The sequence below is a fragment of the Marasmitruncus massiliensis genome (assembly GCF_900186535.1).
Taxonomy (GTDB): Bacteria; Bacillota; Clostridia; order Oscillospirales; family Ruminococcaceae; genus Anaerotruncus; species Anaerotruncus massiliensis_A.
The window spans coordinates 516,162-559,257 of sequence record NZ_FYDE01000003.1; the positions used below are offsets into that span (position 1 = coordinate 516,162).

Here is a 43,096-nt window from a genome sequence, read left to right on the forward strand (position 1 = left end):
GTAAAATCCCCTGTAACAGATTCCCGCAGAGCATCGTCGATTGCCTTTTGTTCCGCGGTCAGTCGGGGCGGCTGCATTAAATCCCCGGTGACAGGGCTTAACCCGGTGCAGGAGGAGCATAAAAACGATACAGCCAGCAAAACAGCTGTCAGCATGGTTTTGTGCAGCAAAAAACCACCCCTTTCTAAGAAATTGATCCGGCAATAGTGCATAAAACGATATGCTAATTTTATAGCAAAGCCGGTGGAATGTCAACGGAAGCCGGCTTTTGCCAAAATAAAAAGCCGCCGAATGAAGCGGCAGCCTGCAAACAACATTGCGTATTATGATAAATCATGATAAAATAGTCAAAAAGTGACTATTAGCACTTATGGCCAAGGCGATACGTTCGCAAGGTTTGTTTCCGCCTTAATGGTCAATGATACCACTGCGTGCTTTGCATTCGTGATATCATCATAAAATATCTTTATCGTTTCAGATGGGTCGGATAGGCGATCCTTGCTTCTGAATTCTGCACAAGATTGAGAAGTGAAGAGGCAAACAGGGGATAATCCTGGGAAAGGGATTCTGTCGTTACATAGAGCGGATCAACATTTTCGATGCGCTCCATATCAGCTACCGGGTCCCCTTCGGTGATCGACTGCGCGTTGGCGAAAGAGACCTGCATGGCGGCATCCGCGTAGCATTGGGAAACAGTTTCCGGGATGGTGAACAGTGCGTTTTGGTTACGCGGGTTGGCGCCGTATACCAGACGGAACATGCGGTAAACCGACAGCATTAAAAAGGAAGACACCTCATTGATCAGAGGCTTGCATTTGCTGCGGGACAGCAAATCAAACAGAATATTCAGCGAGTTGGCAATCAGCTTTTTATTCAGAACAGGGAGGACCCCCGCTTTAAAAACATTTTCTTTGCCAATGGTATCCGGTTCCGGAATATCCTCCACAGTCAGCTTGGAACCTGTCCGGTCAGGGGACCGGCCCAGCATATAATCGCAGGAAACTTCATAAAAATCGGCGCACCGGATTAAAAAATCCAGCCCGCATTCGCGGATTCCCTTTTCATAATGGGAAAGCAGGGCCTGTGAAATACCAAGCTTGGATGCGGCGAGCTTCTGGCTTATTCCGCGTTCTTTGCGCAGCAAAGTAAGGACTCGTGGAAAATCAGCGTTCATGTCAATACCCCTCAAAAACCTTTTTTCTATCTGCAGGCGACAAAAAAATACGCCCAAGGTCTTTTACGTATTGTAAATTATATAATACGCAAAACCTTTTGTAAATAGGTGTGTGAAATATTATAAATATTTGTAGAATAAAGTCAAAAAGAGGTAAAGAATTTATGCTAACATACAAAATACACATGATTCGGCACGGTTTGACACAGGCAAACCTCGAAGGGCGCTATATTGGTACTACTGATCTCCCGCTTTGTGAGCAGGGGTGCGCCTCGCTGGAGCAGCTATACAGGACCAGCGACTATCCGGCGGCAGACAGGGTGTACACGAGCCCTTTAAAACGTGCGGTACAAACGGCAGAAATCCTGTATCCGAACAGCCCGATCGAGCCGGTCGAAAAACTGCGGGAACTGGATTTCGGTGATTTTGAAGGGAAAACCGCTTCCGAGCTGGAACATGACCCGGTATTCCGGGAATGGATTTCATTGCCCGGCGGCTGCCCGCCTCATGGGGAAACCGTCCAGTCGCTAAGAAGGCGTTCGGTGGAGGCCGTATCCTATATTTTCGGGCAGATGATGGAGAAAAAAATGCTGTCTGTCGCTGTGGTAACTCACGGGGGGCTGATTATGAACCTTTTGGCGGAGCTGGGGCTGCCCCAGCGCGACGCGGTGCGCTGGACGACGCAGGACGGGCGCGGCTATACGCTGCTGCTTACCGCGCAGATGTGGATGCGTGACCGGAAATTTGAAGTCTATGAGCAGATTCCTTATGAAAAGCTGCCGGAAGAACTTCTCTGGGAAGAAAATTCATGATGTGAATTCATAAATTATAGGTGGAATTTTTCCATTTCGCATAGTAAAATGAAAAACAATCTAGGTAAAGGAGACTTCTGGATGAGACCTATCAAGATCTGTGTGCTGGAGGGCGACGGCATTGGGCCTGAAATTGTAAGACAGGCGGTAAGGGTTCTGAAAGCCGCTTGCGATGCGCGCCAAATCGCACTGTATTTCAACTATGCGCTGCTCGGGGGCGCCGCGATTGACGTGGCCGGAACTCCTCTTCCCGACGCGACGGTCGCACAGTGCAAAGCGTCCGACGCGGTGCTGCTGGGAGCCGTCGGCGGTGAAAAATGGGACAGCCTTCCGTCCGCGCTGCGCCCGGAAAAGGGGCTGCTGGGAATCCGCTCCGCGCTGGGGCTTTATGCGAACCTGCGCCCCGCGACAATTTTTCCGGCGCTGCAGTCCGCTTCCCCTCTGAAAGAAGAAATCATCCGCGCGGGCGTGGATATTCTCGTGGTGCGGGAACTGACCGGGGATGTCTATTTCGGGGAGCATGCCCGCAAACAGGAAAACGGGTATGAAACCGGATATGACCACATGCAGTACAGCACGTTTGAAGTGGGGCGTATTGCAAGGAACGCGTTTGAGCTGGCGCGCAAGCGGAACCGCCGGGTAACCTCCGTGGACAAAGCCAATGTTCTGGAAACCTCAAGGGTATGGCGCGAGACCGTTACCCGCGTTTCGCAGGATTATCCGGATGTTGCGCTGAACCATATGTATGTGGACAACGCGGCGATGCAGCTTGTGCGCAATCCGGCGCAGTTTGATGTATTGGTGACCGGCAATCTTTTCGGGGATATTCTTTCCGATGAGGCTTCGATGATTTCGGGTTCTATCGGCATGCTGGCTTCGGCAAGCCTGGGCGACGGCACACTGGGGCTTTATGAGCCGATTCACGGCAGCGCTCCGGATATTGCGGGGAAAGGCCTGGCCAACCCGCTTGCTACCATTCTTTCCGCGGCGATGATGCTGCGTTACTCGCTCGATCTGCCGGAACTTGCGGATGCCATCGAAAAGGCGGTTGAAAGCGCTCTGGATGTTGCGCGCACGGCGGATATCCGGGACCCTGCTCTTCCGGTTTATTCCACCGACGAGATGGGCGGCTTTGTGGCGGGAAAAGTCAAAGAGCTGCTTGAGAAATAGAAAGGCCGGGGCGAAATCCCTGCCGATAGGAGGCTGAACTTTATGGGACTGTCAAAAACGATAAAAATGAACGCAAAACGGGCTCTGGCCGGGGCCTGGGGCAGCGCGATCGGCGTGATGGTGATTACTTTCCTGCCGTCGATCATGATCAATATTCTTGAATCTGTTATACGGGCGGTCAGCGGGGTACCTGAGTTTGTGGATTACGCGGCGACGCCGTCGATTGCATTTGACGATATGGCTAATGTAGCAGCGGTTTCCACGCTGATTTCACTGCTGGTTTCCGTTCTGATCTTTTTTGTCATGACACCTTTACAGCAGGGGTGCGCCCGATGGTTTTACCGCCGTACAGGCGGAGAGCAGGAGCCTGTATCCGGTGTCTTTTTCTACTTTGAGACTGCAAAAAGTTATTTTCGCTCGCTTGGGCTTAATTTTCAAATCGGTTTGCGCGTTTTTCTCTGGTTGCTTCTTCCGGCGCTGCCCATGGCTGCAACAATCGTATTTGTTGTGTTCTATAAACATCAGCTTGGCGGAAATCTGCCGAACGCCGTTTTCGCGGTGGTTGTAATTCTGATGGTGATTTGGGCTGTTCTTCTTGTGATTCTTTCCATCCTGATCTCTTTACGCTATTTTCTCGCTCCCTACCTGCTGGCTGAACACCCCGAGCAGAAGGCCAGCCAGTGTATTAAGAGCGGAGTGCGTCTGGTAAAAGGACATAAAGCGGAACTGTTTGGATTTATCCTGTCGTTTATCGGCTGGGGATTGCTGTGTATCTTTATTATCCCCATATTTTATGTGATGCCGTATATGCAGTCCTCTTACGCGATGTATGCGCGCTATCTGATTCAGTTGGGAGAAGAGGCCGGCTCCGACAATACCAAAGAATATCTTTATAAGCCGGATATCGACCGTTATATGGAGGAACAGGCCGCCCGGGGCGGGGAAATGAAGGAACCGTCCTCTGATTCCTTTCAAGAGGAAGAGCCCAGATATCCCGGTGTTTAAATCCATAAATACAAAAAGCCACGAAGTATGTACTTCGTGGCTTTATTTTTGAATCCTGCCAAGATCAGATCATTTTGTTGAAGTTAACTGCTTGAGGCATTCTGTACAGACATTTCTACCTTTAAAATTAATCACATCGATGGCGCTGTTGCAAAAAATACAGGCGGGTTCATATTTTTTCAAGACAATTTGATTTCCATCCACATAAATTTCCAGGGAATCCTTTTCGTTGATGTCCAAAGTACGCCGCAACTCAATCGGAAGAACAATACGACCTAGTTCGTCAACCTTTCTGACAATACCGGTAGACTTCATGGGCAATACCTCCTGATCATGACACTTGATCTAACCATCATTCCTACTTACCAATATAGCCCAAATCTGGAAAAAAGTAAACAATTTTAAAAAGATTGGTCGTTTTTTGTAACTATTACGAAAATCATAACCGTGAAAACTGTGGAATATAAATAGGCGAGGGGGTATTGAACGATGATGAACTATATCTTCGGCGGCATGATTCTGCTGTCTTTCGTATTTTCTGTTGTGAATGGCCGCCTGGACCAGCTTTCCAATGCGGCTTTAGAACAGGCCGGGAACGCGGTGGAACTTACTTTTTCACTGGTGGGGGTTCTTTGCCTTTGGAGCGGCCTGATGAAGATTGCGCAGGGATCAGGGCTGACACATGCGCTGGGGAAAGCGCTCTCGCCCATTACAAAACGTCTTTTCAAAGGGCTAAACCCGGAAGGGGAGGCGATCCAGGCTGTCTGCATGAACATGATTGCAAATTTTTTGGGACTCGGAAACGCGGCAACTCCGCTTGGTATTCAGGCGATCTGCGCAATGAAGAAGGAAGAACATGCCAAAAGAGCCACAAACAATATGGTAACCTTTGTTGTTTTGAATACCGCGTCCTTCCAGCTGATTCCCACCACCATTGCACTTTTGCGGATGAAGAACGGCGCAGGGACGCCTTTTGATATTCTGCCTGCCGTATGGGTCTCATCGGCTGTGTCGGTCACAGTCGCAATCCTTTTTGCGAAGCTGCTGGCGCCTGTCTGGAGGGATTCCTGATGGCAGCGGCAATGGTTCCGGTTGTAATAGCGGTCATCGTAGGATATGGATTGGTCAAGGGTACCCCGGTATTCGACCTGTTTCTGGAGGGCGCCAAAGAAGGCCTGGTAACGTCCGCCAGAATTTTACCGGCCCTTGTAGGGCTGGTCGCGGCGGTTGGCATGTTTCGGGTTTCCGGCGGCCTGGATATTTTATCCTGGGCGATGCAGCCGCTTGGAAAACTGGTCGGGCTCCCCAAAGAGGTACTGCCGCTTGCACTGATGCGTCCGATTTCCGGCAGTGGTGCGATGGCGTTGTTCCATGACCTTCTTATGGAGCATGGAGCAGACAGCCTGATCGGGCGGGTTTCCAGCGTGATGATGGGCTCCACCGAAACAACATTTTATACGATTGCGGTTTATTACGGCGCGGCAGGCATTAAAAATACCCGCCACAGTGTTCCGGCGGCGCTGGCCGGAGATGTGACCGGGTTTTTGATGTCCGCCCTGATGGTGCGCCTGTTATTCTGAACGCGCAATACTCCACAGCGGTTATTTGAGTTCCTGCTCCAAATTACGGAATACGGGCGCGTCAAAGAAGTCCACAATGCTGATATTGAGCCCGTCACAGATTTTTTTGATTGTTGAGATGGTTGGGTTCCTGCTGATTCCGCCGATCATATTGTGCAGGGTGGATTGTGTAATGCCTGAAATAGTTCCAAGCTTGTTGAGGGTTATGTTTTTTTCCATACACAGTTCTTCTATTCTGTCCGCTACTGCTTCCCCGATTGTCATAAACATCTTCCTAACTATAAATAGTTAATATTAGTTTATCGACTAATCGTTAAAATGATTACCTATATATAGTTGATTTTTCAATGATTTTTAGATATAACTATAGATAGACTACTTGATTGGAGACGGATGAAATGCCAGATTATTGAAAGATGTATTTTCAACTTGCGGCTAAAGTAGCCGATGCCGCTGAGTTTCTGATTGAAGCGCAGCAACAGGGGGAAAATGACTATGTTGAAGAGAAAGATGCGGTAGTAGAGCTGGCGGAAATAGGGAAAGTTAAAGCTGATGATAAAATTTAATTCTTGCTGAATTTTAGATTTTAAAATAATAAAAATGCCAGCTTCTTTGAAGCCGGCATTTTTATTATTTTGCAAAGAATCCAATCTTCTTGTGCACCTTATCCAGCGTTCGCTGTGAAAAGGCTTCCGCCTTTGCAGCGCCTTCCCGGTAGCAGGTTTCCAGATAGTCCTTATTTTTCATCAGCTCGTCGAACCGTTCGCGGACAGGACGCAGTTCATCCACTACCGCCTCGCCTACCGCAACCTTGAAGTCACCGTAACCTTTTCCTACGAACTCCTGCTCAATCTCTTCAAAGCCCTTTCCGGTAACGGCGCTGTAGATGGACATGAGGTTATTGATTCCGTCCTTGCCCTCCCGGTAGGCGACTACAGCCTCGGAATCGGTGACAGCGGATTTAAACTTTTTAATGATCGTTTCGGGTTTATCCAGAATCGCGATGCATGCCTTGGGATTCTCATCGGATTTGGACATTTTTTTGGTGGGGTCCTGTAAAGACATGACCTTTGCAGCCAGTTTGGGAATATAGCCGTCCGGCAGTGTAAAGGTGTTGCCATACACACTGTTAAACCGCTGCGCCACGTTGCGCGCAAGCTCCAGATGCTGCTTTTGGTCGATGCCTACCGGAACCAGATCGGCCTGGTAGAGCAGGATATCGGCCGCCATCAGAACGGGGTAGGTAAACAGGCCCGCATTGATGTCTTCCGGGTGCTTCGCACTTTTATCCTTGAACTGTGTCATCCGGCTCAGTTCGCCGAACTGGCAGAAACAGCTCAGCACCCAGGACAGCTCCGCATGTGTTTTCACATGGCTCTGGATAAACGCAACCGATTTTTGGGGATCGATGCCGCAGGCGAGCAGCAGCGCGTAAGCGGCAAGCGTGTTTTCCCGCAAGAGCTTCGGGTCCTGACGGACTGTGATTGCGTGCATATTGACAATTGAATAGTAACAGAAATATTCGTCCTGTAAAGGTCCCCAGTTTTTCACAGCGCCCAGATAATTGCCCAGTGTGAACGTGCCTGTGGGCTGTATTCCGGAGAAAATAATTTTTTTGCGTGTCGATTGTGCGGCTTCTGCCATTCGTATCAAATCCTTTGACGGTATTTTAAAATTGCGCGCATCAATAAAGCTCCCGGAGCAGTTCTCCGAGAATAGAGACGCCTCTGACAATCGCCTCGTCGGTCGGCGTCGAAAAGTTCATGCGGAAGGAACGGCAGGGAGCCTTTTCATCCGCTAAAAACGCGATTCCGGGAACCACTGCGACGTTGCGCTGTGCGGCAATCCGGCAGAATTCCATCATATCCGCGCCTTCCGGCAGAGTGCACCACAGGAACAGTCCGCCTTCCGGCTCTGTCTGCGCAACGGAAGCGGGGAATTCGCGGGCTATGCAGTCCAGCATCAGCCTGCTTTTTCTGCGGTAGATTTCCGCGATCTTGGCAATATGCGCTTCAATATCAGTTTTGGTTAAAAATTGCTCGATAATCATCTGCGCGAGCATGTTGGTATGCACATCTTCGCACTGCTTGCCGACGGTCATTTTCGCAATCAGAGGCTGGGGAGCCAGCGCAAAACCGACGCGCATGCCCGGCGCGACAATTTTAGAAAAGCTGCCGATATAAATGACCAGGCCGTCCTCATCGAATGATTTGATTGAGGGGAGCGATGCCCCGGAAAAGCGAAGATCGCCATATGGATTATCCTCGAGAATGATCACATTATGCTTTTTGCAGATGCGGTAGATTTCTCGGCGCTTAGCCTCCGAGGTCGTAATGCCGGTCGGATTCTGGAAATTCGGAATTGTGTAAAACAGGCGGACATTCCGGTTTTCCACAATAGCCTGCTCCAGCTTGGCGGTGTCGACACCGTCCGACTCCATTTCCACGCCAACGAGGTTACAGTTGTAGGAGCGGAAACAGTTCAGGCACCCGATAAACGACGGGTTTTCGCAAAGGATGGTATCTCCCTCATTCACAAGCACCTTGCTGGCCAGATCGGCGCCCTGCTGGGCGCCGGAGATGATGATCAGCCCGTTCTCACGGACAGGGATTTTATAGTGGTTCTCAACCATCGACCTGACCGCGTCCCGCAGCGGGGAATATCCCTCGGTGATGGAATACTGGAGGGCGTCAATCGGGCGTTCAGCCAGAATTTCACCGGCGATACGTGCGACATCCTGCACTGGGAACGCGTCCGGCGCGGGGTTGCCCGCCGCAAACGGGATAACGTCGGGGTTGGAGGTAGCTTTTAAAATTTCGCGCACTAAAGAGGGCTGAAGATTGGCAATCCTATCGGAAAAATGATAAGTCATTCTGGATAATCCTTTCTGCCGGGAGCAAAAATTTTATCAAAACGGCGCGTCCGCGTAAAAGCGTCAGCCGCATATTTATACGTTAAAAAATATTCTATCACATGTCAATTTGTTTTTCAACGTCCGGAACTTGTTTTTTGCAGTACATAAAGTGTTTGAAAGGTCAAAAAGGAAATCGGACCAATTCCTTTTTTGTCGGATTCAGTCCAACCGTTCGGAAAGGGTCAAAATACGACAACCGATTCTGACAGAATATGCATAAAGTAATATCTACAATAGTTCATACGGACAGGATAATCTTTAATGATATGAGGGGCGGCGGAGATTTATGCAAAATCGGACAACCATCCGCGAAATGACGTTTGGGGAGCGGATTTTACAAGAACTGAGAGCACACAGGCTGATTGTGGAATATCTGGCTTACCTGGTGACCGGTTTTATCTCCGCAAACGCCTTTGTGCTTGGCGGACTGGCTCCGTTTGGCGTGGCTTTTGCGGCGTCGGCAAAAGAAAAATATCATGCCGCCGCGACGCTCGGCGCCACTTTAGGGTACATGATTTCCTTCCATGTCGAGGGAAACCTGAAATATATTCTTGCGATGCTGATTTTGTTTACCCTGCGTAAATTTATTCAGAGCGGGGAACTGCTGCGCAAAATCCCGGTGTCGGGCCAGCTGGGCCTGGTTATTTCGCTGGGGGCCCCTTCTTTTGCAATTACCATTGCCGGCGGGGGAAATGTGTATGACATCGTGTTCGCGGCATCCGAGCTGCTCCTTGCCTGCTGCGCCGCATACTTTTTTTCCCGCACTGTGCAGGCTTTCGATCTTGGAATCGAGAATATGAAACAAAACGACATAACTTCTGCAATTATTACATTTTGTATAGCAATTTTGGCTTTAGTCAATCTGAATTTATTTGGGCTTTCCCTTGGGCGCATCATCGCGGTTCTGGTAATCCTCCTTGCCGCCCAGGCGGCGCGGGAAGCGGGAGGCGCCATAGCGGGGGTGGCGGCTGGTGTCTCTGCGGGCATTCTTGGAGGCCCGTACGGGTTCCTGATGGGAACCTACGGTTTCGGCGGGCTTTTGGCGGGCGTGTTTTCCCCGCTCGGAAAGATTGCGTCGGCCGGTGCGTTCATACTGGTCAATACGTTTACTCTGCTTGCTTCGCGCCAGCAGGCCGGAAACGGCATCATGATTGAAATTTTTATCGCCGCGGCCGCTTCCATGCTGGTACCGGCCGGCTTGCTGCGCCGCGTGGCGGAAAGGCCTGCGCAGGCTCCCAAGGTGTATCCCAACACCTACAAATCGATACTTGCGGATAAAATCAGCTTTATTTCCGGCGCGCTGCGCGATGTGGCGGACACCACCCGGCAGGTAAACGACAAAATTTCGGGAATGGTCAGCGGGGATATCTCGTCTGTGTACCAATGCGCGGCGGAAAGAGTATGCCGGAAATGCCGCAACCAGATGCTCTGCTGGCAGCAGCGCTACAATGATACCAGCAATGTCCTGAACGGGGCGATGGACACCCTGCGGAGAACGGACCAGCTGGAGGAAACGGATTTTCCCGGCTATTTTTCCGATACCTGCCTGAGACTGCCGGAGTTGACCGCTCAGCTTCGCCAGCTGTATGCAGATTATATGGCCCGAGAACAGGTCCGGCGCAAAGTAGCGCGGGTACGCGGTGTGGTGACCGACCAGTTTGAGGGAATGGCAATGATGATTGACGCGATGGGGCGGGATTTGGATGCGTTGGCCGAGCAGGATAACCAGACGGCGGGCAAAGTAAAGGAATACCTGCGGAGCCTGACCATTTTCCCCGACTCGGTGACCTGTACGGTGGACCGCGATGCAAATATGACGCTGGAAATGACGCTCCCAATCTATAAATTTTCGCGCATTGACCCGGTGGAACTGACACTGGCGCTCTCGGATATCTGCGGCCGCGAATTCGACTATCCGGTAAAACGGGAACGCACAGCCGACACGCTGGTAACTCTGCGGTTTATGGAAAAAGCGGCGTATACCGTCAAATGGGGCGCGGCGCAGATCGGAAACTCCGGGTCGAGGCTTTGCGGGGACAGCTACAGCTATGTAGACAGCCAAAGCGGCAGGGTAAACGTCATCCTTTCCGACGGCATGGGCAGCGGCGGCAGCGCGGCGGTGGATTCCACCATGACGGCCGAACTGCTGAAACGACTGATTGAGGCGGGTATCAGCATGGATGCGGCGCTGAAACTGGTGAACTCCGCGCTGCTGATTAAGTCCGGCGACGAATCGCTCGCGACGATTGATATTACCGGAATTGATTTATATTCCGGCAAGGTGGAATTTTATAAAGCGGGTGCCGCGCCCACCTTTCTGCGTAAATCGGGAAAGGGAGGCTATGTCGAGTCGCGCTCGCTTCCTGTGGGAATTCTCGGCGGGATATCCTTTGAAAAAAATACGGTCACCCTTCGCGAAGGGGACTGGATTGTCATGACATCAGATGGCGCTGTCTGCAGCGGCTATGACTGGATCATCAGTGATCTGGAGCATTATACCGGTGATGATCCAAAAGAACTTAGCGAGCAGCTTGCCGCGGAAGCAAAGCGCAGACGAAATGACGGCCACGAAGATGATATTACGGTCATCAGCATTATGCTGGAAAAGGGGATCTAGCAAGATTCAGAATTTTATACAATCAAAAAGGCGCTGCCATTTGGCAGCGCCTTTTTGATTCACATTCAGTTTTCTTCTTCCATCATTTTTTTCGCTTCTTCAATAACGGCAGATTCCAGCTGGCCGGGAAGCAGTTCATAACGCTCAAATTTGAGCGTAAAATTACCGCGTCCCTGCGTGGTGGAACGAAGGACAGTGGAAAAATCGCCCATTTCGCTCATAGGTACTTCGCCCTCAATCATCTGCAGGCCATCATCCGTCGGATTCATCCCGAGCACGCGGCCGCGGCGTTTGTTAAGTTCGCTGATCATATCGCCGGTGTTGGAATCCGGAACATAGATTTTCAGGTTGCCGATTGGCTCAAGCAGAGCGGGGGAGGCCTGCGGCATCGCGGTCTTGTAGGCGATCGAAGCGGCGGTTTTAAACGCCATTTCGGAGGAATCAACCGGATGATAGGAACCGTCTACCAGGACGGCCTTCAGGCCGACCATAGGGTAGCCTGCTAGAATGCCGTGCTTGACAGATTCCTGCAGCCCTTTTTCAACGGCGGGGAAGAAATTCCTCGGAACAGAACCTCCGAATACATTTTCCTCAAACAACAGTTCCTCGCCGTCGTAGGGGGAGAATTCAATCCATACGTCGCCGTATTGGCCATGCCCGCCGGATTGTTTCTTGTGCTTGCCCTGCACCTTGACCGGCTTGCGGATTGTCTCCCGATAAGCGACGCGCGGCTTGCTCAGGCCGATGTCCACGCCGAATTTGGATTTCAGCTTGGAAACAATCACATCGATATGCTGCTCGCCAAGGCCGGAGATAATCTGCTGGTGTGTTTCGTTATTCTGTTCAAAGCGGATGGTCGGGTCTTCCTCCATGAGGCGCACCATTCCCTGCGCGACCTTGCCTTCATCCCCTTTGTTTTTCACTTTTACCGCCATGGAAAGACTCGGAGCCGGGAATTCCATGCGCTCAAAGGACGCCACGCGCTTCGCGTCGCATAAGGTATCGCCCGTGATGGAGGAGGAAAGTTTTGTAACGGCGCCGATATCGCCCGCGGAAATAAACGCGGTTTCCTCCTGCTTTTTGCCGCTGATATAGATCAGTTTGCCAAGGCGCTCGGGCTCGCCCGTGCGGGAATTGACGGGAGACACGTCGGCCGACAATTTTCCGGAGACAACCTTGAAGTAGGAAAGCTTCCCGACAAACGGGTCTGCGACCGTCTTGAAGATGTAGGCAGCCAGAGGGGCCTCGTCGGTGCAGGGGATTTCCACCGGTCCGCCTTCCTGCGAAACAGCAGTTTCCGCACCTGCCTCCCATGCCGATGGAAGATGATCCACCAGCGAATCCAGCAGCATGTCGATTCCCTCCAGCGTCTGCGCGGAACCGCAGAGCACCGGGGTAATCGTTCCGGTGTGGACGCCGACATGAATTCCCTTGATAATTTCGTCGCGGGTGAATTTTTCACCGGAGAAAAACTTTTCAAAGAGCGCCTCATCCGTTTCGGCGATTGCTTCCGAAATCGCTCCGATCAGCCCCTCCAGGCGATGCCCGGTATCCGGCACGGCAACTTCGGAAGGTTCTCCCTTGTCATTATATTTGTAGGCCTTGTTGTCGACAAGATTGATATAACACTGCACTTTATGATTTTCCACCACCGGCACCACAATCGGGCAGATGGACGGGCCGAAGTTCGACTTGAGCTCTTCCAGAACCTTATAAAAGTCCGCGTTTTCGGCATCCATCTTGTTGATGAAGAACAGCTTGGACTTTTTCATTTTATCCGCAAGCTGGTATGCTTTCTGCGCGCCTACGGTTACACCGGAACGCGCGGAAACGCAGATCAGGACACTTTCCGCCGCGCGCACGCCCTCGTAAACGCCGCCGGCGAAATCAAACAGTCCGGGGGTATCGATCAGGTTGATTTTCACGCTGCCCCAGGCAAACGGCGCGACAGCGCTGGAGACAGATACCTTTCGTTTGATTTCTTCGGGATCAAAGTCACAAACGGTGTTGCCGTCGGAAACTTTCCCCAACCGGTCGGTAGCGCCCGCCTTGAACAGCAGCGCTTCCGCAAGCGAAGTTTTTCCGCTGCTTCCGTGCCCGGCAATGGCAACATTCCTGATTTTTCCCGCCAAGTATTGTCTCATGAAAATACACTCCTTTTATCTGCTTCTCTGGAAATCCGAGACCGCATTAGTAAAATTAGATAGAACCCCCCAAATGTACAAATGACATTATATTGATATTATACAGGCGATTCCTTTTTATGGCAAGTAAAACTGAATCGCAGCAATGCAAAAATAATAGGAAGAATCCTATTGATATTGTACAAATTATGACCAGTTTTTGTACGATGCTTACACAAATCAACAAATTTTCTTCTTTTTTGGATGTGAACTATGCTCCTCCTGCAAAATAAAAAGTGCCTGCCGGAATCCGGCAGGCACTGAAATTAATTTATGTCATCACCATTTTACAATAGATGCGGCGATCCAGTTGATCACCAGCCATCCCAGATGGAACAGAATTAAGGTATTGAACGGAGCGGAGGAAAGCGAACCGCTGAACGCCATAAAGGCAACCAGCCCGTAGCCGACGATAATTCCGATCAGCTGAATGATTGTGCTTCTGACGACCGAGCCGCGGACCGCGGATGCAGCTTTTAAAAGCTGCTGAATGCCCGCAAGCCCTCCGGAATGGACGCCTTTGGCGGGGGTGCGCTCTTTTGGACGAACCAGTTCCTGATATTCGGCATGGATTTTCGCGGGCAGGATCCGGACGCTGGATTTTTTCACGCCGTAAGCCAGCGAAATCAGTTCACTGGTAATATTGGGGTCGCTGGTATAAACGGACGCAAAAACACCGTGCCGCTCCAGACTGGTGAGAATCTCCGCGGTTTCCGGGTCGGCATTGTAGCTGACCACGAACATGGCGGTCAGCTCTCCGGAACTGGCAAGGTAGAGCACCCGGCGCCCGTCCCGTGCGTACCGGCTTTCAAAATCTTTAGAAGGGCAGTCGATTTCGTGGCGGCGCATCAACTCATGGCTGCCGATGAGCACACGCTTTCCGTCCACCCAGGCGGATATGCCCATGCTATCCTCATAGGAAAGGCTGTCTACCTTTTTCAGCATGCCGCGGTTGCCGCCGATCATGTTGAGAAATACGCCCGACATAACGCCGTTGCAGGAGAGAATGACGCTCGCGGCGTCCAGAATGGCTTCATCGATCCGCTTTTCCGCAAACACCTTCATCCCGTGCAGCATGACATTTTCTTCGGAAAACAGATCCCGGTCGCTGATAATGACGGCGCCCGTTTCCGAAAACTCCTCAGCCGCATCGTAACCGGACAGCATTGCTCCCTTGCGGGTCAGGCGTTTGGACATCTTAGACAGCATCAGGTTGGGGATAATCGCTCCGGAAAAAGGAGCGCAGATGCACAGAATCGCTGTGGCCGCGGAGACGGCGGTGAAGGGGTCTTTTGCCAGAACAAATGTCAGGACACCCACTACCAGCGCACCCGCCAGGCAGATGGGGGATACCAGGCGGCTGAAGCCGTCACAGTAGTCGGCCGGATTGTCCTGCGAGAAAAAGCCGCTGATAAATTGGCTTTCCGTGCTGTATGCGACGCGGTCGACATCCGGCCCGAGTCCCCTGGAAAATTCCCGCGCAAACTCCCGGTTCTCAATCTGCTCGAAAGCATACTTGGTTTCTTCCGCGGCGATACAGTGGAAGTTCCGTTCTATGCGGGCGGCCTGCATCCGCCTGCCGGCCGCGCTGAAAAAGAGCACCAGCGCGGCGGCGGGGAAATAGAGGCTGACGGAAGGGTTGCTGCTGATCTCATCCGGAAAAATTACCAGCATGATTCCCTGAACCATCACGCCTAAAAAGGCAAGCGCGGCGGGGGAATCGCAGTTGGCCTGCATTCGGCAGAGAGAGACGATTCCCCGCGAGATTACATCGCTGCATACGATGCCCGCCAGCACGCAGATCACCAGGTTGCCGATCAAAAACATGCGCATGTCCTGTTCGGGCAGCATAAACGGCGGCAAAAACAGCAGGCCGTTCGGAACGCCAAGCTTTTCGGCAAACGCCAAAGGATGCAGGGAAAGCCCCAGGTAGACGGAAATGAATGCGAGAATTCCGACTACGGTTGTCCTGATGCCCGCTCCCACACGGTCGGAACGCACCTCTTTTTCCGCCTCTGCCGCGTCTTGCGGCGAAGCGTAAGGGTCATCTTCAAGGGAGTCCGGTTTGCCCTGTTCCCGCGCGGCAAAGTTTTCACCGTAGGCCGGCCGGTCGTAATCGTTTAACTGTGGGGCTTGCTGCCGTTCAAACTCACGGTAAGGTGGCCGGCTGGTTCTGCGCGGCGGGGCAGGGGTTTCCGTTTCGGGCATGGCATCCGGAGAAAAATCAAATCCGAAGTCTCCGTCCATGTCGGGAAGGGGCTCGGATGCCGTCCACTCTTCGCCTAAACTTTCGTCAGGCGGAGAGAACACTCCGGGATCTTCCGAAAAAGGCAGATCCGATGTCTGAAAGGAAAAACCGTCCGTTTCCGTCGGATGCCGCTGGGCGGTGAGGTCGGGAATATCCGGAAAAGCAGCCGGACCTGAGGCGGGTGAGGCGTCAAAATCAAACTGCGTGCGCGCGTTCTTCCTGAAGCCGTTCTCTTCCTCTCCTGTATGAAATTCGAATCCTGTGCTCTCAGGAGCACGCGGAGCTCTGCGCTTGTCCGCTGAATATGTAGTGCCGTTTTGGGGCGGGGCATGTCTTGCCGGAGTACTCCCGGGATATGGCTGGCTTGCTGCTTCCGCAGACGGACGGCTTCTCCGGCTTCCAAGCGGCCTGATGTCGCCGTACCCCACAAACTCAGGCTGTTTTTGACGTGAACCGCTCTGCCCTGCGGGGGACGGCCTTTGCGGGGAATCGGCAAATCCGTTTTTGGCACGGGGCGAGGGAGCCTGTCCCTGTGCAGGCCGTGCCGGCCGCTGGGCCGGACGGGCCGGAGCGGAATCCGCTTCCTTCCGGTTTTCGTATGTACTGTGCTGCGGCACCTCTGAAGATGGTGTCACGCGGCCTTTTTTCCTGCGGATTTCTTCAAGTATGTCGTCAACATTGTAATCCTGCGGCATGGATGCATTCACTCCTCCAAAATCAATCATTGTCCCTATTTGGTGCGCTGCCGAACCACTTCATACATCAGGATGCCTGCCGCGACCGAAGCGTTGAGGGAATTGATTCGGCCAAGCATGGGCAGGGAAAGGATCACATCGCAGTTTTCACGCACAAGCCGTGAAATGCCGAACCCCTCGGAGCCGATGACCAAAGCTGCGCTGCCTGTCAGGTCGGCGCGTTCCCAGCGCTCTCCATTCATATCCGCGCCGTAAATCCAGACGCCCCGTTCCTTCAGCTCTTTCATCGTTGCCACCAGATTAGTCACGCGGACCACCGGAAGATGTTCAACAGCTCCGGCACTGGTACGGCCGACGATCGGTGTGAGGCCAACTCCGCCGCGCTTGGGGATGATAATGCCATGTGCTCCGGCCGCTTCAGCGGTGCGGATAATCGCCCCCAGATTATGCGGGTCCTCAATTGAATCGGCAATCAGAATAAACGGCGGTGTCTCGCCGGCTTTTGTGAAAATATCGTTCAGTTCACTATAGCGAAACGCTGCTGCCTGCGCGACGACCCCCTGATGATTCAGCCCGTTGGACAGGGAATCCAGCTTGCGGGAGTCCACCTTTTTTACCGGTACGCCGGCGTCTTTTGCCATTGCGACAATGCGCGAGATCGGCTGACCCTTCGCCTGGGTATCATCGCAGATATAAACACACTCCACCTGCCGGGAGCCTTTGAGCAACTCTACTACTGCATTTCTCCCCACCACAAGGGTATCATCCTCGCGGTCCAATCCAGGGTTGGAATTCCCCATGAAACAACCTCCTGTATGCTCATCCGGCAAACCGGAAATACATTTTATTTTATACAGAAGTTATTATAGCATAGCGGGCTGCCGTATGCCAGTCATTCCCATGTTTTTTCGCAAAAATTAAGGAAGTTTCCCGAATTTTGTCAAAGCAGAAAGAACAGGCACGCGATTCCGGCTCCGCCAAGCGCTGCAAGCAGAAATTTTATTCCGTCATTCAGCCTGAAGCGGCGCTTCGGGTCGGACGGATGGTAGTTGATTTGGGAAAGGTATTCTCCTGCCCGCTCTTTGAGCAGTGTCTTGTCTTCGCTCTGTGCGGGTACTCTGATGAACAGGATGGCCTTTTCAAAATATCGATTATCGGTGTGCACCACCTCAATGACCTTCTGGCTGACCCCTTTCAGCATTTTGATCACCTCTCAATACAGATTGTAATGCCGTACTATTTTTCGCGGGAAGGACTAATTTATTCTCCTGTCAACTACCATTTTAAACAAAAATCTCCCGGACTTCCAAAATCGCGGATATACGTTCAGTATTGTTGGATTGTTGAAAACTTGGCCTTTCAGCACCCGATTGTTGTTGAAAACTCGGTGGAAACTGTTAGAAACTAGGCGTTACAGAGTGGATTTTATTTGGGAAAATTTTTCACCCGGCGCCAAACTGTCCATGTTGAGAAGAGATTTTCTCATTACTGACAGTATTGAAATACAAGAATTTGGAATGTAAATTTTGTAGATATTGTCTTATTTTATTCGCATCTTTTTGTTTTCATTTTTTTCCCGATCTGTTATACTGAAAAAGAAAGCAAAATCGACCGGAGGAACCCTTTTATGACAAAAACAGACAGCGAAATTAATATAAAAAAAGTAAATAGTGGAATTATATTATGCAATTGCAATGATTTTGACGTTGCGCAGACGCTTGATTGCGGTCAGGCATTCCGGTGGCGGAAGATGGGCGACGGAAGCTATACAGGCTTAACAGGAAGAACTGTTTGTAACATTTTACAAACGCCCGATGGAATTCTGCTGCGCGGTGTGACTGACCGGGAATTTGAAGAGGTCTGGTACAATTATTTCGATCTGGGACGTGATTATGCGGCGATCAAGCAGCGGCTGTCCGCTCATCCGGTTTTTGCCAAAGCGGTGGAATATGCTCCCGGCATCCGGGTTCTCCGGCAGGACAGCTGGGAAGCGCTCTGCTCGTTCATTATCAGCCAGAACAACCATCTCAAACGGATTCAGGGGATTGTCCGGCGGCTTTGTGAAGTGTTCGGGGAGCCGCTGGAAAATGGGGAATACCTGTTCCCGGAACCTGAGGCATTGGCCCGGGCTTCTCTGGAGGAGCTTGCGGTGCTGCGGGCGGGGTTCCGCGCCCGCTATCTGCTTGATGCGGCCAGAAAAGTCGCATCCGGGCAGGTCCGGGTCCAGGAACTGGCAAAATTGCCGCTCGAAGAAGCCCGGGCGGAACTGATGAAAATTACCGGGGTCGGAATCAAGGTTGCCGAGTGTACCCTGCTTTACGGCTGCGGCAGGATAGAATGTTTTCCGGTGGATGTCTGGATCGGACGGGCGATGAAACAGCTTTTCCCCGACGGGCTGCCAGCCTGCGCCAGTGACTGTGCGGGTATTGCCCAGCAGTATATCTTTCACTATGTGCGGACCTGCCCGGGAGCGCTCGGCGGGAATTGACATTATACGACGGTGCATTATAATAAAAATAATGAAAACGGAATGGTAGGATCTGCCGGATATTGAAAAAAAGGCGGTGACAACATGACAGTGGCACAATTCAGGCGCATGAAACCGAAATATCAAATGCGGCTGATTCTGGTATCGGCTGCGGCGCTCGCTCTGTTTGTCGGATTGCTGTATGCGGTTGTATTCAGCGTTTCCGCTTTGCGTGTCAAACTCAGCACTACGGAACTGAAAGATTTGGTCACGGCAAGGGTACTGGAAAAGGAAAACCTGGATCGGATTGTGGGTGCCATCAAGCCGAACAGTATCGATAATCTGTTGGTGCTCGACAGCAAGCTGGCCTGTGACGGCACAGGAAAAGTAACTTCGCTTGAGATGCACCTGGCAAATCTGGTGGACGACCGGCAGACCGATTATTGGGTGCTCACCGCCGCAAAAGACCGGGTGCGTGTGCGGCGGGAGAAAACCACTTACGACAACCTTAAATCCCTGAAGCTGCGCAAGGTGGAACTGAAAAATTATTATCCCGCACTCTCACGGATTCCTGTTGACTATCTGCTTTCCGAGTCTCCCGTCGGCGAGGGCGGCGGCTATGTTTTTACAGACCGGTTTGACAACAACCGTGACCCGGAGTTTGCTTCCTACATCAGTGAAGGCATGACCGGGCTGTGGGTGTCGGAGACTGGTGCAGTTTCACCTTTCCCTGAAACTTTTGTGCCGCCCAGCCTTTGCGCACCCACCGTTGTGACGGTCAACGCGGTAGATGAGCAGAAATCCAAGAAGAAAAAAGTGGTCCTGCTTGCTCCGGAGGACCGGTACGTTGTGCTGCTCAAGTGTGCGCCGTATGCCTCCTGATTTTTCGAATCGTATTTTTCTTTATCCGCAAAGAGCCTAAAACAGGCAGGCTTTTTGCGGATTTGTTTTGGTAAGAAACATAGTATTCCCCCGCGGCGCGTATAGATAGAAGGACAGAATATGGCAAGCAGGAGGGAATACTGATGTTTACGATTTCCGTAAGAATCACCAAAAAACAGATTGCGGTTGCTGCGGCGGTCTTTATCATTGCGCTCGCGGGAGGAATCGGGGTAAACGCCGCCCTGTCAAAGCTGTCCGCCGCTCCCCCAAAAGAAACCACCGAGGCAGTCAAAATCGAAAAAGCCGCGGGGAAGACGAACGATCAGCGCGTTGAATTTCTTAAATCCTTCGGCTGGGAGGTCAACCCGGAGGAAGTGGAAATCATGGAGGTGCTGATTCCCAAAGAAGTGGATGAGGTGTTTGCAAACTATAACGATATTCAAAAACAGCAGGGATGCGACATGTCGAAATATGCCGGAAAACGTTGCAAACGGTATAGTTATACGGTGCTTAATTACCCCGACGGAAGCGAGGATGTACGGGCCAATGTGATCGTTTATAATGGCAAGATCATCGGCGGCGATGTATGCTCGACAAAATTAGACGGATTTATGCATGGGTTCGCTATTGAAAACGATTGAAATTGCTTGATAAGTATGTTACAATTTGGGCAATATAACAAATGCAGCGGATTGCACAAATAAACCGGGAAGCTGGATCAAAACGCCGGAGGAGCTTTTGTCCGCCGGTGTTTTGCGGCATCTATTTTAGAGATATGAGGTAACTGAATGGGTTTTCGAAAAGGCAGCGAACGCCTGGATAAGGCGCTTGCCGCACAGACGTCCCTGTCCAGACGGGATGTGCATCGGCTGCTCAGCCGTGGACTGATTCTGGTCAATGGGGTTCCGGCCAGCGGCTTCGACACAAGAATTGATCTGGAACGTGATGATGTCATAGTGGAAGGGCGGCGGGTACAGCTGAAAAAATACAGCTACCTGATGCTGAATAAGCCAAAAGGGGTTGTCAGCGCAACCGGTGACGCAGCTCTTCCCACTGTTCTCGATCTTGTGCCGGAGGAACTCCGGCGAAGCGGCTTGTTTCCCGCGGGGCGGTTGGACAAGGATACGGAAGGCTTTGTGCTGATCACGAACGACGGGGAGTTTGCACACCGGATTCTTTCCCCGCGAAGCCATGTGCCGAAAGTGTATACGGTGGAACTGGACAAACCGTTTTCTCCCAAAACCATAGAATGCTTTGCGAAAGGGCTGGTGATAAAAGCGGACAAACACGACAATATGGAAGGAACGAGCGAATGCAGTTGCCTGCCTGCTCAGCTCGGTCCGGTAGAGGACAACTGGCAGACTGGCCGCGTGGTAATCCGGCAGGGGATGTATCACCAGGTTAAGCGGATGTTTGCAGCCTGCGGCCTAAAGGTCATGGCGCTCAAGCGCATACAAATAGGAGGATTGGCTTTGGACCCCGCTCTGGAAATTGGAAAATGCAGGGAAATTACCGAACCGGAAAGGCTGTTGCTGGCGCAGGATCAGCCTGCATCATAAAATCCCGGTTCATTTGGCGGCCATTACTGGATAAAATTGGAATAGCTGTTCAAAAAACTGACAAAATTTGGCCACACTTTTTTCCGAAAAAAATAGTATGATAGTAGAAAAGTCGGTTTGACAGCGTTTCTCCTCGGAAAAAGGGGAAATAATAATTATTCCACAACAAAGATTAGAAATCGTGTTGCAAATTATACAAATTTGTTGTAAAATATTCGTGATGGCTTGTTGGAATTCAAATGTTGCGCTTTTTTTGCCTTTTTTTGGCGGATAAGCTGCGGCGAAAACCGGTTCGTGGTTCGTTTGCGTCCGGCGGAAGATACAAATTATTACGAGTGAAGAGGGGATAGAAATGTCAAACAGGCTTTTCCAAGGAATCGTTCATCAGATGAGGGACTGCATTGATCGGGTCATTGGTGTTGTGGATGACAGTGCAACGATCATTTCCTGCAGCGATTTAACTAAAATTGGAGAAACCAGCGAGTTTTTCACGCTTGATGCAGGGGATGCCAACGAGGTGTTTGTCCGCGATGGCTATACCTACAAGCCTTTTGGCAGTAAAATGAAGCCGGAATTTGCGGTATTTGTCGAGGGAGTTGACGAACCGGCTGCTAAATACTGCAACCTTTTGGCAATTTCACTTTCATCCATCAAGCAGTACTATGATGAAAAATACGACAGGAACAACTTCATTAAAAACGTAATCCTGGATAATATCCTTCCCGGTGATATTTATGTCAAAGCCCGCGAACTGCATTTCAACACCGATTCCACCCGCGTTGTGCTGCTGATACGCATTGTTGCGTCCAACGACATTTCTGCGTTCGATGTGATTCAGAACCTGTTCCCGGACAAGCAGAAGGACTTTGTGTTCAATATTTCGGAAAGCGATATCGTACTGGTGAAGGAAACCAAGCAGGGGATTGAAAGCAAAGATCTGGAAAAGCTGGCCCGTTCCATTGTGGATACGCTGGGAAGCGAGTTCTATACCAAGGTGGTAGTGGGCATCGGGACCTCGATCGTCGGCGTGAAGGATCTTGCGCGCAGCTTCAAGGAAGCGCAGGTCGCTCTTGAGGTCGGCAAGGTGTTCGACACCGAAAAAGCGATTGTCAGCTATGACAACCTCGGCATTGCCCGCCTGATCTATCAGCTGCCGACAACGCTTTGTGATATGTTCCTGCGGGAAGTTTTCAAAAAAGGATCGATTGAGAGCCTTGATCATGAGACCCTCTTTACCATTCAGAAATTCTTTGAGAACAACCTGAACGTTTCCGAAACCTCGCGCAAACTGTTTGTGCACAGAAACACGCTCGTCTACAGACTGGAAAAAATTAAAAAGCTGACTGGGCTTGACCTGCGGGAATTTGACCACGCGATTATCTTTAAGGTTGCGCTGATGGTCAAAAAATACCTGACGGCGAATCCGGTCAAGTATTAAACCGAAACTGACCTGCAGCGGCAGGCATTTTCAAAGGCGGTGTACCAGTGATCGAATTTGTCAATGTTTCCAAGGTCTATAAGACCGGGACGCATGCGCTCAATCATTTTAATGTGAGTATTGACAGAGGGGAATTTGTGTTTGTGGTAGGTCCCTCGGGCGCTGGAAAAAGCACCTTTATCAAACTGCTGATGCGTGAGGAAAAACCAACCTCCGGTGAGATTTATGTCAACGGCCAGAATCTCGTAAAACTTCGCAGGAGGAAGGTGCCTTACTTTCGCAGGACGCTGGGGGTCGTTTTTCAGGACTTCCGTTTGATTCCGAACATGAATGTTTATGACAATATCGCGTTTGCCCTGCGCGTCACCAATGTTCCCAGCAAGGATATCCGCAGCAGGGTTCCTTACATACTTGGCCTGGTCGGCCTTTCCGGAAAAGCGAAAAGTCTGCCCGAGCATCTTTCGGGAGGGGAACAGCAGCGGGTTGCTCTGGCTCGCGCGCTGGTGAACAATCCCTCGCTGATTATTGCGGACGAACCGACCGGCAATATTGATCCCGAGCTTTCTTTTGAAATTGTGGACCTGCTCAGCGAAATCAATAAGTGCGGCACTACGGTCGTAATGGTGACTCACGCGCATAATCTTGTCGCTGAGTTTAACCACCGTGTCATCGCCATCGACGAGGGTACTGTGATATCCGACAATAAAAACGGGGGGTACTACGTCGAATGAGAGGGAGTAGTTTTGGCTATCTGCTCCGGGAAGGCGCAAAGAATATTTATGCAAACCGTCTGATGTCTTTCGCGTCGATCGGGACGCTTGTCGCATGCATGCTGCTGATCGGCGGTTCTTTGCTGTTCTCCATGAACATTAACCGCGCAGTGGGATATGTGGAGCAGCAGAATGAGGTCGAGGTGGAACTGGACGACGGCCTTTCCGATGAGCAGATTAAAGAAGTCGACAAGGAAATCACGCTGATCGACAATGTTTATGAGCGGAAATTTGTTTCCAAGGATGCATTGATGGAAGAACTCAAGGCGCAGTCGGATGACCTCGCGGCCCTATTGGATGGTCTGGAGGAGGACAATCCCCTTTACGACTCCTACCGCCTCAAGGTCAAGGATCTTTCACGCCTTTCCAGCACCGTCATGAAGCTGGAATCCCTGGAGGGGGTTTCCGCCGTACGTGCCCCCGACATGGTCGGGGAGATTATGACCAATGTGAAACGGGCTGTCTCTTCGGCGGGCTATTTTATTGTTGCCATTCTGCTTGTCGTTTCTTTGGTGATTATGGGGAATACCATCAAGGTTACGGTTTTTAACCGCAGGAAAGAAATTAATATCATGAAATACGTCGGCGCAACGGATGCGTTTATCCGTCTGCCGTTTTTTGTGGAAGGGTTTTTGCTCGGGCTTGTATCTGCGCTGATCTCGTTTGGCCTGCTCTGGGTCGGGTACAACTATATTCTGGATGTGATCGCGCAGAACCCCTCGACATGGATGACGCAGGTCTACAGCAACATCATCCCGTTTGATGAAATTGCTGCCCAGATGCTGGCTTGGTTTTTAGGCGGCGGCGTGTTTATCGGCGTGTTCGGCAGCATGTTCTTTGTAAATAAATATCTGAAGGTGTAGTTCGGCCAAAGCGGCCGCTCAAATTTTATCACAATTTGCAGGGGGCGGAAGGCAGCGTGAAGACTTCAAAAGGAAAGAGAATATTTGCATGGCTTATGGCGGTGCTTATGGCGCTGATGTTTATCATTCCGTCTTTATCAACGATGGCGCGTGCGGATGACGGGGATGAATATGAAGAAGAGGTCGTGGAAGATGATTTCAGCGACGAAAAAAGCCAGATCAGCGACTTGAATGATAAGTACGCGCAGCTTCAGAAAGAACAGCAGGAAATCAGCTCAAAAATCACACAGGTGAAGAACGAAAAGGAAAAACAGATCGCTGTAAAGCAGCAGATTGACTCACAGATTAACAATACAATTGCTCAGATTGATGTGCTTAATGACCGCATTGAGCTGCTGGAAGACCAGATCTCCAAAAAAGAGGATGAAATGGATCAAAAGCAGAAAGAGATCAATGCCAATTTTGAACTCTTCAAAAAACGTGTCCGGGCGCTCTGCTCCACAAAAAAGGCAACAACTCTGGGTCTTATTTTGGGTGCGGACAGTTTTTCCCAGTTTCTTACAAGGACGGAGGCCACTACGCGGATTTCCCAATACGATACGGATATGATCCAAATGCTTACGGAACAGAAGAATGAGCTGGAAAGTATCAAAAAGGAAATTGAGCAGGATAAAAGCAGCGTGCAGGAGGACCGGAATGCGCAGGCCTCCAAAAAAGAAGAACTGACGGGGCAGATGGTTGATGCACAGAATAAAATTCAAGACATTTCCGAAATGGAAAAGGAGTTTTTGGCAAATAAGGATGCTTTGACCAAGCAAATGCAGCAGGTGCAGGCGGAAATTGCGAAAATTTACGCAGAAATTAACAAAACGTCCATGAATACGAAATATACGGGCGGTAAGATGGGATGGCCGGCTCCAAGCCTTGGGCAGATCACCTGCCCGTATGGCTGGCGGTTTGGGGGAAGCGATTTCCATACAGGAATCGATATTTCCGGCGCCGGTGCTTACGGCGCGACAATTGTCGCGGCAAACGCCGGTACGGTCAAGGTTGCCAACACCGCATTTACCCCGGGCTACGGTTATGGAAAATATATCATTATTGACCACGGAGGCGGGATACAGACACTATACGGGCATTGCAGCGCCCTGAATGTAACAGTAGGGCAGGTCGTTGCAAAAGGGCAGCCGATCGCGCAGGTGGGCTCCACCGGCTGGTCCACAGGCCCGCATGTACACTTTGAAATTCGCCAGAACGGCAATTCAGTCAATCCATTAGGCGGCGGCTGGCTGGAAGAAGGCTAATGCCATATGCGCCACGCGTGGAACCGGCGGAAGGCACAAAGTTAGGAGAAGGCAGATGAATAAAAAAATATCTTTGGGCGCCGCAATCTTTCTGATGCTGATTTTTATGGCGGCCACCGTTTCGATGACGATGATCTATTCCCAGCGGGATTTTAACAGAAAAGTCCGAGATCTCAAAGACCGGGAGTCCAGATACAGCAAAATTGCCGAAATCGACAACTACGTGCAGAACCGCTACATCGGCACCATTGTTGCGGATGACTTGACAGATGCCACGGCAGCTGGTTTTTTGGCCGGAATCGGGGACCCTTATGCAAGGTACTACGATAAAACCAGCTATGACCGTCTGCTTGCCGATTACAGCGGAAACTCAGTGCAGATCGGAATCGTTCCTCAAAAGGACGAGAGCGGGTACATTAAGGTCGGCGAGGTTTACCCGGATTCGCCCGCACAGGCTGCAGGCATCCAGCCGGACGATCTGATTGTCAAAATTGACGATACGGACATTAGCAGCGAGAACTATTCGGAAGCGGTGGCGATGCTGAAAGGCGAGCCGGGAACCAAAATGAACATTGTCGTACGGCGCGGGGTGGAAGAAAATACGCTGGAAATGACCCGCCGCTTTGTGGAAACGCCGTCCGTAAATGCGACTATGCTGGAAAATAACATCGGTCTGGTAAAGTTCACAGAGTTTAATGACACCACACCCGATCAGTTCAATAAGCGCGTCAATAAGCTGATGGATGAAGGCGCGCAGGCACTGATCTTTGATGTGCGCGGTGTGAGTACCGGCGTGCTGCGTTCGGTGGCCCAGGTGCTGGATAAGCTGCTGCCGGAGGGCACAATCGTTTCCTCCACCGATAAGGATGGCAACACAACCGTGCTGGAAACCTCGGATGTTACGGAGATTGCACTTCCGATGTCGGTGATGATGAATGACAAAACTTCCGGTGAAGCGGAACTGTTTGCGCAGGCGATTAAGGACTACGACAAAGGAAAGCTTGTGGGAACCAAGACGGCCGGAAAAGGAACCGCCCAGACAATTATTCCGCTCACCGACGGCAGCGCGATCAAGCTGACAACGGCGCGCTACAACCCGCCGGTAAGCCCAAGCTATGACGGCGTTGGCGTAAAGCCCGATTTTGAAGTAAAAATGAGCGATGAGCAGCTTCAATATGCTACCGATGATCCCGAAACAGACGCGCAGCTGAAAAAAGCAATTGATGTGGTAGCCGCCGCAATCAAGCAGTTTAACGCGAGCCAGGCTGAGTCATCGGAATCTTCCGAAGAAACATCATCAAAGTAAATAAATACCGGTCGGCTGCCAGTCGGCCGGTTTTGTCATAGCATGGGAAGGGCTTGCATATACTGGACAAGAGCTTGGAAGTGAATGACAGAAATTGTAAAAAATTCATCAATTTTAAATCTTTTGCTTGACATAACAAAGCACTCTGACTATAATACTAAGCATTGTAGCATATCGTAAGCAAGTTCTTGCGGCCGGTGTGTGAAAAGGCTGCCGAAGATGGCGGCCAAATCTTTTATATTGGCTAATAATGCTCTGTAAAGGAGAATTTAATATGGCAACTGAATTGCTGATGACACAAGAAGGTTATGAAGCACTCAAAAAAGAGCTCAATGAGCTCAAAAGCGTTACCAGGGGCGAAATTTCTGAAAAGATCCGCGTTGCCCGTGGTTTTGGCGACCTTTCTGAAAACAGCGAGTATGATGAGGCGAAGAATGAGCAGGCGGTCGTTGAGGCAAGAATCAAAAAGCTGGAAGATCAGCTGAAAGCAGTCAAAATCATTTCAAAAGACCAAATTTCAACAGACAAGGTAACCGTGGGATGCCGTGTCAAGATTCTGGATATGGAATTTGACGAGGAAATGGAATATGTGATTGCAAGTTCTGTGGAATCTCATTCCGATCTGGACAGCATTTCTGACGAGTCCCCTGTTGGCAAGGGCCTTTTAGGACATAAAGTTGGTGATGTCGTTGAGATTCATGCGCCTGCCGAGACGCTGAGGCTTAAAATTATGGAAATCGGGATTTAATGTCGATTTTCTGCATGCGCGGGCTTTGCAAAAGCCCGCGTTTTTGTTATAATATATCTGTTTGCAGAATTACAGATTAAGGATGTGTCAACTATGGATCAGAATTCGCATGCTCCTGAAGTGGAGTTGACTGCGGAAGAAGAGCAGGCAAAACTGTCGGAAGTTTTGCAGATACGACGCGACAAACTGGCCGCATTAAAAAATGAGGGGAAAAACCCTTTTGAAATTACAACCTATCATCGCACCGCCTATGCCAAACAGATCGTCAATTCTTTTGACGCGATGGAGGGTAAAGAGGTTTCCATCGCAGGGCGGATAATGAGCAAGCGCGGAATGGGAAAAGCTTCTTTCCTTGATATAAGCGACTCTACGGGAAGAATTCAGAGCTATGTCCGTCAGGACCATGTGGGGGAAGAGGCTTACGCAGATTTTAAAAAGTGGGATATTGGGGACATCATCGGAATTACCGGAGAGGTTTTCCGTACACAGAAAGGTGAAATTTCTGTAAAAGCGGAAAAAATCGTGCTGCTTTCCAAATCCCTGCTGCCTTTGCCGGAAAAATGGCACGGGCTGAAGGACACGGAGCTGCGCTATCGTCAGCGGTATGTGGATCTGATTGTAAACCCCGAGGTGAAGGAGACCTTTATCAAGCGTTCGCGCATCATTACGGCGATCCGCAGCTTTTTGGACTGCCGCGGATTTATTGAAGTGGAAACGCCGGTTCTGCACACCATCGCCGGCGGCGCGAATGCGCGCCCGTTTATTACACATCATAATTCCCTGGATATCGATATGTATATGCGTATCGCGCTGGAGCTGCATTTAAAACGCCTCATTGTCGGCGGTTTTGACAAGGTGTATGAGATCGGGCGTGTCTTCCGCAACGAGGGAATCGATACCCGGCACAATCCGGAGTTTACGCTGCTGGAGCTTTATGAAGCCTTTACGGATTATCACGGCATGATGGATATTACCGAGGAACTGATCCGGCATTGCGCCCACGAAGTGCTGGGCACCGGCCTGATCCAGTACGGCGATGTGGAAATCAATCTGGACAAGCCTTTTGAGCGGCTTTCGATGCTGGATGCTGTGAAAAAATACAGCGGGGTGGATTTCCGTGAAATCACCACATTGGAGCAGGCTCGCGCCGCTGCAAAAGAGCATCATGTGGAATATGAGGAACGCCATCTTGTCGGGGACATCCTGAGTCTGTTCTTTGAAGAATTCTGCGAGGAACATCTCATCCAGCCGACTTTTATTACCGACCATCCGGTCGCGATTTCTCCGCTGTCCAAGCGCAAGCCGGAGGACCCCGAATATACCGAACGGTTTGAGCTGTTTATCCTCGGACGTGAACACGCGAACGCCTTCAGCGAGCTCAATGACCCGATTGACCAGCGGGAGCGCTTTGAGCGCCAGGCGGCGCTGAAAGCCGCCGGCGATGAGGAGGCCACCGATGTCGATGAGGATTTCCTGACCGCGCTGGAATATGGCATGCCTCCAACAGGCGGCCTTGGCATCGGGGTTGACCGCCTTGTGATGCTGCTGACCAACAGCATTTCTATCCGCGACGTTTTGATGTTCCCGACGATGAAACCCAACAAAGATTAGCTTCTATTCACGTAACCATTGAAAGGAGGGACCCCCCATCGAGCAGGTAGATACGAAAGGAATTGGCATTCAGCGCAGGCGCCGGTTTGGCATGCTTGTAGTTGCGTTGCTGATGGTTTTGATGCTTGGGCTGGGCTATTATTATTCAGCCGGACAGGAAATGGGCGAAAGCACGGTTGTTGTCGCGGTGCGGGGGTATCTTTCGGTCGAGCAGAAAACTGCGCTGAACGAACAGTTTTCTGGCTATGCACCGGAGAACATGGAAGGGCTGCGGCTGAAAATATTTGAATTTCCGGCAGCCAACGCGGAAGATTCCGATATGAATACATCCAAAATGTTTGGAGAATTTATGAGCGAACTCAAGAGCAGCGAGTCCAGCCTGCTACTGCTTGACCGCAATATCTACGACATGGTGGGGGACGAGACGCTGTTTGAAGACCTCTCCACCCGGTATCCGGCCGATCCGGCCGTTACCGGAAAATACCTTTACGCGGTGAAAGATAAGCCGTTTGTGACCGCAAAGGGGCTGGAAGGCCTTCCCGAAGTGTTTCTGGTTTTGCGCAGCTCAAAGTCGGGAGCGGTCAACCGTAATGCGAAGACGCTGGAGCTGTATAACCAGCAGTGCGAGCTGATGGATAATATTGCGTACAGTACCCCGCCCAACGGCTATGCCGCCCAGGGCCTGCAAAAGTAATACTACTGTGGGACACGACAAAACGTTTTGTTCCGCGGGGAGAAAAACTATCGTTTTGCCATGTGGACAGAAACCAGATAATAGTGTATAATTATGCACATAATAATGAATAGGGAGAGAAAATATACAGTGCATCGGATTTTTAACAAAAAAATAAATCATCCGCTGCCTTTTTCCCTTTCCTTTCTTACACTGTTTTTTTCATCGGATGCCTATCCATTATTTTAATGGATAGGTATTTTTATGTGCCGCAATGACAGGATTCTGCCCGGAACCGGAAAGGAAAGATCATCTGTGAACAGACTTCTGATTAAAAATTCCCATGTAATCGACCCCTCACAAGGAATTGACAGGGTGTGCGATGTGCTGATCGAAAATGGGTTGATTGCCGCTGTCGGCATCGTTCCCGCAGATTATGACGGCCCGGTTATGGATGCCGCAGGACTTTGTCTTGCGCCGGGTCTGGTGGATATGCATGTTCACCTGCGGGACCCGGGGTTTACCCAAAAGGAGGATATCATGACCGGCTGCGCCGCCGCTGCCGCCGGAGGGTTTACCTCGATTGCCTCAATGCCGAATTCCAACCCGGTCTGCGATAAAACCGATGTGGTGAAATATATCATCGGGCGCTCAGAAACAGCACCTGCAAAAGTCTATCCTGTCGCCGCGATTACAAAGGGACTGAAAAGCGGGGAACTGACTGATTTTGCCTCCCTGCATGAAGCCGGAGCGGTCGGAGTTTCGGACGACGGGCGGCCGGTGACGAATAACCGGCTGATGCTGGAGGCCCTGCGTACCGCGGGCCACGAACACCTTGTGGTCATCTGCCACGCGGAGGATTTGGATATTGTAAACGGGGGAATCATGCATAAGGGTGAAATCAGCGGCCGCTTAAAGGTTCCCGGGATAGACCGGGCGTCGGAGGACTGCGCGACCGCCGCGACAGTGGCGCTGGCGGCGGCTTCGAATACCCATGTGCACATTGCGCACGTCTCCACAAAAGGTTCGGTGGAACTCATCCGGGACGCGAAGCGGCGGGGCGTGAATGTGACCTGTGAAACGGCGCCGCACTATTTTGCGCTGAACCATGAAATGCTGCTCAAAATAAGCGCAAACTATCGGATGAATCCGCCGCTGCGGGAGGAAAGCGACCGCAAAGCGATTCTGGACGCGATTGCCGATGGGACGATTGACTGCATCGCGACCGACCATGCCCCGCATACACCCTACGAGAAGGCGGAGTTTGAAACCGCGCCGAACGGCGTGATCGGGCTGGAAACCTCGCTGGCGGTATCGCTGACGCATTTGGTGCACACCGGCATCATTACGCTGTCCCGCCTGATGGAACTGATGTCGTGGACCCCAGCCCAAATTCTCGGAATCCGCGCGGGAACGCTGAAAAAGGGAGTGCCGGCGGATCTGGTGCTGTTTGACCCGGAAGAAAAATGGGTGGTGGATAAAACAAAATTCCGCTCCAAAGCGCGCAATACCTGCTTTGACAAGGCGAAGGTCACTGGACGGGTACGGTATACGATGCTGAACGGCGTGTTGAGTTATGAATATCGAGAAGAAACGGAGAATGGCAATGGAAAAGCTGATACGGCGAATTCTTGAACTGAAAAACCCTACGGTGGTGGGCCTCGACCCCACCTTGGCGTATCTGCCCACACAGGTGAAGGAGAAAGCGTTTTCCGTTTACGGAAAAACGCTTGAGGGGGCCGCGGCCGCCTATCTGGAATTCAATCAGGCAATGATCGACGCAGTCTGCGACATCGTACCGGCGGTCAAACCGCAGTGCGCCTACTATGAGCTGCTGGGGTGGCAGGGGATGAAGTGTCTTGCCGAAACCATCGCGTATGCGCGCAAAAAGGGAATGTATGTAATCACAGACGGCAAGCGCAACGATATCGGTTCGACCATGCAGGCATATGCCGCCGCCCACTTAGGCGAAACGGACATTGAGGGGGTTCGCTGCGCCCCGTTCGGCGCGGATGCGCTGACGGTCAACGGCTATCTGGGCTCCGACGGTATCCGGCCGCTGCTCGACCTGATCAGCGGGCAGGAAGACAAGGCGATCTTCGTGCTTGCAAAAACTTCGAATCCGTCCTCCGGGGAGCTTCAGGACAGACTGATCGAAGGCGAGCCCGTTTACACGGTGATGGGAGCCATGTGCGAACAATGGGGAGAAGCGTCCCGTGGAAGCTATGGCTACTCACAGGTGGGCGCGGTAGTGGGCGCAACCTACCCCGAACAGCTTGCGCTGCTGCGGCGAAAGCTGCCCCACACATTTTTCCTCGTGCCGGGATACGGCGCGCAGGGAGGCGGGGCAAAGGACGTTGCCGGCGCGTTTGACCAAAACGGGCTTGGCGCGATTGTAAATTCTTCCCGCGCAATTTTGACCGCGTGGAAAAAAGAAGGATGGACCGGGGATACCTATGCGCAGGCGGCGAGGGCGGAAGCCATCCGCATGCGGGACGATATCCTTTCAGCGATTCCCCCTATGCAGGGCTAGGGAATCCTTTGTCAGAACAATTTACATTCGGGAGATACCATAAGGATGCCACAGTGTTTGCGGCGTTTTGGTAGTCAGAAAGATGGAGGTATTTATGCAGATACTGGAAAACGGGCAGAAGGCGTTCCTGCTGCTGGCGGACGGAACCGTGTTTGAGGGGCTGTCTGTGGGCGCGCAGGGAACTTCGGTTGGAGAAGTGGTGTTTACCACCAATATGACGGGTTATCAGGAGACGCTGACCGACCCCAGCTATTACGGGCAGATTGTCACCCAGACGTTCCCGCTGGTCGGAAACTATGGCGTGAACAGCTTTGACGGGGAGTCGGCGAAATCCTATGTAAAAGGCTATATTGTGCGCGAATGGTGCGAAGCGCCCAGCAATTTTCGCTGCGAGCACGATCTGGACTGGTTTTTAAAAGAACAGGGCATTGTGGGCATTTATGGGATAGATACCCGCGCGCTTACGAGAAAAATCCGCGAACACGGCGTGATGAACGGGATGATTACAACCGGCGACGTTTATGCGGATTTTAATGGGAAACTCGAGTTGCTCGGCGCATATACGATTCAGAACGCCGTCCGTTCGGTTTCCATTCCGGATGCGAAAAAATACGCGTGCGATAACCCGCAGTTTGAGGTTGCGCTGATGGATTACGGCTATAAGCGCAACATCCGCAGGTCGCTTTTGGAGCGCGGCTGCAATGTGACCGTACTGCCCTGCACCGCCACCGCGGAAGAAATTCTGGCGGGCGGATATGACGGCGTCATGCTTTCCAACGGCCCGGGGGACCCCTCGGAGGACAGGGAGATTATTGCCAACCTTCGCGGGATTGCCGGTTTGGGGCTGCCTGTGTTTGGTATCTGCCTGGGTCATCAGCTGATGGCCCTGTCACAGGGTGCGAAAACCGCCAAATTGAAATACGGCCACCGTGGCGGCAATCAGCCGGTGGTCGATCTTGAGACCGGACGTACTTATGTCACCAGCCAGAACCACGGCTACGAGGTTCTGGGGGATACCCTGCCGGAGGAAGCGGGGCATGTCAGCCATATCAACGCGAATGATAAAAGCTGTGAGGGCGTTGCTTATGCAGGCGGGAACATTTTCACTGTCCAGTTCCACCCGGAGGCATGCTCGGGCCCGCAGGACACCGGGTTCCTGTTCGACCGGTTTGTGGAACTGATGAAATCAAAAAAGGAGGCGAACTGACATGCCGCTGCGCAGGGATATTAAAAAAGTGCTCGTAATCGGTTCCGGCCCGATTGTCATCGGGCAGGCCGCCGAATTTGATTATGCCGGGACGCAGGCATGCCGTGCGCTGCGCGAAGAGGGGCTGGAGGTCGTCCTGATCAACTCCAATCCCGCCACGATTATGACAGATAAGGCAATGGCGGATAAAATTTATATCGAGCCGCTGACACTGGATGTCGTGAAACGCGTTATCCTGAAAGAAAAACCGGACAGCGTGCTTTCCACGCTGGGCGGGCAGACCGGCCTGACCCTCTCCATGCAGCTGGCGAAGGAAGGATTTCTGGAGAAGCAAAATGTCAGGCTGCTGGGCGCGAACCCCGAAACCATCGACAAGGCGGAGGACCGGCAGATTTTTAAGGATACCATGCAGTCGATCGGGCAGCCGTGCATCCCATCCAAGGTCGTGGAGACGGTGGAGGGCGCCGCGGCATTCGCGGCGGAGATTTCCTATCCGGTTATTGTGCGCCCGGCCTTTACACTGGGCGGCAGCGGCGGCGGCATCGCGCAGGACGAACATGAACTGCGGGAAATTGCCCGCAACGGCCTGCGCCTTTCACCGATTACGCAGGTGCTGATTGAAAAATGTATCTCCGGCTGGAAAGAGATTGAATTCGAAGTTATCCGCGACAGCAAGGGCAATATCATTACCGTCTGTTCGATGGAAAACCTTGACCCGGTGGGCGTCCATACGGGAGACAGCATCGTTGTCGCGCCTGCCGTGACGCTGGCGGATAAAGAATACCAGATGCTGCGCACCGCTTCGATCAATATTGTGCAGAGCCTTGGCGTGGAAGGGGGCTGCAACTGCCAGCTCGCCTTGAAGCCGGACAGCTTCGAATACGCGGTGATCGAAGTCAACCCGCGTGTCTCACGCTCCTCCGCGCTGGCTTCCAAGGCGACCGGCTACCCGATTGCGAAGGTCGCGGCGAAAATCGCGATCGGCTATACGCTGGATGAAATCAAAAATGCCGTTACCGGCAAGACCTATGCCTGCTTTGAACCGGCGCTGGACTACATTGTGGTCAAATTCCCCAAGTGGCCGTTTGACAAGTTCGTATACGGAAAGCGTACGCTTGGCACCCAGATGAAGGCGACCGGCGAAATCATGGCAATCGGGACTTCTTTTGAACAGGCCATGATGAAAGCGGTCCGGTCGATTGAACTGGGGCTGGATACGCTCGACTATCAAAAGCTCAAGGACAAAACGGACGATGAAATTCTGGAATTGCTCCACAACTGTGACGACGAGCGCATCTTTGTGGTATTTGAAGCGCTCAAACGCGGCGTATCGACAGATACGATTTTTGAAATCACAAAAATTGACCGCTGGTTTACCGGTAAGCTCAGGAATCTGGCAGAACTGGAGGTCTATCTGTCCGACGGTAAGTTGGATCGGAAAAAGTACCTGCTCGCGAAGCAGTACGGATTCCTCGACAAGACCATCGAGCGGCTTTCCGGCTGCAAGGTGGATGCACAGCTGAAAAAATACGCCTCCTTTAAGATGGTGGATACCTGCGCCGCTGAATTCGCCGCGGAAACGCCCTATTTTTACTCTACCTTCGACGAGGAAAACGAAGCGGAAGAATTTTTAAAGAGCCACCCCACCGGAAAGAAGAAGGTCATGGTCATCGGTTCCGGTCCCATCCGGATCGGGCAGGGCATCGAATTTGACTACTGTTCGGTGCATTGCGTCTGGGCGCTGAAGGAAGAGGGCTATGAAGCGATCATCGCGAACAACAACCCGGAAACCGTCTCCACCGACTTTGATACCTCCGACCGGCTCTATTTCGACCCGCTGACGCCCGAAGACGTGGACAGCATTCTGGAAACGGAAAAGCCGTGGGGCGTTGTGGTGCAGTTCGGCGGTCAGACCGCCATCAAGCTGACACGGCACCTGCAGGAAAAGGGTGTGCGGATTCTTGGAACCTGCGCCGACAGCGTCGACGCTGCCGAAGACCGGGAACGGTTCGATCAGGTTCTCGAAAAATGCGGAATTCCCCGCCCCGCCGGGCATACGGTCATGAACAGCGAAGAAGCGGTTGCAGCCGCCAATCGGCTGGGCTATCCGGTGCTGCTGCGCCCCTCTTATGTGCTGGGCGGGCAGAACATGATTATAGCGTATTCCGATGCGGATGTAACCGAATATATGGGCATTATCCTGACCCATAACATTGAAAATCCCGTGCTGATTGATAAATATATGATGGGCAAGGAAATTGAGGTCGACGCAATCTGCGACGGGCAGGATTATCTGATTCCCGGCATCATGGAGCATATCGAGCGCGCCGGTGTCCATTCCGGAGACTCCATCTCCGTTTATCCCGCGCAGACCCTTTCCCAGCGCATCAAGGCGACTTTGATCGACTATACCGGACGCCTTTCCCGTGCGCTGAAAGTAGTCGGGCTGGTAAATATCCAGTATGTGGTGTATAACGATCAGGTCTATGTGATCGAAGTCAACCCTCGTTCCTCCCGTACGGTTCCCTACATCAGCAAGGTCACCGGCGTGCCGATGGTGGATATCGCAACCAAGCTGATGCTGGGCCATAAGCTCTGCGACATGGGCTACGGTTCCGGGCTGTACCCGGAGGGCGATTACGTCGCGGTCAAGGTGCCGGTGTTCAGCTTTGAAAAGCTGCATGATGTCGATACCGCGCTTGGGCCCGAAATGAAATCCACCGGCGAAGTGCTTGGGATTGCCAAAACCTTCGGGGAAGCCCTGCTCAAGGGCCTGACCGCGGCGGGCTATAAGCTCAACCGGAAGGAAGGCGGCAACGTTTTAATCACCGTCAAGGATTCCGACCAGATGGAGATGCTGGATGTCGCGGAGAAGTTTGAAAAGCTGGGCTTTACGATTTACGCGACGCCCGGGTGCGCGTCACTGCTCAACCGCCACATGATTGCGGCCAATATGGTGCGCAAGATGGATAAAGATCATCCGCACCTGATGGATCTGGTGGAAAGCGGAAAACTGGACTATATTATTTCCACCTCCGCCAAAGGCAGACTGCCGATCCGCCATTCGGTACAGATGCGCCGCAAAGCGGTGGAGCTTTCCATCCCGTGCCTGACATCGCTGGATACGGCGAACGCGCTTGCGAATGTCCTTCTGATGAAGAAAACAATTGATGATGTGGAACTGGTTAATATCATAGAGATTTGATGAAAAGAAATGCCCGCGGCAAAAGCCGCGGGCATGTTGTTATGATGATTTAAATCCGGGAAAATCCAAAACTGTTGGCTAACGCGTCAATGGGAATTCCCTGACGGCACTGCGGGCAGTCGCGGTAGGAATGGGTTTCGTAGTCAGGAATATCCTGCCAGGAAAAAAGCCGGTGAATCCGGATGCCTTCCTGCTCTTCCTTCGCGCTGAAAACAGCCGCGATGCCCTGCACTTCCCCTCTGTAATATTGGATGCATTCAAGCACGCGGTGGATGGTCTTGCCGGTTGTAACCGACGCGATCAGCAGCAGCACTTTTTTGCCGCGGATCATGGGTTCCAGATTGTCCCGGAAGATCATCTGCCCGTTGGTATTGAATTCAGGTGTGATGACAAAAATATTTTTCCGGCTGTTCATGGAAATCATGTCGTTTTTGGATAGTTTCTGTGCGAGGAACGCCCCGATGATTTCACTGCCATCCATGCAGACAACGGTGTCCACGACCTTCTCATAGGCGAAATTGTCCGCCAGGGTAATGCCGGCCTCCCGCGCCAGCATATGGCTGTGCTTCATTTCGGTGATATCAATGTAATAGTTGATGTGGGAGTGGCTGGTTACAAAGTGCCCGGGAATCGCGGTAATGGACAGCACCGGATTCAAGGGCGACGCGATGGTGATAGAATTACCTGCCATATGAATACCTCCGTTCTTTGCATCACAGGCTGTGAGACATTCCTCCTGATCAAATAATAGCATATTACACCAAAATAATCAATATAGTTAAATAATTTTTATGCAATAAGTTTACAATTTAACGAACGGTAATCTTTTGCCGGTAGTCGCTTCCGCAGGGCTGCACAACCGGCAGGCCCAGCACGTACAGATCGGAAGATTTGGCCTCAAACCGGGCAAACTCCTCGCATGCTCCGCCGAGCTGTTCCAGTTTGGCGAGCGAATGGGAAACGGGAATCGCCCCGGAAGCGCCGATATCCGACAGCAGCTCCATCCCCCGGCGGTTGAAGGAGAGAACCCGGGCATAGGGCGGGGGCACCTGTATCAATCGGGCGGGTGTGCGCAGGTAGGCATTCCAGATAAGCCGCCGGATACGCGAGAGCGTATATCGTTTTGTTTTTACCGCCGCGAGCAGCGCGTCCACGGAAACAGAGGAACGGACGGCGTCATAGATGCGGTGTTCCAAACCTTCTGACAGGTCGGGCAGGCTTGCGAAATCCGCTTCGTCCATCATGCGCAATGAGGAGAGCAGCGAGGTATGCAGACTGTGGGATGTGAACGGCATCAGTCCGGCCTGCGCCGCGGAACGGTAGACCGCCATCGCTGCTGACGGCACAAACGGTTCCAGGCTTTCCACCGATTCTAAATCCAGGAGGTTGCGCAGATGGGAGGCGGAGGCGATCCTGCCGCAGGGCGATCTGCTGTCGTGCTCCGCGCCTTCGCGCCTTACGGTGAACGGGGTGATTTTCAGATTTTGCAGAATGATCTGGCGCAGGTATTCCACCGCCAGCGTATTGTTGGGGGAGGACAGCACTTCGGCCACTTCCGCCCCGTAAAGGGTTTCCACTGCTTTTTGACGCGCGCGGGCGTAGGTGACGCCTTCCGTGAGGAGCGTTTTCGTATATTCGCTGCAATAAGAAGAGAGGACGGCTTCCGCCGCTTTCACCAAAAGATCCACGTCTCCGCATTCGCTTCCGAAGGAGAGGACATCCACACAGCCGAGCCTGCCCAGTACGGACAGCGCGCCGTAGGCAAACCGCTCTGCCGTCGCCATCGCGTAAGGAAGCGGAAGTTCCAGAATCAGATCTGCCCCGCAGGCGACAGCGGCATTGGCGCGGACAAACTTCGGTGCGCAGGCCGGGCCGCCCCGCTGCGTGAAGTTGCCGCTCATAACAGCCACAATATGGGTAGCGCCTGCCGCCCGGGTTGCTTCAATCTGATGTGCATGCCCGTTGTGGAACGGATTATATTCTGCAACAATTCCTGCAACGATCTTTTTCTCCATGGCTATCTCCCTGTTTTGACGAAATTTCTCTATCGCCCTTGAATTTTGTCCTATAGTGTAATAATATATAAACGTATGCAAATGTGTCAAGACGCAATATGGCAAACAGGCATGTACAAACCAATATAAAAGGAGCTAGAATTCATGAAGGTACTGGTTATCAATGCAGGAAGCTCGTCGCTGAAATATCAGCTGATTGACATGGAGGACGAAGGCGTCCTGGCAAAAGGCAACTGTGAGCGCATCGGGGTAGGCGGGAAAATCAGCCACAAGACCGCCGACGGCCGCACCGTTTCCTATGAGACCGATTTCCCCACCCATAAGGAAGCGTTTATGGAACTGGTGAAGACACTCACTTCCGGAGAGGGAAAAGTCATAGATGATGTGAAAGAGATTTCTGCCGTTGGACACCGTGTTCTGCATGGCAGTGAGAAATATAAAACCTCAACGCTGATCACCGATACGGTGATTGACGACATCCTTTCATTCTCGGAGCTCGGCCCCCTGCACAACCCGCCCCAGGCCATAGCGATGAAAGCCTGCCAGGATGTGTTCGGCAAAGACGTCCCCATGGTTGCGATCTTTGATACCTCGTTTCACCAGACCATGCCCGAGAAGGCCTACATGTTTGCAATTCCTTATGAATATTATGAAAAATATCATATCCGCCGCTATGGTTTCCATGGAACCAGCCACCGTTATGTCAGCGCCCGCTTCTTTCAGGTTTCCGACATCAAGAAGGAAGGCAGCAAGCTGATCACCTGCCATCTCGGCAACGGCAGTTCGATTTCTGCCGTGAAGGACGGAGCATGCTTTGACACCAGCATGGGCTTCACTCCGTTGGACGGCTTCATCATGGGAACCAGAAGCGGCGGTATCGACCCTTCTGTCGTGACCTATCTTGCCAATAAAGAACAGATGACCCCCGACCAGATGTCGGACATGCTGAATAAAAAGTCCGGTTTCCTGGGTGTTTCCGGCGTGTCCAGCGACTGCCGCGATGTTACCGCCGCCGCCAAGGCCGGAAACCACCGCGCTCAGCTGACGCTTGAAATGCTCTGCTACCAGATTAAAAAGTTCATCGGCGGCTATGCGGCGGCGATGGGCGGCGTGGATGCGATCATCTTCACAGGCGGAATCGGCGAAAATGACAAGGCCCTGCGTTCCGCGGTCTGCAAGGATATGGAATTCCTCGGCGTCAAGCTGGACGAACAGGCCAACAGCGAGTTCAGCGGCGAGGAACATAAAATCTCCGCGCCCGGCAGCAAGACCGAGGTCTGGATTCTTCCGACCAATGAGGAACTGCTCATTGCACGCGATACCAAAGAGCTTGTTTCGAAATAAGCTGATAAAAGCAGAACAGCCATCCGCGAAACGCGGATGGCTGCTTTTCGATGATTCACAGGAGAGGAGGCATTCCAATGACAGAGATTAACGGGCGCAAACGGATGATCGCCGACGCCCACGCGCATATCTTCCCCCAGAAAATCGCCGAAAAAGCGACGCAGTCCATCGGCAGCTTTTATGACATCAAAATGCTGCATACGGGAACGTCTCATCTGCTGCTGGAGAGCGGCCAAAAAATCGGCGTATCGAGATATCTGGTTTCCTCAACGGCCACAAAGCCCGAACAGGTCGAGGCAATCAACACCTTTGTTGCAGAAGAATGCAGGATACATCCGGAATTTTTCGGCTTCGGGACCATGCACCCCGATTACCGGAATATAGAAGAAGAAGTCGGGCGCATCGTTGCGCTCGGGCTCCATGGCGTGAAACTGCATCCGGATTTTCAGCGGTTCAATATTGATGATCCGGATGTGATGCCCATGTATCGGGCAATCGAAAAAGCCGGGCTGCCGATCCTGTTTCATACCGGCGACAAACGGATGGATTTTTCCGCGCCGAGAAGGCTGCATGAAGTAGCGGTGAAACTGCCGGGGCTTACCTGCATAGCCGCCCATTTCGGCGGCTATAACAGCTGGTCGGAGGGGGCAAGGCATCTGCTGCTCCCCAACGTCTATTTTGACACGTCCAGCAGTCTGTTTGCGCTGACCCGTGACCAGGCGGTAGGTCTTTTATACCATTTCGGCGTCGACCGGTTCATGTTCGGCACCGACTTCCCGATGTGGGATCATCGGGAGGAGCTTGACCGGTTCCTGGCGCTCGGGCTTTCCGACACGGAAAATGATCAGATCCTCTATCAGAATTTTGCAAGGATTTTTCAGATTCAGCTATGATGCTTTCACAGTGGCCTGCCGTTTTGGCAGGCTTTTTTCTTTGATCTGCTCAAACAGCTCCACAATTGCGAGTTTCGGTTTAAAAAGCGGTTCGTTGTTCAGATGTTCGATCTCATCAAGGGCTACGCTCTGAGGCGCCATAGCGGGAGCAACACAGATAGGCGGATAAACAACGCACCACCAATTCTTGCCTTCTCCGCTGCCGATTGTGACGCGAACGGCGTCATAGATTCCTGCCGGCAGGGAAATGTCCCCGTATTCCCGTGTGGTAAAATACATCCGGGTCAGTTCCGCTTTTACAGTCGCATCCACTTCGTTTTTCCGCAGCTCTTTTTCCGCCGCTTCACGGATGGCCGGCAGCGCCTGTTCAGCCACTTTTTTGGCGTCCTGCTGGCTTTGCGGCTCCTCAAAGACGCTGCCGACATCCGCAAGAATCCTGTCGCGTACCTGAAGCTTGATCTTTTGATCGGCTATGCTGTTGGAATTTGCCATAATATGTAGGCGCACTACGTTGGAGCGCACGAGATCACACTCTTGCCCAAAAGCCGCAATGTTTGACATCAGAACTGACACCGCCAGCCCGATCACCATTGCCAGATCTAGTCTGCGCATAAAAAATCCTCCTGACAAAATCATTTGTTAGGAGGATTATTGGAAAATAAAACCTGTTTATTCAGCCGCCGGGTGAAGATTTTCATCGAGTCTTTCCAAGTCAAAAGGCGTTGCCTGATAGACATAATAGTTCAGCCAGTTGCAGAACAGGAGGTTTGCATGGCTGCGCCAGGTGTAAGCCGGAGTAAGCTCGGAGTTGTTGTCCGGAAAATAGTTTTCCGGCATGTTGATCGGAAGCCCCTTATTTAAGTCTCGGAAATATTCGTTTGCAAGCGTGTCGCGGTCATACTCCGAATGTCCTGTAATAAAAAACTGGCGCCCGTCGCGGCGTCCCACCATATAGACACCGGCCTTGTCCGAAGAGGCCAGAATTTCCAGTTCGGGGTTGCGTTCTATTTCACGGCGCAAAACGGTGGTATGCCGGGAATGGGGGGCGTAAAAAAGTTCGTCGAAACCGCGCGTGATGGGATGGTTTCCTGACAGCAGGCGATGCTGGAAAATGCCGAACATTTTTTCGTCCAAAGGATACTTGTTGACACCATAATGGTAATAAAGCCCCGCCTGTGCGCCCCAGCAGATATGCAGCATGGAATAAACGTTGCTTTTGCTCCACTCCATAATCTCGCAGAGCTCGTCCCAGTAGTCTACCTCTTCAAAAGCCATCTGCTCGACAGGGGCTCCGGTAATAATCATGCCGTCAAAACGTTCGTTTTCGATATCATCAAACGTTTTGTAAAATTTAAAAAGATGCTCGGAAGATGTATTCTTGGGAGTATAAGACTTGGTTTGCAGCAACTCGATGTCGACCTGAATAGGGGAGTTACCGAGCAGACGCAGGAGCTGTGTCTCTGTTTCAATTTTTTTTGGCATGAGATTCAGAATCACAATTTTCAGCGGGCGAATATCCTGATGCAGTGCCCGGTGTTCAGTCATTACAAAGATATTCTCATTCTCGAGAATCTTCGCAGCGGGCAGGCTGTCTGGAATCTTAATCGGCATATGGGATCACCTTCAATTATAATATAAGAGCTGTAAGGCTAATAAAACCTATTCTATCTCATTCGATAAAGAAAAGCAAGCGTGCGAAGCGGCTTGGAATGGGCTGTCGCAAGGAAGTTTGAGAAAAAGGAAAAAAGAATGCAAAAAGGTGTTGACAAAAAGGGATGGGAATGGTATTATAACTAAGCTGTCTCGTGAGCGACGCGGAAAACGGCGAAAACGAGAGGCACAGCACCTTGAAAAATGAACAACGAGTAAGGAAGAAATCA

39 protein-coding genes (1 of these 39 running past the window's edge) are annotated in these 43,096 nt (G+C 51.8%); 25 read left to right on the forward strand and 14 right to left on the reverse strand.

Going from position 1 to position 43,096, the window contains the following annotated elements:
* Together C1A10_RS03745 and C1A10_RS03750 are read right to left on the reverse strand one after the other, a co-directional pair.
* On the reverse strand, window positions 1-170 hold the 5' portion of the coding sequence (locus C1A10_RS03745; protein WP_101908946.1) for a hypothetical protein. 1,267 nt of this gene lie to the left of the window's left edge; only the first 170 of its 1,437 coding nucleotides appear in the window; its start codon is at window positions 168-170; its stop codon lies beyond the left edge, outside the window.
* A 296-nt stretch (window positions 171-466) separates the two neighbouring features.
* Window positions 467-1,174: a helix-turn-helix domain-containing protein gene (locus C1A10_RS03750; protein WP_101908947.1), complete on the reverse strand. Its 708-nt coding sequence runs from the start codon at window positions 1,172-1,174 to the stop codon at window positions 467-469.
* Between the two features lie 164 nt (window positions 1,175-1,338).
* Between C1A10_RS03750 and C1A10_RS03755 the strand changes: the two genes are divergently transcribed.
* From C1A10_RS03755 to C1A10_RS03765, 3 genes are all read left to right on the forward strand, one after another.
* On the forward strand, window positions 1,339-1,986 hold the full coding sequence (locus C1A10_RS03755; RefSeq protein WP_101908948.1) for a histidine phosphatase family protein: 648 nt from the start codon (window positions 1,339-1,341) through the stop codon (window positions 1,984-1,986).
* Between the two features lie 81 nt (window positions 1,987-2,067).
* Window positions 2,068-3,156, forward strand: a complete 1,089-nt coding sequence (gene leuB, locus C1A10_RS03760; RefSeq protein ID WP_101908949.1) for a 3-isopropylmalate dehydrogenase — start codon at window positions 2,068-2,070, stop codon at window positions 3,154-3,156.
* Window positions 3,157-3,198: 42 nt separating this feature from the next.
* Complete coding sequence (locus C1A10_RS03765; protein ID WP_101908950.1) at window positions 3,199-4,161, forward strand: DUF975 family protein; 963 nt, start codon at window positions 3,199-3,201, stop codon at window positions 4,159-4,161.
* Between the two features lie 69 nt (window positions 4,162-4,230).
* On the opposite strand, the gene C1A10_RS03770 is transcribed toward C1A10_RS03765, so the two are convergent.
* Window positions 4,231-4,476 (reverse strand): AbrB/MazE/SpoVT family DNA-binding domain-containing protein, encoded by a 246-nt coding sequence (locus C1A10_RS03770; RefSeq protein WP_101908951.1) that lies wholly within the window; start codon window positions 4,474-4,476, stop codon window positions 4,231-4,233.
* 174 nt (window positions 4,477-4,650) lie between these two features.
* Between C1A10_RS03770 and C1A10_RS03775 the strand changes: the two genes are divergently transcribed.
* Together C1A10_RS03775 and C1A10_RS03780 are read left to right on the forward strand one after the other, a co-directional pair.
* Window positions 4,651-5,232: a nucleoside recognition domain-containing protein gene (locus C1A10_RS03775; protein WP_101908952.1), complete on the forward strand. Its 582-nt coding sequence runs from the start codon at window positions 4,651-4,653 to the stop codon at window positions 5,230-5,232.
* Window positions 5,232-5,741 (forward strand): spore maturation protein, encoded by a 510-nt coding sequence (locus tag C1A10_RS03780; protein WP_101908953.1) that lies wholly within the window; start codon window positions 5,232-5,234, stop codon window positions 5,739-5,741. The genes C1A10_RS03775 and C1A10_RS03780 overlap by 1 nt, the downstream gene beginning before the upstream one ends.
* 21 nt (window positions 5,742-5,762) lie before the next feature.
* Here C1A10_RS03780 and C1A10_RS03785 read toward each other — a convergent pair whose 3' ends face one another.
* Window positions 5,763-6,005, reverse strand: coding sequence for a helix-turn-helix domain-containing protein (locus C1A10_RS03785; protein ID WP_101908954.1), 243 nt, complete (start codon window positions 6,003-6,005; stop codon window positions 5,763-5,765).
* 152 nt (window positions 6,006-6,157) lie between these two features.
* Here C1A10_RS03785 and C1A10_RS18365 point away from each other — a divergent pair, with 152 nt between their 5' ends.
* The gene (locus C1A10_RS18365; RefSeq protein WP_180950975.1) at window positions 6,158-6,307 is read left to right on the forward strand and encodes a hypothetical protein; all 150 of its coding nucleotides are present in this window, start codon (window positions 6,158-6,160) and stop codon (window positions 6,305-6,307) included.
* A 64-nt stretch (window positions 6,308-6,371) separates the two neighbouring features.
* On the opposite strand, the gene trpS is transcribed toward C1A10_RS18365, so the two are convergent.
* Together trpS and C1A10_RS03795 are read right to left on the reverse strand one after the other, a co-directional pair.
* The gene (gene trpS, locus C1A10_RS03790) at window positions 6,372-7,385 is read right to left on the reverse strand and encodes a tryptophan--tRNA ligase (protein WP_101908955.1); all 1,014 of its coding nucleotides are present in this window, start codon (window positions 7,383-7,385) and stop codon (window positions 6,372-6,374) included.
* A 40-nt stretch (window positions 7,386-7,425) separates the two neighbouring features.
* Complete coding sequence (locus C1A10_RS03795) at window positions 7,426-8,613, reverse strand: aminotransferase-like domain-containing protein (RefSeq protein WP_101908956.1); 1,188 nt, start codon at window positions 8,611-8,613, stop codon at window positions 7,426-7,428.
* A gap of 328 nt (window positions 8,614-8,941) precedes the next feature.
* Here C1A10_RS03795 and C1A10_RS03800 point away from each other — a divergent pair, with 328 nt between their 5' ends.
* Window positions 8,942-11,272: a SpoIIE family protein phosphatase gene (locus C1A10_RS03800; protein ID WP_101908957.1), complete on the forward strand. Its 2,331-nt coding sequence runs from the start codon at window positions 8,942-8,944 to the stop codon at window positions 11,270-11,272.
* A 65-nt stretch (window positions 11,273-11,337) separates the two neighbouring features.
* On the opposite strand, the gene C1A10_RS03805 is transcribed toward C1A10_RS03800, so the two are convergent.
* The 4 genes from C1A10_RS03805 to C1A10_RS03820 form a co-directional block, all read right to left on the reverse strand.
* On the reverse strand, window positions 11,338-13,416 hold the full coding sequence (locus C1A10_RS03805) for an elongation factor G (protein WP_101908958.1): 2,079 nt from the start codon (window positions 13,414-13,416) through the stop codon (window positions 11,338-11,340).
* A gap of 318 nt (window positions 13,417-13,734) precedes the next feature.
* Entirely contained in the window at window positions 13,735-16,398 is a 2,664-nt protein-coding gene (locus C1A10_RS03810) for a hypothetical protein (RefSeq protein ID WP_101908959.1), read from the reverse strand.
* Between the two features lie 35 nt (window positions 16,399-16,433).
* Window positions 16,434-17,198 carry a 23S rRNA (guanosine(2251)-2'-O)-methyltransferase RlmB gene (gene rlmB / locus C1A10_RS03815; RefSeq protein WP_101908960.1) on the reverse strand — a complete coding sequence of 255 codons (765 nt, stop codon included), beginning with the start codon at window positions 17,196-17,198 and terminating at the stop codon, window positions 16,434-16,436.
* 140 nt (window positions 17,199-17,338) lie between these two features.
* Complete coding sequence (locus C1A10_RS03820) at window positions 17,339-17,599, reverse strand: hypothetical protein (RefSeq protein WP_101908961.1); 261 nt, start codon at window positions 17,597-17,599, stop codon at window positions 17,339-17,341.
* A 426-nt stretch (window positions 17,600-18,025) separates the two neighbouring features.
* Between C1A10_RS03820 and C1A10_RS03825 the strand changes: the two genes are divergently transcribed.
* The 16 genes from C1A10_RS03825 (at window position 18,026) to carB (ending at window position 36,964) form a co-directional block, all read left to right on the forward strand.
* Window positions 18,026-18,886, forward strand: a complete 861-nt coding sequence (locus C1A10_RS03825) for a DNA-3-methyladenine glycosylase family protein (protein ID WP_180950966.1) — start codon at window positions 18,026-18,028, stop codon at window positions 18,884-18,886.
* Window positions 18,887-18,970: 84 nt separating this feature from the next.
* Window positions 18,971-19,747, forward strand: coding sequence for a hypothetical protein (locus tag C1A10_RS03830; protein WP_101908962.1), 777 nt, complete (start codon window positions 18,971-18,973; stop codon window positions 19,745-19,747).
* Window positions 19,748-19,890: 143 nt separating this feature from the next.
* Window positions 19,891-20,388 carry a DUF4830 domain-containing protein gene (locus tag C1A10_RS03835; protein WP_101908963.1) on the forward strand — a complete coding sequence of 166 codons (498 nt, stop codon included), beginning with the start codon at window positions 19,891-19,893 and terminating at the stop codon, window positions 20,386-20,388.
* 147 nt (window positions 20,389-20,535) lie between these two features.
* Window positions 20,536-21,306 (forward strand): pseudouridine synthase, encoded by a 771-nt coding sequence (locus tag C1A10_RS03840; protein WP_101908964.1) that lies wholly within the window; start codon window positions 20,536-20,538, stop codon window positions 21,304-21,306.
* A 352-nt stretch (window positions 21,307-21,658) separates the two neighbouring features.
* The gene (locus C1A10_RS03845) at window positions 21,659-22,744 is read left to right on the forward strand and encodes a PucR family transcriptional regulator (protein ID WP_101908965.1); all 1,086 of its coding nucleotides are present in this window, start codon (window positions 21,659-21,661) and stop codon (window positions 22,742-22,744) included.
* A 47-nt stretch (window positions 22,745-22,791) separates the two neighbouring features.
* Entirely contained in the window at window positions 22,792-23,475 is a 684-nt protein-coding gene (gene ftsE / locus C1A10_RS03850; protein WP_101908966.1) for a cell division ATP-binding protein FtsE, read from the forward strand.
* Complete coding sequence (ftsX, locus tag C1A10_RS03855; protein ID WP_101908967.1) at window positions 23,472-24,377, forward strand: permease-like cell division protein FtsX; 906 nt, start codon at window positions 23,472-23,474, stop codon at window positions 24,375-24,377. The genes ftsE and ftsX overlap by 4 nt, the downstream gene beginning before the upstream one ends.
* 56 nt (window positions 24,378-24,433) lie before the next feature.
* Entirely contained in the window at window positions 24,434-25,681 is a 1,248-nt protein-coding gene (locus C1A10_RS03860) for a murein hydrolase activator EnvC family protein (RefSeq protein WP_242968821.1), read from the forward strand.
* A 55-nt stretch (window positions 25,682-25,736) separates the two neighbouring features.
* Window positions 25,737-26,987 (forward strand): S41 family peptidase, encoded by a 1,251-nt coding sequence (locus tag C1A10_RS03865; protein ID WP_101908968.1) that lies wholly within the window; start codon window positions 25,737-25,739, stop codon window positions 26,985-26,987.
* 274 nt (window positions 26,988-27,261) lie between these two features.
* The gene (greA, locus tag C1A10_RS03870) at window positions 27,262-27,735 is read left to right on the forward strand and encodes a transcription elongation factor GreA (protein WP_101908969.1); all 474 of its coding nucleotides are present in this window, start codon (window positions 27,262-27,264) and stop codon (window positions 27,733-27,735) included.
* Between the two features lie 93 nt (window positions 27,736-27,828).
* On the forward strand, window positions 27,829-29,346 hold the full coding sequence (gene lysS, locus C1A10_RS03875) for a lysine--tRNA ligase (RefSeq protein ID WP_101908970.1): 1,518 nt from the start codon (window positions 27,829-27,831) through the stop codon (window positions 29,344-29,346).
* A 91-nt stretch (window positions 29,347-29,437) separates the two neighbouring features.
* The gene (locus C1A10_RS03880; RefSeq protein WP_101908971.1) at window positions 29,438-30,040 is read left to right on the forward strand and encodes a hypothetical protein; all 603 of its coding nucleotides are present in this window, start codon (window positions 29,438-29,440) and stop codon (window positions 30,038-30,040) included.
* 294 nt (window positions 30,041-30,334) lie between these two features.
* Window positions 30,335-31,654 (forward strand): dihydroorotase, encoded by a 1,320-nt coding sequence (locus tag C1A10_RS03885; RefSeq protein WP_242968823.1) that lies wholly within the window; start codon window positions 30,335-30,337, stop codon window positions 31,652-31,654.
* Window positions 31,620-32,552 (forward strand): orotidine-5'-phosphate decarboxylase, encoded by a 933-nt coding sequence (pyrF, locus tag C1A10_RS03890; protein WP_101908973.1) that lies wholly within the window; start codon window positions 31,620-31,622, stop codon window positions 32,550-32,552. The genes C1A10_RS03885 and pyrF overlap by 35 nt, the downstream gene beginning before the upstream one ends.
* Window positions 32,553-32,646: 94 nt before the next feature.
* Complete coding sequence (locus tag C1A10_RS03895) at window positions 32,647-33,759, forward strand: carbamoyl phosphate synthase small subunit (RefSeq protein WP_101908974.1); 1,113 nt, start codon at window positions 32,647-32,649, stop codon at window positions 33,757-33,759.
* 1 nt (window position 33,760) lies between these two features.
* Window positions 33,761-36,964, forward strand: coding sequence for a carbamoyl-phosphate synthase large subunit (gene carB, locus C1A10_RS03900; RefSeq protein ID WP_101908975.1), 3,204 nt, complete (start codon window positions 33,761-33,763; stop codon window positions 36,962-36,964).
* Between the two features lie 49 nt (window positions 36,965-37,013).
* Here carB and C1A10_RS03905 read toward each other — a convergent pair whose 3' ends face one another.
* Entirely contained in the window at window positions 37,014-37,655 is a 642-nt protein-coding gene (locus C1A10_RS03905) for a type I phosphoribosyltransferase (RefSeq protein ID WP_101908976.1), read from the reverse strand.
* 118 nt (window positions 37,656-37,773) lie between these two features.
* Entirely contained in the window at window positions 37,774-38,979 is a 1,206-nt protein-coding gene (locus C1A10_RS03910; RefSeq protein ID WP_101908977.1) for a tRNA(Met) cytidine acetate ligase, read from the reverse strand.
* A 144-nt stretch (window positions 38,980-39,123) separates the two neighbouring features.
* Here C1A10_RS03910 and C1A10_RS03915 point away from each other — a divergent pair, with 144 nt between their 5' ends.
* Both C1A10_RS03915 and C1A10_RS03920 read left to right on the forward strand, forming a co-directional pair.
* Window positions 39,124-40,323 carry an acetate/propionate family kinase gene (locus C1A10_RS03915; protein ID WP_101908978.1) on the forward strand — a complete coding sequence of 400 codons (1,200 nt, stop codon included), beginning with the start codon at window positions 39,124-39,126 and terminating at the stop codon, window positions 40,321-40,323.
* A gap of 77 nt (window positions 40,324-40,400) precedes the next feature.
* Complete coding sequence (locus C1A10_RS03920; RefSeq protein WP_180950967.1) at window positions 40,401-41,216, forward strand: amidohydrolase family protein; 816 nt, start codon at window positions 40,401-40,403, stop codon at window positions 41,214-41,216.
* Here the strand turns inward: C1A10_RS03920 and spoIIR are convergent.
* Both spoIIR and metA read right to left on the reverse strand, forming a co-directional pair.
* Window positions 41,211-41,828, reverse strand: a complete 618-nt coding sequence (gene spoIIR, locus C1A10_RS03925; protein WP_180950968.1) for a stage II sporulation protein R — start codon at window positions 41,826-41,828, stop codon at window positions 41,211-41,213. The two genes, C1A10_RS03920 and spoIIR, sit on opposite strands and share 6 nt — an antisense overlap.
* Before the next feature lie 57 nt (window positions 41,829-41,885).
* On the reverse strand, window positions 41,886-42,827 hold the full coding sequence (gene metA, locus C1A10_RS03930; protein ID WP_101908980.1) for a homoserine O-acetyltransferase MetA: 942 nt from the start codon (window positions 42,825-42,827) through the stop codon (window positions 41,886-41,888).
* Window positions 42,828-43,096 lie beyond the last annotated feature (269 nt).

Coding starts and splice junctions, on each gene's coding strand:
- C1A10_RS03795 (WP_101908956.1), bottom strand. CDS start 8,613: ATGACTTATCATTTTTCCGATAGGATTGCCAATCTTCAGCCCTCTTTA.
- greA (WP_101908969.1), top strand. CDS start 27,262: ATGGCAACTGAATTGCTGATGACACAAGAAGGTTATGAAGCACTCAAA.
- C1A10_RS03780 (WP_101908953.1), top strand. CDS start 5,232: ATGGCAGCGGCAATGGTTCCGGTTGTAATAGCGGTCATCGTAGGATAT.
- metA (WP_101908980.1), bottom strand. CDS start 42,827: ATGCCGATTAAGATTCCAGACAGCCTGCCCGCTGCGAAGATTCTCGAG.
- C1A10_RS18365 (WP_180950975.1), top strand. CDS start 6,158: ATGTATTTTCAACTTGCGGCTAAAGTAGCCGATGCCGCTGAGTTTCTG.
- carB (WP_101908975.1), top strand. CDS start 33,761: ATGCCGCTGCGCAGGGATATTAAAAAAGTGCTCGTAATCGGTTCCGGC.
- C1A10_RS03920 (WP_180950967.1), top strand. CDS start 40,401: ATGACAGAGATTAACGGGCGCAAACGGATGATCGCCGACGCCCACGCG.
- C1A10_RS03895 (WP_101908974.1), top strand. CDS start 32,647: ATGCAGATACTGGAAAACGGGCAGAAGGCGTTCCTGCTGCTGGCGGAC.
- C1A10_RS03825 (WP_180950966.1), top strand. CDS start 18,026: ATGACAAAAACAGACAGCGAAATTAATATAAAAAAAGTAAATAGTGGA.
- C1A10_RS03820 (WP_101908961.1), bottom strand. CDS start 17,599: ATGCTGAAAGGGGTCAGCCAGAAGGTCATTGAGGTGGTGCACACCGAT.
- rlmB (WP_101908960.1), bottom strand. CDS start 17,198: ATGGGGAATTCCAACCCTGGATTGGACCGCGAGGATGATACCCTTGTG.
- lysS (WP_101908970.1), top strand. CDS start 27,829: ATGGATCAGAATTCGCATGCTCCTGAAGTGGAGTTGACTGCGGAAGAA.
- C1A10_RS03805 (WP_101908958.1), bottom strand. CDS start 13,416: ATGAGACAATACTTGGCGGGAAAAATCAGGAATGTTGCCATTGCCGGG.
- C1A10_RS03915 (WP_101908978.1), top strand. CDS start 39,124: ATGAAGGTACTGGTTATCAATGCAGGAAGCTCGTCGCTGAAATATCAG.
- C1A10_RS03840 (WP_101908964.1), top strand. CDS start 20,536: ATGGGTTTTCGAAAAGGCAGCGAACGCCTGGATAAGGCGCTTGCCGCA.
- trpS (WP_101908955.1), bottom strand. CDS start 7,385: ATGGCAGAAGCCGCACAATCGACACGCAAAAAAATTATTTTCTCCGGA.
- C1A10_RS03845 (WP_101908965.1), top strand. CDS start 21,659: ATGTCAAACAGGCTTTTCCAAGGAATCGTTCATCAGATGAGGGACTGC.
- C1A10_RS03750 (WP_101908947.1), bottom strand. CDS start 1,174: ATGAACGCTGATTTTCCACGAGTCCTTACTTTGCTGCGCAAAGAACGC.
- pyrF (WP_101908973.1), top strand. CDS start 31,620: ATGGCAATGGAAAAGCTGATACGGCGAATTCTTGAACTGAAAAACCCT.
- C1A10_RS03830 (WP_101908962.1), top strand. CDS start 18,971: ATGACAGTGGCACAATTCAGGCGCATGAAACCGAAATATCAAATGCGG.
- C1A10_RS03775 (WP_101908952.1), top strand. CDS start 4,651: ATGATGAACTATATCTTCGGCGGCATGATTCTGCTGTCTTTCGTATTT.
- C1A10_RS03765 (WP_101908950.1), top strand. CDS start 3,199: ATGGGACTGTCAAAAACGATAAAAATGAACGCAAAACGGGCTCTGGCC.
- C1A10_RS03865 (WP_101908968.1), top strand. CDS start 25,737: ATGAATAAAAAAATATCTTTGGGCGCCGCAATCTTTCTGATGCTGATT.
- C1A10_RS03910 (WP_101908977.1), bottom strand. CDS start 38,979: ATGGAGAAAAAGATCGTTGCAGGAATTGTTGCAGAATATAATCCGTTC.
- C1A10_RS03770 (WP_101908951.1), bottom strand. CDS start 4,476: ATGAAGTCTACCGGTATTGTCAGAAAGGTTGACGAACTAGGTCGTATT.
- C1A10_RS03835 (WP_101908963.1), top strand. CDS start 19,891: ATGTTTACGATTTCCGTAAGAATCACCAAAAAACAGATTGCGGTTGCT.
- C1A10_RS03880 (WP_101908971.1), top strand. CDS start 29,438: ATGCTTGTAGTTGCGTTGCTGATGGTTTTGATGCTTGGGCTGGGCTAT.
- leuB (WP_101908949.1), top strand. CDS start 2,068: ATGAGACCTATCAAGATCTGTGTGCTGGAGGGCGACGGCATTGGGCCT.
- C1A10_RS03800 (WP_101908957.1), top strand. CDS start 8,942: ATGCAAAATCGGACAACCATCCGCGAAATGACGTTTGGGGAGCGGATT.
- ftsX (WP_101908967.1), top strand. CDS start 23,472: ATGAGAGGGAGTAGTTTTGGCTATCTGCTCCGGGAAGGCGCAAAGAAT.
- C1A10_RS03785 (WP_101908954.1), bottom strand. CDS start 6,005: ATGACAATCGGGGAAGCAGTAGCGGACAGAATAGAAGAACTGTGTATG.
- C1A10_RS03755 (WP_101908948.1), top strand. CDS start 1,339: ATGCTAACATACAAAATACACATGATTCGGCACGGTTTGACACAGGCA.
- spoIIR (WP_180950968.1), bottom strand. CDS start 41,828: ATGCGCAGACTAGATCTGGCAATGGTGATCGGGCTGGCGGTGTCAGTT.
- C1A10_RS03810 (WP_101908959.1), bottom strand. CDS start 16,398: ATGCCGCAGGATTACAATGTTGACGACATACTTGAAGAAATCCGCAGG.
- C1A10_RS03905 (WP_101908976.1), bottom strand. CDS start 37,655: ATGGCAGGTAATTCTATCACCATCGCGTCGCCCTTGAATCCGGTGCTG.